Here is a 57,671-nt window from a genome sequence, read left to right as displayed (position 1 = left end):
ATACCATCAATAACACCGTGCATATCATATGGTTTATTGGTGTTATCAGGAATTATATCTGTTAGTTGGTCCCTAACCTCATCTCCTAATTCATAGGGTAGAGACGCGGGTTTTTCCCTGTTACTTTGAGGTAAATAACTCAATAGTTTTTTTACATCTTCCAAACAAACCACATCATTAGCAGATGTCTTATGTGCTACACCTGATTTTGTGGCATGGGTAGAAGCACCTCCCAATTCTTCAGCGGTCACTTCTTCATTGGTAACCGTTTTTACGACATTGGGTCCTGTTACAAACATATAGCTCGTTTGCTCAACCATTATTGTAAAATCTGTCATGGCTGGTGAATAAACTGCCCCGCCGGCACATGGCCCCATTATTGCTGAGATCTGTGGTACAACTCCTGAAGCTTGCACGTTTCGGTAGAAAATATCAGCATATCCGCCAAGGGATTTAACCCCTTCCTGTATCCGTGCTCCTCCGGAATCGTTCAAACCAATAACCGGAGCACCAACTTTCATAGCAAGATCCATAATCTTACATATTTTCTCTGCGTGGGTCTCAGATAAAGCTCCGCCGAATACTGTAAAGTCCTGCGCATACACATATACTAGTCTCCCGTTAATGGTTCCATATCCGGTTACAACTCCATCGCCAAAATAGATTTCTTTATCCATCCCAAAATCAGTGGTACGGTGCGTTACCAAAATACCCATCTCTTCAAATGAACCTTCATCCAACAAATAATTTACACGCTCACGCGCAGTTAATTTTTGTTTCTGATGCTGTTTATCTATTCGTTTCTGCCCCCCACCCATATGAGCAAGAGCTATTCTTTTGTTCAGTTTTTCTATATTAGAATCCATATGCTAGTTTATTGGTATTCTTAAGGTTTTTTGATCTTCCAAATATTGTTTAACTGCCAAGACAGCGGCAATTCTGGCCTCTTCTTCGGCTTTTTTATTTAATACCTCCGGAGAATAGTAATCTTTAACAAAATGAGTGTCGAAATTTCCGGATCTGAAAGCCTCATGTTCAAAAACAAATTTACCAAATGGTAAAGTAGTCTGTACCCCTTCTATTTTATAATCCTCTATTGCCTTAAGCATTATTTGGATAGCCTCATCCCTATTTTTTCCATAGGATATTAATTTTGAGAGCATAGGATCATAATAAATGGGTACTTCCATACCTTCTTCAAAACCATTATCAACTCGGACACCATCTCCTGTAGGCAACTTATAGGTTTCTAAGGTGCCAACACTAGGTAAGAAATCATTAAGTGGATCTTCGGCATAAACCCGAAGCTCCAGGGCATGACCATTAATATGCAGATCCTCCTGCTTAATTGTCATTTCTTCTCCTCTTGCGATTTTTATTTGCAGTTCTACAAGGTCCACCCCGGTGATTAACTCGGTGACCGGATGTTCAACCTGAAGACGGGTATTCATTTCCAGGAAATAAAATTTATGATCGGCATCCATCAGGAATTCCACTGTCCCCGCTCCCAAATAATCACATGCTTTTGCCACTTTTGTTGCGGCAATACCCATTTCTTCACGCAGCTCAGGCGTAAGTATTGAAGATGGAGCCTCTTCAACCACTTTCTGGTGCCTTCTCTGAATACTACATTCCCTTTCAAAAAAATAAAGGATATTCCCATGACTATCTGCCATTACCTGTATTTCAATATGCCTGGGAGAGGTAACATATTTTTCTATAAATACAGAGCCATCCCCAAAGGCTGATGTAGCTTCACTAATAGCTCTGTTCATCTGTGATTCCAATTCTTTTTCTTCCTCAACAATGCGCATCCCTTTTCCACCACCACCGGCAGAGGCTTTTATTAAAATTGGAAACCCAATTTCTTTAGCAATTACCTTGGCTTTCTTGACGTCGGTAATAGCCTCATCAATGCCTGGCACCATCGGGATATCGTAATTTTTTACTGCTTCCTTGGCGGCCAACTTACTACCCATGACCCGGATGGCCTTGGATTTTGGTCCAATGAAAATTAGATTATTTTTTTCTACTTCTTCGGCAAAATCAGCATTTTCACTTAAAAAGCCATAGCCGGGGTGAATTCCATCTACATCCAATTTTTTAGCAACTTCAATAATCTTTGAACCAAGCAAATAGGATTGATTTGAAGGGGCTTCACCAATGCATACTGCCTCATCGGCAAACTTCACATGAGGAGCATTCCGGTCCGCTTTTGAATAGACTGCTACCGTCTTAATTCCCATTTTTTGCGCGGTTTGCATTACCCTTATGGCGATTTCACCTCGGTTTGCAATTAATATTTTTTTCATAATGGATTAATTATTCAAATTCAATCAATAATTTGTTCTTATCTACTGCATCACCTTTCTTTATGGAAATACTCTTAATAATGCCATCTCTCGGTGAGGTAATTACATTTTCCATTTTCATGGCTTCAAGTATTAATAATGGGTCATCTTCATTCACTGCCTGTCCTATCCGCACATGAACATCCAATATAAGCCCTGGCATAGGCGCCGCAATAGAATCAATATCCTTGGAAGAAGATAATGCAAAACCCATATCATTAATCAATAGATCCAAACTATCTGAAATAACGACATCATAGGAACTATTGTTAATGCTTATCGTATATTTCTTTTGATAAAAATCCTTGTCCAAAACCTGAGCAGTAAAGGATTTATTCTCCTTCAATATGTGGTATGAATTAGGGGAGGTCTTTAATGCATCAATCTTTGATATATCTTCCGTAGTGATCTTGTAGTCCAGACTACCATCGACTACAACTTTAAACGAATTATTCATAAATATTAATTTGATCCGGTTAAAATAATCTTTTTTAAAAATGACTCTTAAGTTATATAAATTTTGTGATTTTAATTGACCAATAATCTATATTTCATTTCTTCTCATGCTTGCGAATGCCTTACTTATTGTTACCTCCAGGCATATGAATGACACCGAAGTTAAATTCAACCCCAATTTATTATGGATTTAGTACAAAACTATTCCTAAATAAATGCGTCAAATATGAATATTATCATATTTTAAACAAATTTGTTCATGTAATTATGCAATTGGAAATGGAAGGTGGCTGTATGAATAAATATCATCCCAAATCTGTATTTTTGGTACAAATTTCACCAATATGTTAATAATCGGAATAGCAGGAGGCACAGGATGTGGTAAAACTACGGTCGTTAATCAAATCATAAATCAATTGCCTGATGAAGAAGTTGGTGTAATTTCTCAGGATTCCTATTACAACGACCTGTCGCACTTAAGTTTTGATGAGCGATCAAAAATTAACTTTGACCATCCAAGGGCGATTGACTTTGAACTATTGGCCCTTCATCTTGACCTACTAAAACAAGGCAAACCAATTGATCAACCGGTATACTCTTTCCCAAAACACAACCGAACGAAAGACACCATAAGAACCCATCCCAGGAAAGTCATGATAATTGAAGGCATTTTGATTATGACCAACCCAATGATTCGCAAAATGTTCGACATCAAGATCTATGTTCATGCGGATTCAGATGAGCGCCTTATCAGGAGACTTAAACGCGATATAAATGAAAGAGGGAGGGATTTGACGGAAGTACTGAGCAGATATCAGAGTACGTTGAAACCAATGCATGATGAGTTTATTGAACCCACCAAAGAATACGCAGACATCATAATTCCCAATAACACCTATAATACAGTAGCTGTAGACATTGTGCGCACCATAATTAATGAAAAATTAAGCTAATGACCTGGAAAGCTATCAAAAATAAAAAATGGTTTGGAATTGTTACAAATATTTATGTAATAGTGCTTACGGTCTTTGTCATTTGGATGATTTTTTTTGACACCAATTCCTTGCTGATCCATATGGAATTAAGGAAAGAAATCAAGAAATTAGAAAAAACCCAGGAATTTCTAAAAGAAGAAATAGCCAAGGATAAAGAAATTATTAAAACACTGTCGGATCCCGAAGAATTGGAAAAATTTGCTCGTGAAAATTATTATCTTAAAAAAAAGAACGAAGAAATTTATTTGATTGAGTACGAGGATAGCACAAAACAAAAAGGCGATGAATAAAAAACATTTGTTTACTGAATTCACAGCAGTTTCCGCCAAGGGCTGGAAACAAAAAATACAGGCAGATCTGAAAGGTGCAGATTATAATGAAACACTGGTATGGGAATCGCCTGAGGGTATAAAAGTTAAACCCTTTTACAATGCCGAAGACTTGACTGATACCACCCTGCACCAGCACACTTCAGGCTCTGAATGGCATATTGGACAAGAAATTGAAGTCACCGTGGAGACTGAAGCGAATAAAAAGGCAAAAAGTGCGCTTAAAAGAGGTACGGAGAGTTTAATTTTCAAAATCAAGAGTCCTGATTTGAAACCTGAGCTGATTTTGAATGGAATTGACATTAAAAAAGTACCGGTGCATTTCCAACTTCAATTTTTGTCCGTTGAATACATCAAAAACCTACTTTTATTCACAGTAGCAAGTAAAGAAAACATTTTTGTCCATATTGATATTTTGGGTAATTTTTGCAGAACTGGAAATTGGTTCTCCAACTATAATGCAGACCATCTTGCTTTGGAGGAAATTTGTAACATCACTGAAAATCCCCCAACACTAAGTATTGATGTTTCTCTGTATCAGAATGCCGGGGCGGACAGGGCTCAACAATTGGCCTATGCGATGGGACACCTAAATGAATATCTTAATTTTTTAAGTGGAAAGAACTTATTGCACTCTCATTTGAAAGTTTGCTTTAAGGTGGCAGTAGATGGGAATTATTTCTTTGAGATAGCTAAACTGAGGGCACTGCGTTTGCTCTGGAGGACGCTGGCTGCTGAATATGGCCTTAAAACTGAATGCCATATTTTGGCTTCACCTTCAAAACGAAACAAAACCATATACGACTACAATGTGAATATGCTAAGAACCACAACAGAATGTATGTCGGCGGTACTTGGTGGAGCTGATACGGTATGCAATTTGCCCTATGATGCCATATATCATAAAAGCAATGAGTTTGGAGAGCGAATAGCCCGGAATCAATTACTTATTTTAAAGGGCGAGAGTTATCTGGACAAAATCTCAAATCCTTCAGACGGTTCATATTATATAGAAACACTGACCGTGCAACTCGCAGAAAAGGCATTGAAAATATTCAAACAAATTGAGCAAGGTGGTGGTTTTTTCAAACAATTAAAGACACACAATATTCAAAAGAAAATAAAAGAAAGTGCGCATAAACAACAACTAAAGTTTGATACAGGAGAAGAAGTATTGGTAGGCACAAATAAATACTCCAACGAAATGGATCGAATGAATTCTGAATTGCAATCAAACCCTTTTGTAAAAAAGAATCCAAGAAAAACAATAATAGAACCAATAACAGAAATTAGGCTTTCAGAATCACTTGAAAAAAATAGACTGGATCATGAGTAGAAAGGAATTACAGCACTTAAGGTTAAAGCCATTTAATTCTAATGGGAAAGAAGAATTAACAATATCGGATTTTATTACTGCCGAGGATATTACTATTAAGTCATCATTCTCTGAGAAGGACATCAAAGATTTTGTACATCTCGATTTTGCCGCCGGGATAGCTCCAAATTTAAGAGGTCCCTACTCTACCATGTACGTAAGAAGACCATGGACGATAAGGCAGTATGCCGGTTTCTCAACTGCACATGAAAGCAATGCTTTCTACAGGCGCAATCTGGCTGCCGGTCAAAAAGGACTTTCTGTAGCTTTTGATCTGCCAACTCACAGAGGCTATGACAGCGACCATGAACGCGTTGTTGGCGATGTTGGTAAAGCGGGAGTAGCTATCGATTCTGTTGAGGACATGAAGATTTTATTTGACGGTATTCCCTTAGATAAAATGTCCGTATCCATGACCATGAATGGTGCTGTGCTTCCCATTATGGCTTTCTATATCGTCGCTGCCGAGGAACAGGGAGTCCCGCCTGAACAACTGGCCGGAACCATTCAAAACGATATCCTGAAAGAGTTCATGGTAAGAAACACCTACATTTACCCCCCTACTCCGTCAATGAATATTATTGCAGATATTTTTGAATTCACAAGTAAAAATATGCCCAAATTTAACAGCATTAGTATTTCGGGCTATCATATGCAGGAGGCCGGGGCTACTGCAGATATTGAACTTGCCTATACTTTGGCTGATGGACTTGAATATATCAGGACTGGTTTAAAAGCTGGACTTGAAATTGATCATTTTGCACCAAGGCTCTCCTTTTTCTGGGCTATAGGAATGAACCATTTTATGGAAATTGCCAAAATGAGAGCAGGTAGAATGCTTTGGGCCAAACTTGTCAAACAATTTGAACCTAAAAATCCAAAATCACTTGCCCTAAGAACACATTGTCAGACCAGTGGCTGGAGTCTTACAGAGCAAGATCCTTTCAACAATGTGGCAAGAACTGTTATTGAAGCATCGGCAGCGGCTTTTGGTGGCACTCAAAGCTTGCATACTAACGCCTTGGATGAGGCAATAGCTTTACCAACGGATTTTTCTGCACGTATTGCCAGAAATACACAGATCTATCTTCAGGAAGAAACAAAAATTACAAAAACAGTGGATCCCTGGGCCGGCAGTTATTATGTAGAATATTTGACAAATGAATTGGCAGAAAAAGCCTGGGACCTTATTCAGGAGGTGGAAGAGCATGGTGGAATGACTAAAGCCATTGAAGCCGGTATACCAAAAATGCGTATTGAACAGGCTGCAGCCAAAAAACAGGCTCGCATAGATAGTGGCCAGGATATTATTGTAGGGGTTAACAAATTTCAATTAGATAAGGAAGAGGAATTGCAAATCCTGGAAGTAGACAATGCCGAAGTACGCAGACAACAAATAGAACGCTTAGTTAAAATAAAAAAGGAAAGAGACAATAAGGAAGTATCCCTTATCCTCAAAAAATTAACACAGGCTGCGAAGGCTAAATCTACGTCGAAGTCTATGCAAGGTGAAAGCAATTTATTAGCTTTAGCGATAGAAGCAGCGCGTGCTAAGGCTACTCTGGGTGAGATTAGTGATGCCCTTGAAGTTGCTTTCGGGAGATATAAAGCAAAAATTCAATCATTTACAGGAGTGTACGCAAAAGAGATTAAGGACGACCAAAGTTTTAATAAAGCCAGGGAAATGGCTGATAAATTTGCCGAAAAAGAGGGTAGAAGGCCTCGTATTATGATTGCAAAAATGGGACAGGACGGCCATGATCGTGGCGCCAAGGTAGTCGCTACAGGCTACGCTGACCTTGGTTTTGATGTTGATATCGGGCCCTTATTCCAAACTCCTGCTGAGGCAGCGAAACAAGCTGTAGAAAATGATGTCCATATTCTTGGTGTTTCTTCTTTGGCTGCAGGGCATAAAACACTGGTGCCCCAGGTATTGGAAGAATTAAAAAAATATGGCCGGGAGGATATCATGGTAATAGTAGGAGGTGTAATTCCCAAACAGGATTATGAATACTTATTTGATGCAGGCGCCGCGGCTGTATTTGGGCCCGGAACCAAAATAAGCGATGCAGCTCTCCAAATACTTGAAATTTTGATTGATTAGTCGGATTGTCCTTCCCTGTCTATTCGCTAATCACTTAACTTTAACAGTTTTGCCTGAGTTATTCACTTTGTGTTAACAAAATACATTTTTTGGCATTACAAATAATTGTATTTTTAACCCCTAACTTACTTCGATTATGGGCAAAATTATTGCTATCGCAAACCAAAAGGGTGGGGTTGGTAAAACCACTACCACAGTAAACCTGGCTGCCTCGCTGGGTGTACTTGAAAAAAAGGTATTAGTAATTGATGCAGACCCCCAAGCCAATGCAACTTCTGGTTTAGGCATTAATGTTGATGAAATTCAAATTGGTACTTACCAGTTATTAGAACATACCAGAACTGCCGGGGAGACAATCATTCAGACCTCATCTCCTAATGTAGATCTTATTCCTTCTCACATAGACCTTGTCGCCATTGAAATAGAATTGGTAGATAAAGATCAAAGGGAATACATGTTGAAACAAGCCATTAGAGATCTAAAGGCATTATATGATTATATTCTTATCGACTGTGCACCTTCTTTAGGCCTGCTTACACTCAATGCATTAACTGCGGCCGACTCTGTAATTATTCCAATACAATGTGAATACTTTGCTCTTGAAGGACTTGGGAAATTATTAAATACCATAAAGAGCGTACAGAGAATTCATAATCCTGAATTGGATATTGAAGGGATGTTACTTACAATGTATGATTCCAGATTACGGCTTTCCAATCAGGTTGTGGAAGAAGTTAGAAAACATTTTTCAGATATGGTTTTTGATACCATTATCCAGCGCAATGTACGGCTGGGAGAGGCTCCTAGTTATGGAGAAAGCATTATTAAATATGATGCAAGTAGTAAAGGTGCGACCAATTACCTGAATATGGCCAATGAACTATTGAAAAAAAATAGAGAAAAGGTATAATGGCGAAAGCAACGAGGAAACAGGCTTTAGGCAGAGGGCTTTCTGCATTGCTTAAAGACCCGGAAAATGATATTAATTCGGTATCGGATAGAAATGCGGATAAAGTTGTTGGTAATATCGTAGAGCTGGATATTGATACCATTGATGTAAATCCTTTTCAACCCCGATCCCATTTCGACGATGAAAGTCTTCAGGAACTGGCTTCATCTATTAATGAATTAGGCGTTATTCAGCCTATCACTGTAAGAAAATCAGAATTCAATAAGTTTCAATTGGTATCCGGAGAACGAAGGTTCAGGGCTTCTAAATTAATTGGACTAAAAACTATTCCGGCATATATCAGGATAGCCAATGATCAGGAATCCCTGGAAATGGCCCTTGTGGAAAATATTCAACGGAAGGATCTGGATCCAATTGAAATTGCCCTTTCTTATAAACGCCTCATAGATGAAATTGGCTTAACCCAGGAAAAGTTAAGTGAGCGCGTGGGTAAAAAAAGATCTACCATCGCCAATTACCTGCGCTTATTAAAGCTGGATCCCATTATTCAAACCGGGATGCGAGACGGTTTTATCTCTATGGGACATGGCCGCTCTCTTGTAAATATTGCAAAAAAAGAGGATCAAATTAACCTCTATGAAAAAATTGTCAAAAACAACTTGTCTGTTCGGGAAACGGAGCAACTTGTAAAGCAATACCATGAGGGACCAACTCAAAAAATATCTTCAAACAGGTCCTCGTTAAAATCAGAAATTATAAGAAGTGGCACAAAACATCTTAAAGAATACCTTTCTGCAAATATTGTTGTCAATTCTAAGGAAACAGGTAAAGGTAAGATAAGTATTCCCTTCCATTCAGAAGAAGATTTTCAGCGATTGAAAAAACTAATCACAGGTGAGTAAAAACCTTGTTTTTTATATCTTGCTTTTATTCCCTGTACTTTTATCCTTTGCACAGGAGGGGACAAATGAAAGTCCCGCGGATTCTGTGAGTGTAGATACGCAAGAACAAAAAGTTGTTGTTGAAGGCAAAGTAAAAAAGAAAAAGAAGCGAATAAATCCTTTAGCTCCCAGTAAAGCCGCATTTTATTCTGCCATACTGCCCGGTTTGGGCCAGGCCTATAACAAACGCTATTGGAAAATTCCGATTGTAATTGGTGCGCTCGGATTGGGTATTTATGCCTACACATATAATGATGATTTATATGATCGTTTCAGAACTGCGTTTAAAAGGAGAAAAGCTGGTTTTACAGATGATGAATTCTATGACGTAAATGGGTCCGGGATAGTTCCCGGCTCCCCTGACTTATCTGACGAAGCCCTGCAGGATGGACAGGAGCGTTATCAAAGAGATAGGGATCTTGCTTTATTTATTACCCTTGGATTATATGCATTAAATATCATAGATGCCAATGTTGATGCCCATTTGAAACAATTCAATGTTGATGATGATCTGGCTTTGGATATTACTCCATATCTGGAATACAACCCAATCAGTTCAGATCCTAACTATGGGGTCGCAATAACTATAAAATTCTAATTTATGAATATCGGAATATTCGGTTATGGAAAAATGGGCAAGATGATTGAAAAAATTGCACTTCAAAGAAATCATATCATTGTTTCCAAAGTAGATTTAGAAACCAAAGAAGTAGATTATAGTGCTATGGATATAGCCATAGATTTTAGCAGTCCGGAGACCGCTTACAAGAACATTGAAAGTTGCCTTAATCATAATGTCCCTATTGTGTCTGGGACTACCGGATGGCTTAAGGATTATGAAAAGGCCATTTCTCTGTGCAAACAGAAAAATGGAGCTTTTATTTACGCCTCCAATTTTAGCCTGGGAGTTAATTTGTTCTTTGAGATGAACCGTTATTTAGCCAGAATGATGACTAATTTGCCGCAATATGAAGTTTCGATCGAAGAAACCCATCATCTGGAAAAACTTGATGCCCCAAGTGGAACAGCCATTACACTTGCTGAGGATATAATTAAGGATTCTTCATATGAGGGCTGGGAATTGGAAAAATCATCGGAACGAAATATCCCAATAACTTCCAAAAGAATTGCAGATGAGTACGGAACGCACATCGTTGCGTATGAAAATGAGGTAGACCAAATTAGTATAAAACACAAAGCATTTAGTAGGGAAGGTTTTGCTTTAGGTGCAGTTGTTGCTGCTGAATGGTTAGTTAGAAAAAATGGGGTCTTTACAATGAAGGATGTGTTAAAGCTTGGTTAATTTTGGTAACAGATCATAAAAGGCAACGTCTAAAAAAAGTATTTTGAGCTTATGAACAGTACAAATTGGATCATCTTTATTTTAATAATACAAGTCATTCATTTTTTGGGGACTTGGAAACTTTATATCAAAGCGGGTAGAAAACCCTGGGAGGCAGCTATTCCAATCTATAATGGCATTGTTTTAATGCGAATTATAAAAAGGCCTACATGGTGGGTAATACTTCTTTTTATTCCCATAATAAATCTTCTCATGTTTCCTGTAATATGGGTTGAGACAATTAGAAGTTTTGGTAAAAACAGCCTTCTTGATACTTGGTTGGTTATCCTTACGCTTGGTTTATATATATACTATTTAAACTATGCCGAAGATGTGACATATATCGAGGACAGAAGTTTGCATCCAAAAAGTGGATCAGGAGAATGGGTAAGTTCTATTGTATTTGCCGTTGTTGCCGCTACACTGGTTCATACTTATTTTATACAACCTTATGTAATTCCAACAGGTTCCCTGGAACGTACACTTAGGGTGGGAGACCTTCTTTTTGTGAGTAAATTTCATTATGGAGCACGTCTGCCAATGACCACGGTAGCAGCTCCGATGGTTCATGATACAATTCCTGGAATAGGAATCAGATCTTATCTTAAAAAACCGCAACTCCCATATTTCAGATTACCAGGGTTTGAAAAGGTTAAGAAAAATGATATCGTCGTTTTTAGTTGGCCGGCAGATACGGTTCGCGTCTTTTTCAAGAAGGAAAAAGGAGTAAAAAAACCCATTGATAAAAAATCGAACTATGTAAAACGCTGTGTGGGAACCCCGGGTGATTCACTATCAATAATTGATGGTTTGGTGTATATAAATGGCGAATTATTAGAGCTTTCAGACAGGGCAAAACCTCAATTTGATTATAATGTATATGCTCAAAAAGGGGTATCCTCAAGATTATTGATCAGTTTGGGAATTGATGAATTTACCAGAAAATACTTGTCGGCACCGCTAAACCAAAATCAGTTTAATGCAGTAAACAAATACCTTGTGGCCGGGGGACAGAATGCCAAAGGAGAAATAGAGTTAATAACGGATTCAGATGGTATTCCGCCAAAAGTTATAAGACAGGCAGGCCTGTCTTTAAGGGAAGAAACCGGCCGACAACGAACGGTTACCCTGACAGATGAAATGGTGAATGATTTGAGAAACAATCCGGATATTGATTCTGTTGTAAAAATAATAGAACCAAACGGGGTAAAAGGTTATAATATATTTCCCAATGATCCCAACTATCCCTGGAATAACGATAACTTCGGTTCTATATACATTCCTGAAAAAGGGGCAACTATTGGTTTAACACCGGAAGTACTGCCACTTTACAAGAAGATAATTCGAGACTACGAAGGAAATACCATTGGTGTTTCAGGCAATCAGATAAGTATAAATGGACAGGTTACTGATACCTATACATTCAAGCAGGATTACTATTGGATGATGGGCGATAACAGAGATCACTCTGAAGACAGCCGTAGTTGGGGATATGTACCTTCCAACCATATTGTAGGTAAACCTATTTTTATCTGGCTAAGTTTTGATAATTTTAATAAGGGAATTAGCCAATGGAGACCCAGATGGGACAGGATTTTTACAACTGTTGGAGGTGATGGCGAGCCCCGGTCATATTTTAAGCATTTCCTTATTGTTTTAGCGGCTGGGTTCCTTTTTGATTACTTTTGGAAACGCAGGAAAAAAATTAAGAAGTAAATATTACTTTATTGGATGGATTAAAAACAATACGCTATGGATCTGCTACTCCATCCTACTTACTTCCCTAATATTATCACATATGCAACTATTGTACAGCATAATGTTATCTGGGAAGTCTGCGATAACTATCAAAAACAAACCTATCGTAACAGGGCCTACATATGTACAGATCAGGGCAGATTTATGTTAAATATTCCTATCAAACATGTAGGAGGCCTCCAAGGCAGGCAGAAATACAAAGATGTAAGATTGGAAAATGATTATAAATGGCAGCGACAGCATTGGAGGACACTTCAAACCGCCTATAGGACATCTCCTTTTTTCGAATATTATGAAGACGATCTGGAACCACTCTTTATGCGGAAGTATGATTATCTTTTGGACTTTAATCTTAAAACAATTGAAATTATAGCCGATTGTCTCCAATTTAATTTGAATGCCGGCTACTCTAAAGTTTATGAGTTACAGCCACAGCAAGTTCGTGACGCAAGATATTTGGTAGATGCTAAAAAATCGGTTGGTATAAAGCAAAAATTATACATGCAGGTTTTTAAAGAAAGGCATGGTTTTATAGAAAATTGCAGTGTCCTGGATTTATTATTTAATGAAGGTACTGCCAGTATTGATTATCTAATGACTCAAAACCTTGATTTTCTAAATGCTTAGATTTCTTCTTCATTACGGTGTTCATTTTTTAGTTCCTGTTTTAATAGGTCTGGTATTTTTTAAAGACAATAGGATTTGGATAATTTTAATTTTACTTGCTGGAATTTTAATTGATTTAGATCATTTTATTGCAACCCCAATCTTTGACCCGGACAGATGTAGTATTAATTTTCATCCTCTTCACTCTTATTGGGCAATCGGGTTATATGGTTTATTGTTTATTTTTAAAAAGACGAGGATTCTCGGACTGGCCCTGCTCATACATATATTTGCAGATATGCTTGATTGCTATTTCCTGCTGTCAGAAGCGAATTAAAGTAAGTAAAGGGTAATGATCAGACAGGTTGATTTCAAAATTTTGATGGGTCGATACTTGCATACTTTCATCTACAAATACGAAGTCAATTCGAAAGGGAATAAATTTTAAGTCAAACGTTTTACCAAAACCATGCCCTTTCTGTTCAAAAGTATCCTTTGATTCCTCTTTAACAAAGCGGTAAACATGAGAAAATGAGGTGTTATTTAAGTCGGCACAGACTATATACTTGTAAGGGGAATTTTTCCGGTGTTTATCAAAAATATTGGCCTGTTCTTCTTGTTTTATGAAAGTAGTTTTCATTTTTCTGTAAGCATGAGCAACACGTTTTATACTGCGCACCCTGGAAGGAATTATTTGAAAAGACTGAAAATGAAGGTTATAGATTCTAATGGTATCACCTTTATAGACAACATCTGCATAAATACCATTATTGGCAGTCTCTGGGAATTCCAGAGAACCTTTACCAACAATGGGATATTTTGAAAAAATTGCCTGCCTGCTTTTATTGGAGGTTAACGGGGTTACATATTTAAACGGATAATTATCTAACTGCCTTCGCGCTAAACTATTCGATTCCTGAAAACAAACTATATCGGGATCATTTTGATTTACAAAATCGATGATTTTATGACCTGTTAGTTTAGTATTTGACCGGCCTTTAAAATTAAAATCTCTTGTGTTATAGGTCATAATTTTCAATCCTTCTTCAAAAGAGTCTTTGGAAGAACCAAATCTGTAAAAAGGGCCAAAAATGAAATAAGAAACAAGCAGGGCAAAAAATGAAAGGAAGAACAGTTTTTTTTTACGTATACCCCAATAAAGCAAGAATGGAATATTTGCCATAAATATAGTAGGGACAATAAGACCTAAAAAAGATAACAGTGGAAATGTCTTTACCTGCACATATGGAATCAGACAGCAAACCAAAAGTAGTAAGCCTAATACAATATTGAGGAGAAAAACTATTTTATCAAAAACTGATAATCCCTTCACAGTCTAGTCCTCCTTACCTGCCTTAAATAAAAAATCTTTTTCCGATTTGGAGAGACTTTCATAGCCCGATTTACTTATTTTGTCTAAAATGGCATCAATCTTACGTTGTTTATTTTCCCTGTCGTAGTTTACATTTGAAGCGCTATTTCCTTTTGCACGACGATATACTGTTTTTAAAGGAGCTTTCTTCTTTTTCTTTTTAAAAATCCCTTCGAAACTATCTAACGTCTTGGAAAACCCTTCACCAATATCCCTGCCATTTATAAGCTGCCGGGCATATACATATCCTAAAAATGCACCACCCAAATGAGCAAGATGCCCACCCGCATTTCCACCGGTTGGAATCTGAATTAAATCTATCAAAACAAAGAAAGCCCCTATATACCATAACTTAACATTAAAAACAAAGAGCCTTACTTCCTGATTAGGAATATAGGTACATACGAAAATGAGTACTGCAGTAACACCGGCAGATGCCCCGATAAGGGCAGTATTTGCAGATAGGAGTGCGGGAAATACATTATAGCTTAGCAAAAATATCAATCCCCCCAGAATCACCCCCAAAAAATAAACATTAATAAATCTTTTTGGTCCAAAAAGATTCAGGAAAATTCTTCCGGAGAAATAAAGCATTATCATATTCCAAAACAGGTGCCAAATACTGCCATGAAAAAAAGAATACGTAACCAGCGACCATGGTTGAGATATGAAATCGATAAAATCTTTAGGTAACTCAAACCAGCTCATTATTGCATTGGAAGGCATCCCCATTAAAAAAGTAAATAATCCGTTTACAATAAAAATAGCTACATTAACCGCAATTAATTTTTCGGCTATACTGAGTCTGGCAAATTGATATTTTAAATTTCCTGTATTCATCCTAATTCCATCGATTTTCATTAAACTGGTTCTTCTTCCAGTACCACATCATAAGGAATCCAAATAAGGCTCCTCCCACATGCGCGAAATGCGCTATGCCATCACCGAATATGGAATACCCGGTAACCCCTGAAAACAAGTCTAGTCCGATTAACACCGGTATAAATATTTTGGCCTTAATTGGTATTGGAAGAAAAATAAGGAATAATTCACTATTAGGGAAAGACATTCCAAAAGCGACAAGGATACCATAAATCGCCCCCGAAGCACCTACCGCAGGTGTATTATAGGCACCTAAAAAATTATCAATAACACTCTTGGGTGCATAATTATACCAATCCGGACTGTATTGACCCCCTGAAATAATTTCTATAATCTGACTTTCAGATATTCCGGAATTCACCAATGCTTCTATCCCCTGATTGAAATAGTAATAATTTACCCCGGTATGTATTAACGCTGCTCCGATTCCTGCGGAGAAATAAAAGAATAAAAACTTGTTCCTTCCCCACATGCGTTCCAATGGGGTGCCAAATGCCCAGAGCGCATACATATTGAATAAAATATGCATAAACCCGCCATGCATAAACATATGGGAGAGCATCTGCCAGAATCCAAAATTTTCATTTTCCGGAAACCATAACGAAAATAATTGATACATCTGATCTCCAAAAAGAAAAGTTGCTATAAAAAACAACACATTTACGATTAGTAGATGCTTTATAGCATCGCTTAGTTTTCCCATCTATATAAATTTATTATCAATCTCGGTCCCGGTTATCGTAATATAGACCAATTTGTTAAACGGACTTCTTTTAGTTTCCTTACATGCAAATAAGGCATTTACCAAAGCTTGTTGTGACTCAAAATTTAAGATTTCACCGGTTTTCACTGCAAGTGATTTACAAAGCACTTTGGATAAAACCTCAGATTGTGTAAAACCATTTCTGTTCACCTCCATTTGATAATCTGAAATTAATTGATCTAATACGATTCCTACTTCAGCTTCATTAACAAGCTGGGGAATTCCATTAATTTGAAGCTCGTCCTCTGTAAAACGGCCAAATGAAAAGCCTAAAGATGTCAAACTTCCCTTTATTTCTTCCAGAACCGATATTTCTTCTTTTGAAAAATTCAGTTTTAGGGGAAAAAGTAGTTGCTGGCTCAAGGTCTCCTTTACGGTTATGCTTTTTAGAAATTTCTCATAGAGAACACGTTGATGTGCCCTACCCTGATGAATTATAAGCATCCCGGACTTTATAGTTGATACAATATATTTTCTCCTAAATTGAAATGTAGTTGCACCTGGCCCAACTTCTCCCTGTGTTTCTTCGAATATGGATCCCGTAATCGTGTCAGATTCCAGGTGTACTGTACTGAAACTTTCGTCCATTCCAACTTTGGACTCCAAACCAACATACATACTTTCCCAATCCCCGGATGACGGCTTAAGCATGGATCGCCCTGCACTTTTTTCGAATCCACTTTCCCTAAATGGGTTAAATCCATGATCTATAGTAATTCCAGGTTGATGGGCCTGTTTTTTAAGAAGCATATATGGTGTGTCTAAATTCTGATCTTTATCAAAATCTAAAACCGGACTAACATTAAACTGTCCTAAGCTGTGTTTTATCGTTGACTTGAGTATGGCATATAAAGTATGCTCATCATCGAACTTAATTTCAGTTTTTGTAGGGTGAATATTGATATCAATTGAAGAAGGTTCAACATCCAGGTATAAAAAGTAGCCGGGACTGGTATCTGGTCTCAACAAACCCTCAAAAGAAGCCATCACTGCATGATGAAGATAGTGGCTTTTTATAAAACGTTTATTTACAAAGAAGAACTGCTGCCCCCTGCTTTTTTTTGCGTATTCCGGTTTAAATACGAACCCGCTTACCTTTACAACTTTGGTTTCTTCCGTTACCGGAACCAATTTTTCTTTTGTTTTAAAACCGAATATGTGTACGATCCTTTTCCTAAAGTTGCTTGGTGGCAGGTTAAATAACTCACCTCCATTATTGTAAAAATAGAATTGCACCGTAGGGTGTGCCAGGGCAACCCTGTGAAATTCATCGGTTATATGCCTTAATTCTACCTGATTAGACTTTAGAAATTTTCTTCTGGCAGGAATATTAAAAAAAAGATTTTTGACCGAAACTGATGTTCCTTTGGGCTTTACAGTAACTTCTTGTGATAAAACCTTGCTGCCTTCAATTTTTATATGCGTACCAACTTCCTCTTCTTCCAGGCAGGTATGCATATCAACATGAGCAATCGCAGCTATTGAAGCCAGGGCTTCTCCGCGAAATCCTTTGGTATCCAGATGAAACAAATCTTCAGCACAATTAATCTTGGAAGTGGCATGTCTCTCAAAACTAAGCCGGGCGTCAGTCACACTCATCCCCTTCCCATCATCCACAACCTTGATCAGGGTCTTCCCTCCGTCTTTTACAATTAATTTAATAGTCGTAGCACCGGCGTCAATAGCATTCTCCAGCAGCTCTTTTACCACAGAGGCCGGTCGCTGAACTACTTCACCGGCGGCTATCTGATTGGCCACGTGATCTGGCAAAAGTTGGATAATATCTGCCATTAGTTTGAAAAGAAGATTGATAAATCAAAATCGATGATATACAGGAATATCAGGATAAGGATCGCTATTATAATTAACATTCTTAATCTTAGGTTTTGGTCACCGGAAGTCCTCATATCGGCCATGGCGTTACTGAACTTTCCTTTTAACCCTCTTGGAGCATCAACAGTAGTTCGAAATTTATCAAGTTTTGGTTGAATTTTATATGGATTTCCTTCACCCTTATCGTCATAATAACGCGGTGTATACTTGTATTTTCTGTTCTTCCTAAGTTTTGAAAATTTTCCCATAACCTGAATGTTCAAAGTTACTTAAAATCAAAAAACATGGGGAGCTATCCTTCCCAAAAATTGTTAACAGTTTAGAAGGAAGAGCAAAACTTTCATATTTGCCCTATTTTTCAATAAATTCTAAGAAGACTTTAGCCCGGAATTAAGCTAAGAAGGAAATAGGTCTAAACTAAAGCATTGCCATTTTTATTGCCGCAATAGCAGCTTCCGTGCCCTTATTACCGTGTTTACCACCACTCCTGTCTACGGCTTGTTGCAGATTATCATCAGTAAGAACACAAAATATAACCGGGGTACGGGTATGGATATTCAGATCCTTTATTCCCTGGGCAGTAGCACTGCAAACAAAATCGAAATGCTTTGTTTCTCCTTTTATTACGCTACCTATAGCAATCACAGCATCCAGTTCATTTTCCTGAATCATTTTTTTACATCCGAATGTCAATTCAAAACTTCCGGGCACATCCCATCTTAAAATATTGTCGGGGATGGCACCACAATCTAACAAGGTAGCTTCAGCGCCATGATAAAGAGCCTCTGTTATTTCTGAATTCCACTCTGAAACAACAATCCCAAATCGAAGTGACTTCGCATTTGGGATTGTTTTCTTGTCATATACTGACAAATTTTTGTTGGACGTGGCCATTTATTATTTGTTTTTAGCCATACCTATAAATGCATCTATAGTTTTGGCTTCCTCAGAATTTGCAAACTCATCTTTAATCCTTTCAAAATATTGAAGTGCTTTGTCGTTGTCATTTAACTCCATGGATGTCACCCCCGCTTTATAAAGAAATCTCGGGGTTGTAAATTCGTTGGTATTGTGTGCTATAGCTGATTCATAATATCCTAAAGCATCCGAAGCTTGTCCTAATTGCATGAACGCGTCTCCAATTCCACCTTTTGCTAACGCACCCAGGATAGCATCATTTGAAGAAAAGTTTTCTAAATGCCTTATAGCATCTTCATATTGATTCATGTTCAAATAAGCCATTCCAGCGGAATAATTTGCAAGGTTTGCAGCTTTAGTACCCTTGTATTCATCTATAATATCCAGGAATCCATACTTACCTTCTGCTCCGTTTAAGGCTAACGTATACAGCGAATCTTTATCTGTTGTGTTATTCAGAGCCCGGTCAAAATACTGTTGCGGATAAAACATCTCATTGGCGGCATTGACCTCCTTAGGCTTTTGAATAAACTGATTATAGGCAAGATAGCCGAGCACAGTAATCGCAATAACACCGATGACTCCAAGGATATAGTTTTGATTTCTCGCCACCCATTGTTCTGATCTGGAAGCGCTTTCGTCCAGACTGCTAAAAACTTCTGCCGTTGCGCTTTTCTGAGAGTCAAGTTCTCTTTCCTCGGCTTTATTTTTAGGCTTATAACCCCTTTTCTTATATGTTGCCATCTTTAATTCCTAATGTTTCTTAAGAATTTATCCCTCGTTAACTATAAAAATTTTGATTCGCAGCTATTTGAATTCGATTCCAAAATAAACTGTTTTGTGGGCGATAACGGCAAAGGAAAGACCAATATTCTCGATGCGATTTACCATCTCGCATTTGGTAAAAGTTACTTTAACCCGCTAGCCGGACAAAATATTAAACATGGAGAGGACTTTTTTATAATTGAAGGTTCTTTCGACCTTAACAACAGGAACGAAAAGATTGTTTGTAGCCTTAAAAAAGGCATGAAAAAGATCATAAAACGAAATAATAAGGCCTATGATCGCTTATCTGATCATATTGGATTATTACCCTTGGTTATTATTTCTCCGGCAGACAGGGATTTAATCCTTGAGGGTAGTGATATTCGAAGAAAATTTGTGGATAGTGTTATTTCTCAATCAGATAAGGAATACTTGCAGGCATTGCTTAAATACAATAAAATTCTCCAGCAGCGCAATACCCTTTTGAAATATTTTGCTGCAAATCATTCATTTGACCACACAACTATTGCGGTTTACAATGAACAGTTAAACGATTTTGGTTCAAGTATTTTTAAAAAACGCACAGCTTTTATTGAAGATTTTATCCCTATTTTTAAGGAACAGTACATAGCTATTTCAGGGGGACAGGAGGTAGTAAATATCGAATATGAAAGCAAATTATTCTCACAGGATTTGTTATCTCTTTTAGAGAAGAATTTAGAGAAAGACAGGGCCTTACAGTATACTTCTTCCGGCATTCATAAAGACGACCTTCGTTTTGAAATAGAAGACTATCCCATAAAAAAATTTGGCAGTCAGGGGCAGCAAAAATCATTTCTAATTGCCCTGAAGTTTGCACAGTTTCAGTTTCTAAAGTCACATGCCGGAACGACACCCATAATGCTTTTGGATGATATTTTTGACAAATTGGATGAAAATAGAGTTACCCATATTATCACTTTAGTTGACAATGAAAATTTTGGTCAAATTTTTATTAGCGACACCCATCCGGAACGAACAGAAAATGTTGTGAAATCTATACACCAGTCCTATAAAATTTTTAAATTGTAGTATGCGTAGGCTTCTATTAATAATACCAATTTTTTGCCTTATGGCGTGTGCCGAAAAAATATCGGTTTCGGATCTAAACCATATCAATGGATATTGGGAGATTGTTAAAGTTGAATTTCCCAATGGAGAAATCAAAGATTATGACATAAATACTACTATTGATTACTTTGAATATGAAAATATGAAGGGTTTTCGTAAGAAAGTTCAGCCTGCATTAGACGGATCTTATGCTACATCAAGCGATGCGGAATCATTCCGGATAAATGAGAGGGATGATGTGTTCTGGATGAGCTACCAGAATGATCTAAGTTCCTGGGAAGAACAAATAGAGGTGATTTCAGAAAGCATATTGGTTGTGAAAAACAAGGAAGATATATCCTATCATTACAAAAGATTTGAACCCATTAGTATAGAGAAGTAATGGCCAAAGAGAAAAACCAACATTCACTCGGTGAAGCCTTAAATAAATTTATTAGGGAAAATAAATTGCAGAAAGGTATGGATAAGGTTATGGTCCGAAAAGCCTGGGAGAAAATCATGGACAATGGTGTGAATAATTACACCACGGCGGTTGAATTACGAAATGACACCCTTTATGTATCACTTTCTTCATCAGTTTTACGTGAAGAACTTAGTCATGGCAAAACAAAAATTATTGAAATGCTCAATGAAGAAATGAAAAAGGATTTAATTAAGAATATCGTGTTAAGGTAATTGTTAAGATAGAATTACCTTATATGTTCTGACGTTTAATAGATCTCCCTTCCAGAAAAATGGAAACTTCCTTCAATTAAAGCATTTTCATCACTATCTGAACCATGAACTGCATTTTCGCCTATATCTTTGGCGAATAATTTACGAATTGTTCCTTCTGCAGCTTCAGCCGGATTAGTTGCTCCTATCAGAGCCCTAAAGTCGTCAACAGCATTGTCTTTTTCTAATATTGCAGAAACAATGGGTCCTCTGGTCATAAATTGTATCAACTCTCCAAAAAATGGTCGATCACGATGAATGGCGTAAAACTCCTGAGCGTCACGTCGGCTCAATTGTGTATACTTCATTGCTATTATCTTGAAACCCGCAGATGAAATTTTTTCTAAAATAGCACCTATATGACCATTTTCAACCGCATCCGGTTTTATCATTGTAAAAGTTCTTCGACCTGTCATTTATTAAAATTTTGCGCAAAAATACACTTTCTTATTTCAAACTACAACATTAATAATTCTGTCTTATTTCAAGAGGTACTATCCCGTCATTTTCAACTATTTTAAGCTGAACCTCTTTGGTAATCATATTGAGCTTTATTAGTCCAAAACTCTCTTTGGCAATAACCCCGCCCAGCCTGTAAGGATTGGGTTCCCCGGAAAAATCGGAGTATGCATGCGTGAGCCCACTGCTTGTAAAGTCTATCAAAGGATAAGAAAGACCGGGAATTTCAATTTTGGAAAACTCAGAAATATGCCGATCCCCTGAAAGAATAATCACTCCCTTCGCCTTTGAATCCAGCAATAACTGCTTAAATCTGTCTACCTCATGTGGGAAATTCCCCCAACATTCATAACCGTGTTCGTTAGATAAAAACTGAATACTGCTCACCACCAGGTTAAAATCAGCACCCGATGTCCGCAGTTCATTTCCGAGCCACTTCCATTGCGCTTCTCCCAAAAGTGTGCCTTCACCATACTTACCTGGTCTGTAACGTTTTTCAGTTTCAGTATCTTCAGTTAAAGCCGTCCTGAAATATCGCGTATCCAGAACAATTATTTTTATTCTACCCAAACTACCGTTATAATTGTGGGCAAAATATATACCTTCTCTGGAACGCCTCGGATGATCTGCAGGAACATCCATGAAGTCTAAAAATGCCTGTTGGCTGCCTTTTTTGGATATAAATTCTGTCCCTCCATCATTCAAACCATAATCATGATCATCCCATGTTCCTATTACCTGTGTTCTTTTTTTTAATTTTTTATATCCTGCAACTCTGTTTTGGGCATTGTACATTGCACTAATTTTGTCCACGTCTTCGGTGTCCGCATAAATAATATCACCTCCCCAGATCCATAGTTCGGGTTCTGCCTTTCTAATATCATCCCATAAGAGGTTTTCCATATCGTATTTGTTACACGAACCAAAAGCAATTGTGATCTGTGCCTCCGGAACTTCATTTTTTATGGCCTCTTTTTTTGCGGTACAGCTAAAAATCAAAGTAAGCAATAAGGTGTAAACTAATAATTTGTACATGTATTTCTAAATTTAAAAAACAAAAATAGTCTTTTATTACAAGGAATTTTGGCCTATTTGTTTATCATGTGTAACAGTAATCTTTTAATTGCCTGATATAAATTGAAAGTTTCCGTTATCGCCTCTTTTTAAAATTCATCTTAGAGAGAATAACTAATTAATTGTATATTTGCGCGCATGAATTCTGAGGACGTAAAGGCCATAAAAACACTGCTTTCAAAACGGCAAAAAATAGTAATTGTTCCCCATAAAAATCCGGATGGTGATGCCATTGGCTCCTCATTGGGTTTATGCCATTATCTTGAAACTATCGGCCATGACACAAGGGTCATCGTACCCAATGATTATCCCAAGTTCTTAAAATGGATGCCCGGCACAAAAAATGTCCTTAATTTTGAAAAAGATAATGCTGATTCCCTAGCGTATCTTAAAGAAGCAGACATTTGCTTTACCCTTGATTTTAATCAACTCGGTAGAGTTGGACAAATGGCCCCGTTACTCGGGGAACTCGAGACTACTTTTATAATGATTGATCATCATCAGGCTCCTGATGATTATGCTCAAATAACATATTCAGATCCTGAAATGAGCTCCACTTCTGAAATGGTATTTAATTTTATCAGTTCCATGGGTGATGTTCATAAAATATCAAGTGAAATTGCCGATTGCCTGTATGCCGGTATTGTAACGGATACGGGATCATTTAAGTATTCGTCAACAACAAGTCAAACCCACCGGGTTGTAGCGGAATTAATCGATAAAGGTGCAAATAATTTTGAAGTACAAAATCAAATCTTTGATACCAATACACCTGATAGGTTGCAATTATTGGGTTGTGCCTTGAGAAATATGGTCATTCTAAACGACTATAATACTGCCTATACTTCTTTGAGCCAGGAAGAACTGGATACATATAACTATAAAAAAGGAGATACCGAAGGATTTGTTAATTACGGTCTTACACTGCAAAATATTCGATTTGCTGTAATATTTATTGAAAATAAAGAAGAAGGGATTATTAAAATCTCCTTTCGGTCTGAAGGAAGTTTTTCTGTTAATGATTTTGCAAGAAGTCATTTTCACGGAGGTGGCCATATAAATGCAGCGGGTGGAAGAAGTGAAACATCAATGATGGAAACCAAAAAATTCTTCGAGGCCCTTCTGGTAAATTACAAAGAACAGCTGAACATATGAAGAGATTTATATATATCCTGCCTGTCATTTTCCTTATAGCTTGCGATGGCCCTGAACCACGACGGCCGATCAGGGCAACATCCGGCAGTTTTATCAGCGCCTCTGCTCAGCGGAACAAAGAACTTCTAAACCGGGAAGAGAAAATTATACAGGAAATTATAAAAAATGACACCCTTCATCATTATCTGGCATCCGCCAGTGGATCGTGGTATTATTATAGTTCTATAAATGAAGATAGTGATTACACCCCTCTTCCTGATGATTTGGTGACTTTTAAATACAATTTGGTAAGTCTTGAAAATGACACGATTTACTCCATGGATGAAATTGGATCCATCAGATATAAAGTAGATAAACAGGAATTATTCCCGGGGCTTCGGAATAGCATAAAACTGCTTAAGGTAAACGAAACAGCTACATTTCTTTTTCCTTCTGGTATGGCTTATGGCTATCACGGTGATGACAATAAGATTGGGCCGAACATTCCTCTTAAGTCTACCATTAGCATTCTAAGTATTGACAAACAAAAAGAGAATATTGATAAATAAATTCTAAAAAATGAAACAAATAATAGTACTTTTTTTAATTAGCTTATCCGTTTTAACAAGTTGTACCTCAAGCAAATACCGGGAATTGGGTGATGGGTTATTTGCCGATATAAATACGACAAAAGGTGATATCATACTCAGGCTTGAGATGGATAAAACTCCTGTCACTGTAGCCAATTTTGTTTCCCTTGCTGAAGGAAACAACCCCTTTGTAAGTGAAGAGTACAAGGATAAGAAATATTATAATGGTGTCATTTTTCACAGGGTCATAAAAGATTTTATGATCCAGGGAGGTGACCCTACCGGTACTGGTCGTGGGAATCCCGGATATAGGTTTAAGGACGAATTCAATGACTCCTTAACCCATGACAAGGCTGGCATTCTCTCAATGGCTAATTCCGGGACAAAAACCAATGGCAGCCAGTTTTTTATAACGCATAAAGAAACCCCTTTTCTCAATGGAAGACATACGGTTTTTGGAGAAGTTGTTGTAGGATTGGATGTGGTAGATTCTATTGCCAATGTTACTACCGATACGGATCCCAATAAAAAAGACAGACCTATTGTTGATGTAGTCATGAATTCTGTAATTATTGTCAGGAATGGTAAAGAAGCCAGGAATTTCGACGCTGTGAAAGTTATGACAGATTATTTTGCAGAAGAAGAAGCCTTAATTGCGGAAATGGAAAAAATAATTTCTGACTTCGCAGTTGAAATTAATGAGCAAAAGGAAAGTACAGAAGCCCTGTCTTCAGGTTTAAAGATTCTTAAACTTAATGAAGGTACGGGTGTTAAGCCGGCTATTGGCGATAAAGTTTTGGTTAAATATGCAGGTTGGCTCAATGATGGTAACCTTTTCGATAGTAATTATGAAGATATTGCTGTCAAATTTGGCAAATATGATGAGAAAAGAAAACAAGGTGGAGGTTATGAACCTTTTCCCATGGATTATAGCCCGGAATCAAGGTTGGTAGCAGGTTTTAAAGAAGGTTTGTTAACAATGAAAGTCGGGGATAAAATCAGATTGTTCATACCCCCTTATTTGGGATATGGTTCACAGGGTGGCGGCCCAATCCCTCCCGATGCTGATCTGGTTTTTGATGTGGAAATTCTGGGGATAGCCGAATAGAAAACAGGCCCGAAAAATTTCGGGCCTGATCACTTTTTAAGGGGTATTATTCAAAATCTGTAATAGAAAGGTCCAAAACTTCTTTACTGAAGAGATACTTACTCTTTCATCCGGTGAATGTGCCCCTTTAATGGTTGGACCAAAGCTAATCATATCCATATCGGGATAATTTCGACCAAGGATACCACATTCGAGACCCGCATGACACGCTATTACTTTTGGTTCTTCTTTAAAAAGTAACTCATACTGTTTTTTAAGCACTTTTAAAATCTCCGATTTCGGATTTGGACTCCATCCGGGGTAATCACCTGTTAAAGAAACTGTACAACCTGCAAGCTCAAATACACTTCTTAAAGAACTTGCAAGGTCAATTTTGGCTGAATCTACAGAAGACCTGGTAAGACAACTAATCTTAATATTTCCTGATTTTATTTCAATTCTGGCTATGTTATTGGAAGTTTCAACCAAATCAGGAATCGCTGCGCTCATCGCATAAACTCCATTATGCGCCCCGTATATAGCTCTTAATATTTTATCCTGAACGGCCTTTTCCATTATAGTATTGGGTATTTCAACCGATTCCAGAATAATTTCGAGCTTAGTTTCAACATAAGCATTCTCGTCTTTAATGATCTGGGCCCAATTCTGGAATGCACCTTTAAAATCTTCTTGCACGTTCTCCGGTAAAACAATCGTCGCAAAACTTTCCCTGGGTATGGCATTCCTCAAACTTCCTCCTTCAATAGCCGATATGCCCATTCCAAATTCCTCGCTTCCCTTATATAAAAGTCGGTTCATTATTTTATTTGCATTGCCAAAACCACGGTGAATATCCATCCCGCTATGTCCGCCGTGTAACCCTCGAACACTTATCCTGTAAGCTCTGGACTTTGCGGGGACCGTTTGTTCCGCATAGGACCTTGTCGCCGTGATATCAATCCCGCCTGCACACCCGATATCTATTTCGTCATCTTCTTCCGTGTCCAGATTTAATAAGATCTGACCTTTCAGGATTCCTCCCTTTAGTCCCTTGGCTCCGGTCATACCAGTCTCTTCATCAATGGTAAATAAGGCCTCAATTGGAGGATGTGAAATATCCTGACTCTCCAGTAAACTCATTATAGCAGCAACGCCCATACCATTATCTGCTCCCAGGGTTGTTCCCTTGGCCTTTACCCAATCCCCATCAATAAACATCTCTATTCCCTGTTTGTCAAAATCAAATCTTGTATCAGAATTTTTCTGATGTACCATATCTAAATGAGATTGAAGCGTAATTGTTTTACGATCTTCCATTCCATGAGATGCTTTCTTCCTGATAATAACATTACCAACCTCATCTTTACCGGTCTCTAAATTTAAAGACCTGCCAAAATTCAGCATGAATTCAATTATCCTTTCTTCTTTCTTAGAAGGGCGCGGTACGGCATTGAGTTTTGAAAAATTTTTCCATACCCCTTTTGGTTCTAATTGCTCTATTTCCTTGTTCATAGTTTAAATTAAAAGGCCAAAAATACATATTGAAAATTAGACTTACGAGATAAATGGTATTTTTGAATTCATGAATAGCAAACTGAAGAATTGGATTGCTTTGTCAATAATCCCGCAAATAGTCCTGGTCAAGTTTATTGGCCTTTACCCGGAGTTCGTAGAGAATTACTATAGCGAAGGGTTCTATCCCATTATTTCAGGCGTATTTCGAGTGGTACTCGGGTGGCTTCCTTTTTCCGTTGGGGATATAATTTATGCCTCCCTCATAATTTTAGCTATTCGTTATCTTGTAGTTAACAGAACTCATATTAAGGATAACCTAAAACCTTTTCTGAGGGATATTGTTTTGGTCCTTTCGGTAACCTACTTTACATTCCATTTTATGTGGGGTTTCAACTACTACCGAGTTCCGCTTTCCCAGAAACTCAATTTAAAAGATAGCCATACGAGGGTTGAATTACTGGAATTCACCGAAAAACTAATTGATAAAACTAATGGGTTACAATATGAAATTACATCAGATACTTCCCAAATGGTCATAATTCCATATGATCAGAAGGAAATCTTTCAAAAAACGCTGGAAGGGTATTCAGCACTGGAAACCAGGTATCCATTTTTATCCTATGAAAATTCCAGTTTAAAAAAATCCCTTTTTAGTACCATGTTGACTTATATGGGATATGGTGGCTATCTCAATCCATTTACCAATGAAGCGCAGGTTAACAGCAAAATTCCCAATTTCAGGTTCCCGGTGATTACAGGTCACGAAATAGGACATCAAATTGGGTATTCAGCGGAGAATGAAGTAAATTTTATCGGCTTTTTGGTTACGGCATATAATAAAGACCCTTACTTTAAATATTCAGCCCTGGCGTATGCACTCAGTTATTCTTTAAGCGAAATTCGGTCAAAAGATGAGGCTAAATTTCAGGAACTTTATTCGCGATTACACATAGGGGTGCAAAAGAACTACGAGGAGTTGCGTAAATTCTGGTTAGCCTATAAGAACCCGTTGGAACCTGTTTTTAAGTCCATTTTTAATTCATTCCTCAAGGCCAACAACCAAGAGGAAGGCATAAAAAGTTATGGCCGAATCGTCACTCTTTTAGTCACTTATGATGCAAAATACCCCTTGGAATGAGGGTATCCCGAAAATTTAATACTCATCAAAAGATTACCAATTTACTGTTTCTAACACTTTTTCTCTTTTCTACTAAAATTCCTCCATCAGGAAATGTGAAATAAGACTTCGATAACTTTCCCCCGGAAAGGAAACAATATGAACAACCGCCACATTTTAAATCTACAGCTAAATAGGATTCGTGTGATCATCCTGTTTTTGAGGCCTTTCTATGTATAAAAAACGACAGCGAAAGGGAGTACTAGAAGACGTTTCCTGATTTAAATTAAAAGCAGTAGTCTTTATAGTAGAACTGATAAAAAGTCTGTCAATTCTTCTATTTTTGTTCTATGAACAAGGTAAAGCAGATAAGCAGCGTTCAAAATCCTTTGATCAAAAAAGTAATATCACTTAAAGAAAAATCGCGGGATCGTCGTAAATCTGGTCTTTTTGTAATAGAGGGACTTCGAGAGATTGAATTGGCCTGCAAGGGAACTTATTCGCTGCAGAGCGTTTTTATTTGTGCAAAAATTGCCACAGAAGAAAGTGTTCGGCAACTAATTAATACGACAGGTTACAATCCGGAATTAATCGAAGTATCGCAGGAAGTCTATCAAAAATTAGCTTATCGTAAAAAAACAGAAGGAATAATCGCTATTGCTTGTTCCAAGGATCATGAATTGAACAAGCTTTCTTTAAAAAGTCAAAACCCGTTAATATTAGTTGCGGAAGCTCCGGAAAAGCCCGGAAATATAGGCGCTTTATTAAGAACGGCGGATGCAGCAAATATAGATGCCGTAATTATAGCAAATTCTAATGGGGATCTCTATAATCCTAATATAATAAGATCCAGTGTGGGCTGCCTTTTTACCGTGAATGTTGCCATTGGCAGCAGTGAGGAGGTAATTAATTACTTACGTAAGAATAACATAGCCATATATTGCGCAGCTTTGTCTGCTTCCTGTAATTACACTAATGTAGATTATAAACAGTCCAGCGCCATCGTCGTTGGAACAGAGGCAACAGGACTGACATCGGACTGGCTGGAGGAATCCGATCAGAATGTTATAATTCCAATGCAGGGTGAGATAGATTCTATGAATGTTTCTGTGTCCGCAGCAATTCTTATCTTTGAGGCAAAGCGACAAAGAGATTTTCTTTAATCTGGAATACTTCAAACCTTATACATGCCATGGAACGCAAGCTTCCTAAGATCTCAGGTTCTTAATAATTTATAGATTTCCAATCTAATCATTACAACCATTTATGAATAGTACATTTTTGTTTTATGCAATAATAGTAATCATCGTATTTCAATTCCTCATGGAAACAGTACTGGATTATCTTAATTCAAGGAAATTTAAGGATCCTATACCTGAGGAATTAAAGGATGTATTTGACACGGAAGAGTATAAAAAATCTCAGGCCTATAAAGAAGATAATTATAGATTTGGAATTCTATCTTCCTCGTTCTCAATTATACTCACTTTAGCATTTCTGATATTAGGTGGTTTTGAATGGGTAGATTCCATAGTCCGGGGCATTACAGGAAATCCAATATTAATGGCGCTATTATATTTTGGAATTATAATGATTGGCAGTGATGTTATCTCTACTCCATTCTCATATTACCAAACGTTTGTAATAGAGGAAAAATATGGTTTTAACAAGTCGACCCCTAAGCTCTTTTTTATTGATAAAGTTAAAGGTTGGTTAATCATGATCATATTAGGAGGAGGTATACTCGCTCTGGTCATCTTATTTTACCAATGGGTGGGAAATAATTTTTGGATATATGCCCTTAGCTTAATTGCTGTATTTACGATATTTATGAACTTATTTTACAGTAGATTAATAGTTCCAATATTTAATAAACAAACTCCGCTTGAGGATGGGTCTCTAAAGAATAAGATTGAAAATTATGCCCTCAAAGTTGGTTTTAAACTTCAAAATATTTTTGTAATTGACGGCTCGAAAAGGACGACTAAGGCAAATGCTTATTTCGCAGGTTTTGGTAAGGAAAAAAGGGTGACGCTTTATGACACACTTATTGAGGAACTGGAGGAAGAAGAAATTGTAGCTGTTCTTGCACATGAGGTTGGTCATTACAAACGTCATCACATAATAATAAATCTTATTATTTCAATACTTCTTACAGGGGTAACTCTTTATATTCTATCGCTATTTGTTAGTAACCCTGAATTTTCCTATGCTTTAGGAGTTACCAACGCCAGTTTTCATGTGTCTTTAATTTGTTTTGGGATTCTATATAGCCCAATCTCGGAAATCACCGGCTTGGTCATGAACATACTATCCAGAAAATTCGAATTTGAAGCTGATGATTATGCGAAAAACACTTACGCAGCTTCTCCTCTGATGTCTTCTTTAAAAAAGCTTTCCAAAAATAGCCTGAGCAACCTGACTCCCCATCCCGCCTATGTGTTTTTACACTATTCTCACCCTCCGTTAATTCAAAGAATACGCAACCTTAAGGCATGATTTTTGTTGGTTACTATCAAAGATTGTGGTAAATTTAATCTATGAGTGTGGAAACAGCAATAGAGAAGGAGAATAAGGAAATTGCTAAGCAATACAAGGAATTACTTCGTATAAGTTATCAGGCATTAACTAATGAAGATAAGAAACTTGTGCGCACCGCATTCGATGTTGCTGTTGATGCCCATAAAAATCAGCGAAGGAAATCTGGTGAAGCATATGTATTTCATCCCATAGCGGTAGCAAAGATAGTTGCAGCTGAAATAGGCTTAGATGCAGTTTCTATAGCTGCAGCATTACTACATGATGTTGTTGAAGATACCGATTATACCCTTGATGATATTGAGCGCATGTTTGGCGAAACCATTGCTCGTATTGTAGATGGTCTTACCAAAATTGCCCATCTTAAAAAGGAAATGAACATTTCTCAGCAGGCTGAGAATTTTCGAAAAATGCTCCTTACCCTGCATGATGATGTCCGGGTAATTATCATCAAAATTGCAGATAGATACCACAACATGCTTACTATGGATGCCATGCCAGAGCACAAACAGGTTAAAATGGCATCAGAAACCCTATATATATATGCCCCATTGGCACATAGAATAGGACTCTACAATATCAAAACTGAACTGGAGGACCTAAGTTTGAAATACACAGAACCAGAGGTGTACAAGGACATTCAGGAAAAAATTGAAAAAACAAAAGAAGAACAACATAATTATATTGACGAATTCTCAAATATCATTAGAGGTTCTTTAGATAAGGAAGGCCTAGCTTATGAAATTAAGGGCCGAATGAAGTCTATCTATTCTATTAGAAAGAAAATGGTAACTCAGAATGTTACATTTGATGAAATATATGACAAGTTTGCTATTCGCATCATTTATAAATCTGACAGGCAGAATGAGAAATTTTTGGCATGGAAAATATACTCCATTGTTACGGATCATTTTACCCCAAATCCAATCCGACTGCGCGATTGGATATCTTCTCCAAAATCAACGGGATACGAGGCGCTACACATAACAGTTATGGGGCCGGAGGGAAAATGGGTTGAAGTCCAGATTCGCTCTGAACGAATGCACGAAATAGCTGAAAAAGGATATGCTGCCCATTTTAAATACAAACATGGAGACCAAAAGGAACAGGGGATTGAGATATGGCTGAATCGATTGCATGAAGCTCTTGAATCCTCCAATGGAAATGCTGTGGATTTCGTGGAGGAATTTAAATTAAATCTTTATTCCAAGGAGATCTTTGTATTTACGCCCAAAGGTGACCTGAAATCATTACCTAAAGATGCTACACCCTTAGATTTTGCCTTTAATATCCATACCGAGGTGGGAATGAGGACAAGAGGTGCAAAAGTTAATGGAAAACTGGTTCCACTGAATACCAAGTTAAATAGCGGTGACCAGGTAGAAATAATAACTTCTGATAAAGCAAAACCTAATCAAAATTGGTTGAATTATGCAACGACTGCCAGGGCCAGGTCAAAAATACGCTCATCTTTAAGGGAAGAAAAAAAGGAAATTGCCGATGATGGCAGGGAGATACTGAGGCGAAAACTTAAATCTCAAAAAATTAATCTAAACGAGGATACCATAAATAAAATGGTAGTCCATTTTAAACTTAAGACCAGTTTAGATCTTTTCTACCGTGTGGGTAATGGTGCGATTGATAATCAGATGATCAAAGATTTTGCATCCTCCTATAACAATGCCTTTATTAGTTTTTTTAAGAATAAGATCAGGCGTAAGGCCATTCCGGAAGATATTGACAAAGCAGAAATAACTTCCAAATATGATATGCTTGTCTTTGGCAAAGAGGAAGAGAAGTTAAACTATACCCTCTCCAAATGTTGCAACCCGATTCCCGGAGATGAGGTCTTTGGATTTGTTAGTGTTTCCGAAGGAATAAAAGTACATAAGAAGAACTGTCCAAACGCTATTTCGCTGCAGTCCAACTATGCCTATCGAATCATTGGTGCCAAATGGATTGATTCGAGTCAGGAAGAGTTCACGTCAGAAATTAAATTGACAGGAATTGATAATATGGGTCTGATGAACGAGATTACAGAAATTATTTCAGATAACATGCACGTGAATATGCGTAATCTAAATTTTAGTACGGATGGAGGTACATTTAACGGTAGAATTACTTTAGTGGTTAAAAACAATGCTATTCTGAAAAAACTCATCAATAATCTGAAGCAGGTTAATGGTATTGAAAAGGTGTCAAGAGTTTGAAATAATTCACTGAATAAAATGCCTTAATCTTGAAAGCATAAAGTATCAATATTCGTATTTTTAAATGTACATTTGCTTTTAACATGATGATGTAATATGGGGACGAATAAGGACCAGGAAATTGTTAAAAACGTATTTACTAAATTTTTAGAGGACAACGGGCATAGAAAAACGCCGGAGCGCTACGCTATTCTTCAGGAGATCTATGAAAGTGATGACCATTTCGATATTGAATCACTCTACATTAGCATGAAGAATAAAAACTATAGAGTAAGCAGGGCAACACTTTATAACACTATAGAATTATTACTGGATTGTAAATTGGTGCGTAAACATCAGTTTGGGAAGACTCAGGCCCAGTTTGAAAAATCATATTTCGATAGACAACACGATCATGTAATTCTTACGGATACCGGTGAAGTAGTTGAATTTTGTGATCCAAGAATACAATCTATCAAAAAGACTATTGAAGAGGTTTTTGACATTAAAATTAATAGTCATTCTTTGTACTTCTACGGTACAAGAAATCAAAAAGAAAAAGCAAATAACTAACCAATAACTTACTGCATGGCCGTAGATTTACTACTAGGTCTTCAATGGGGAGACGAAGGAAAAGGAAAAATCGTTGATGTACTTACCAAAAATTATGATATAATAGCCAGATTTCAGGGTGGCCCCAATGCCGGACACACCTTAGAGTTCGATGGCATAAAACATGTCTTACATACCATTCCTTCCGGTATTTTTCACAAAAATGCGCTCAATATTGTTGGCAACGGAGTTGTTATTGACCCCGTTATTTTTAAAAAAGAGCTGGATAATTTAAACAAATTCAATCTGGATTTAAATGCCAAGCTATTAATTTCCAGAAAAGCCCATCTCATCCTTCCAACTCACAGGTTACTGGATGCTGCTTCAGAAGCCTCAAAAGGTAAAGCCAAAATAGGCTCTACCCTAAAGGGGATAGGTCCTACATATATGGACAAAACTGGAAGAAACGGAATGCGGGTGGGTGATTTGGAGCTTGACAATTGGAAGGATAAATATCGTGCTTTATCAGATAAGCACGAAGCTATGATTGACTTTCATAATGTAGATATTCAATATGATCTAAATGAGCTGGAAACCGACTTTTTTGATGCTGTTAAGGAATTAAAGCAACTAACATTTATTGATAGTGAAGAGTACCTATACCAGGCACAGAAAAGCGGTAAGAAAATCCTGGCTGAAGGAGCACAGGGTTCATTGCTCGATATTGATTTTGGAACCTATCCCTACGTAACTTCATCGAACACAACCGCCGCCGGGGCCTGCACAGGCCTTGGAGTTCCACCGCGAAATATAGGTGGGGTTTTCGGGATTTTCAAAGCATATACCACCCGTGTAGGAAGCGGTCCCTTTCCAACCGAACTCTTTGATGAAGTCGGAGCAACTATGGGTAGAGTTGGCAATGAATTTGGTGCAACAACCGGCAGACCAAGGCGATGTGGATGGTTAGATCTTGTCGCTCTAAAATATGCAGTACAAATTAATGGGGTTTCAGAATTGATGATGATGAAAGCAGATGTTTTAAGCGGTTTCAAAACCATAAAAGTTTGTACCGCCTACAAATACAAAGGGGAAAAAGTAAGTCACCTCCCTTATAATATTGAAGCCGAAAATGTTTCCCCGGTTTACAAAGAAATGAAGGGCTGGGAAAAAGACCTTACTAAGATGACCAGTGCGGACGAACTCCCGGAAACACTAATTGAATATATCAATTATCTTGAAGCAGAGTTGGAAATTCCCATTAAAATTGTATCCGTTGGCCCGGATCGAAAGCAAACGATTCACCGTTAAAAATCGTTTATTAGAAAAAGACCTGGGTCGGAAAATTCATTGCTGGATATAAAATTCACATGAAATTCATTAAATAGGGACAAACTTTCGAAGCTTTTAGGAATAAAAGAGTATATGACCTGGTCTTCCCTTGCCGGGACTAATGTCGAGGATGGATGGGTTTCAATTATTTCTCAATTCCCCAATTTAACCAGACTAGAACTACAAAAAGCAAATGTATCAGATCCTGCCATAGAATTTCACAGTGAGTTGGAACATCTGGAATCCTTAAATCTTTATCGAACCCAAGTAACAGATTCCTGCCTATCTTACCTAAATAATATGAAGCAGTTAAAGACGGTGTACCTATGGGATTCCAGAGTAACTTTAGACAATGCCAAGGCCTTACAGGAAGTAAATACAGACCTGGAAGTTGTAATTGGAAGCTCACCTCTGTGAATTCCTAAATCCATGCCAATACTTATGCTTCTCTTTTTATTTATCCTATTTTTGAAGAAAAATATGAGTCTTGAACAGATTAATTATAATTAATATATTACTTTTTTCTCTCTTGGCTGGTTCGGCCCAGGAACCGAAAAAAGAAGAAGCCAAGCAAATTAATATTGTTTACGGAGCAAATTTTACCAAAGATGAAGCACAATTTCCAGGTGCCTCCATCTTCAGTAAAGATAACAGGCAGGTACAATTTGAACACCAGGGGGCCGATCTATGGTGTGATATCGCCATATTCTACCAGAAAGAAAATAGATTAAAGGCCATAGGAAATATCAGATTAAAACAAGGTGATTCCATACAAATGACTGGTGGTAAAATTAATTATGACGGTAATACAAGGCTCGCTAAGGCCTGGGAAAAAGTAGTCTTAAAAAATACTGGCTCCGGTACCGGAACGGGGATGACCCTACGGACAGATACATTGTACTTTGACCGTGAAAAGCAAGAGTCTTATTATACCAGTTCGGGTACGATAATTGATTCTGCCAATACACTTACCAGTGAAATAGGAAGATACTTCATGGTGCCTGAAAAATTTCAGTTTATAGAAAATGTCCATATCCTGAATCCGGAATACACCATCGATTCCAAACAACTTGATTATTATCAGAATACGAAGAACGCCTATATGTATGGCCCTTCGACCATAATAGGTGAGAGCTATAAAATTTACTGTGAACGTGGTTTTTATGACACCAAGATAGAAAGTGGTTATGGCATAAAAAATACAAGAATTGATTATAATAACCGCATTATTGAAGGAGATAGTGTATACTTTGACAAAGCAACGGAATTTGCATCCGCCACTAACAATATTAAAGTAACGGATACCATAAATAATGGGGTAATCAGAGCTCATTATGCAGAAGTATATAAGGCAAAGGATTCCGTATTTGCTACTAAACGTGCCGTATCTATAAGTCTTGTTGAACAGGATTCCCTTTATATGCACGGGGATACTTTACTCCTTACCGGTAAGCCGGATAATCGAATTTTAAGAGCTTTTAGAAATGCCAAGTTTTTTAAGCCTGATCTAAGCGGTAAATGCGATTCCATTCACTTTGATCAAACTACAGGAATAACCCAGTTGATTAAAGATCCGGTATTGTGGAATGTTGAAAACCAAATGACCGGAGATAGTATTCATTTGATTTCTGATATGGAAACTGAAAAACTGGATTCATTAAAAGTAATTAACAACGCCTTTATAATCTCTCTCGACAGTATTAGCATGGAGGGCTATAACCAGGCCAAAGGCAAAGACCTGTTTGGTAAGTTTATTGATAATTCACTGAAAATTGTTGATTTGGTGAAGAATACAGAAGTAATTTATTACATGTATAATGATGATAATAAACTTATTGGGATTAATAAAACAATTTGCAGTGCCATAAGGTTAACATTGGCGGAAAACGACATTGAGGATATTACCTTTTTCACCAATCCGGATGGAGATATATTCCCTGATAAAGATCTTCCGCTAAATAGTAGAAAACTAAAGGGATTTGTATGGCGCGGAGATGAACGGATTAGAAGCAAGGAAGATATTTTTGATGAAGATGACAACAATATCGAATTGGTAAAAATTAGGGGCGTGGATAATCCTATTGATATGGACGAAGAACAACCTGAAAATGACAAGAATGAAGATGAATCAGCCCTATATACAAATCCGGATAAAGCCTTCATACGAAAAAAACAACCACTCAAAAAGGTAGAATAGTGGCTATGCAAGAAGATTTTTTAAGATATCAGGCGCAGACAACCCCTTATCCTCTTGCCATGGAAGTCTCCCATGCCCAGGGGAGTTTTATTTATGACATGAAGGGAAATGCCCATTTGGATTTTGTTGCCGGGGTATCTGTTTGTTGTTTAGGACATTGTCATCCAAAAGTGGTAGATGCAATAATTGAACAAAGCAGGAAATACATGCATGTGATGGTTTATGGGGAATTCATACAACGGCCTGCATTAGAATTAACCAAAATGTTAGCCTCCCAATTACCGGATAAATTAGAAACCACCTATCTGGTAAATTCAGGAACGGAAGCCATGGAAGGGGCAATAAAATTGGCCAGACGTTTTACAGGGCGTTCAAAACTTATAGCGGCAAAAAATGCTTATCACGGAAACACCCTGGGTAGCCTTAGCTTAATGAATTTTGAAGAGCGCAAAGCTCCTTTCCGGCCATTAATCCCTGATATCTTTTTTTTGGAGTTTAATTCTGATAAAGAAATTAATAAAATTGATGAAGACACAGCAGCAGTTATTCTGGAAACAATCCAGGGTGGTGCAGGATTTATCATTCCAAAAAATGGGTATCTCAGGAAAGTGAAGGATCGCTGCGAAAAAGTAGGTGCCCTTTTAATCCTTGATGAAATTCAACCTGGATTTGGACGTACCGGGAAATTATTCGCTTTTGAACACTACAATTGTGTACCCGATATATTGGTTATGGGCAAAGGTATGGCCTCCGGCTTGCCTATTGGGGGTTTTACTGCTTCAGAGAAAATCATGAATTCTTTAAGCATATCACCCAAATTAGGGCATATAACCACTTTCGGAGGTAATCCTGTGATAGCTGCAGCTGCCCTGGCAACTTTTAAGGAATTAACAAATGGGAATCTTATTCCTGATACTCTTGAAAAGGAAAAACAATTCAGAACAAGGCTAAAACACCCCTATATAAAGGAGATTCGAGGTAAAGGACTAATGCTATGTCTTATCATGAAAAATGAGGATATTGCAAACAAACTTATTCTTGCCTGTTCCAAAAAGAATTTAATCCTTTTTTGGTTACTTTTTGAACCAAAAGGTGTTAGAATAACGCCTCCACTAACCATAAACCCCGAGGAAATTGAACAGGGTTGCGATATAATAATCCAAACTTTGAACGGGCTATAGCAATATTTTGTTAACTATTTTGTTAATAATATAGCCCTGAAGTGGAATTAAATGTAGTCCCAAAAAGACTATTTTTAAATCCATAGTTTAACCAAGCACGTTTCTATGGCGTTAGATCCTAACGAAAGTCAAAATCAACCTATTGCGAAATTTGAGTCTATGCTGAAAACGGATGACGTCTATTTCTTTGACGCTGAAGATTTCGAGGACATAATTCATCATTACCTCAACAACGGTAAAATCTCCTTAGCCAAAAAAGCCATTAAGATTGGTCTTAAACAACATCCCGGAGGTATGAATCTGAGGCTTTTGGATATTGAAGTACTTGTGTTTGAAAATAATCTGGAAATCGCTGAAAAGCTTTTGGATGAACTGCAATTGATGGATAGTACAAATGAGGAAATATACATTCAGCGAGCAAATATCTATTCAAAAAAAGACAATCATGAAGCAGCGATAGATATGTTAAATAAGGCCCTGGATCTGTCCCAGGAAAATTTTGATATTTACTCCTTATTGGGAATGGAATACCTTTTTATGGATAATTTTGAGATGGCAAAGGACAATTTTATAAAATGTGTTTCTTTTGATCAGCATGATTATTCCTCCCTTTACAACGTGGTCTATTGTTTTGAATTCATGGAGGATTATGATGGTGCAATTTCATTTTTAAATGAGTTTTTAGAACGAAATCCATACTGCCAGGTAGCCTGGCACCAGTTGGGAAAACAATATTATATCAAAGAAATGCTTCCTGAAGCTTTAGCGGCATTTGATTTTGCCATTATTGCAGATGATTCCTTTATGGGTGCCTATTTTGAAAAAGGGAAGGTCCTTGAAAAAATGGGAAAACATAATGAAGCAATTGAAAATTACGAAACCACAATTAAAATAGAAGACCCAACCTCCCATGCCTATTTAAGAATTGGAAAGTGTCATGAAAAATTAAATAATGACGAACTTGCAAAATTCTATTTCTATCAAACGGTACACGAGGATCCGTTGCTGGACAAAGGCTGGTTGGCGATAACAGATTTTTACTTCCGTAAAAATAATTATGAAAGAGCCTTGTATTATGTAAATAAGGCGATCAATATTGATGGGGAAAATGCCTTATATTGGAAAAAATGTGCCAAAATCCACTATGCACTGCAGAATTTGGATGAGGCTGATTTTTCTTATAAACAAGCTGTAGATCTAGGTAATTATGAGCTAGATACCTGGTTGAACTGGGCAGAAGTAGTTAAAAAGAACAATGATATTCATTCAGCTATTCAGATTCTAATCCAGGGGCTCGAATTTTATCCAGAAAAGGCGGAAATTGAATTTAGAATGACCGGCTTATATCTAATGCTCAGTGATTCAGAACAGGCCAGATTCAGGTTTATCAACGCATTAAAATTGGATATCTCTAAACTCTCAGTTTTTGAAAATTCATATCCTGAATATTTTAACTCTATTTGGACTCAAAACATAATTAGCGATATTAAAAAAGCTTCCGAATAAAAGAACTATTTTTGTTTTTTTATTTTTCTGAATGAGTCAGCGCAACTTAGCAAGCTATTTAATCATTACTCTAAAAGGTGTGGCCATGGGTGCCGCAGATGTTGTCCCGGGTGTATCGGGGGGAACCATCGCATTTATTTCAGGGATTTATGAAGAGCTAATAACGTCCATTAACAACATAGATCTTTCTCTGATCAAAGTCCTAAGAAGAAAAGGCTTTAATACTTTCTGGAAAACCCTGAATGGAAATTTTCTTCTATCCGTTTTCCTGGGTATTTTCATCAGTGTCTTTTCGCTGGCCAAATTGATTAGTTGGTTAATGGTCAACCAGCCTATCTTATTATGGTCTTTCTTTTTCGGACTGGTGCTTGCAAGTGTAATTTTTGTAGCGAAAGCGATTAAAAAATGGAATTTAGGAACAATTATAGCATTTGTTTTAGGGGCATTGGTAGCCTATTATATTACCACTCTTCCGCCAGCTGAAAATACAGCGAGTACACCCTTTTTATTTTTATCTGGTGCTCTTGCAGTATGTGCAATGATATTGCCAGGAATTTCCGGTGCATTTATATTGGTACTGCTGGGTTCATATAAGACCATTTTGGATGCCGTACATGAAAGAGATTTATATACTATTGCAACGGTGGCTTTAGGGGCAGTATTTGGCCTCTTAAGCTTCGCAAGGCTATTAAAGTGGATGTTCGCAAATTATAAAAACAGCACATTGGCATTATTAACAGGTTTCATTTTGGGTTCACTGAACAAAATTTGGCCATGGAAAAGAGTTTTGGAAACCAAAACATATGGAAACAAAATTATTCCGGTGAATGAAGTAAATGTATCACCTTTTCAATTTGAGGGCGACAACCAATTAACCTACGCCATTCTTTTAGCACTACTTGGGTTTTGTGTTATTTTTATACTTGAAAGATTTGCTACAAAAAGTAAAAACTAAAGCTCATGCCCAGGTCTAGAACTTTTTTTGACAAAACATTCCTGGTGATAAAAGGATTAGGCATGGGCGCAGCAAACAAAGTGCCCGGGGTTTCAGGTGGGATTGTTGCATTTGTCGCTGGTTTTTATGAAGAGTTTATTTATTCCTTGCGAAAAATTAACCTAAAAGCATTTAAATTACTACTTAATGGGAGGTTTGGGAGTTTTTACCGCTATGTAAACGGACAATTCTTATCATTGCTCATTTTTGGGATGTTGGTGAGTTATTTTAGTGTTTCTAAAATCCTGGATTATTTTCTGGATAAAAACGAGCTATATGTTTGGGCTACTTTCTTTGGAATGATTATCGGTTCCATATATTACATAGCAAGTGATTTTAAACATTGGAATAGAGGTACTATCACCGCTGGTCTTATTGGCTTAATAGTTGGTATATCCATCAGTTTTTTAAATCCGGCCAGGGAAAATGATAATTTGGTATTTATCTTTCTCTGCGGTATTATCAGCGTTTCCGGGATGACCTTACCAGGTTTATCCGGATCTTTTATTCTCATCCTTTTGGGGAACTATGTCCTACTCCTTGTAGATTCTGTTAATTCATTATATGATACTATGGCAGAAATAATAAGAGGCGATTTTAGCTTTTTAGAAAATCAAATTCGACTAAGAACCTTAAAAATTCTTGCCGTATTCACCGCCGGATCTGCGACTGGATTAGTTACTCTATCTCATCTCCTGGGTTATGTGTTAAAACACTATAAATATATTACCTCGGCAGTGATAATAGGATTTATAACCGGTTCTCTTGGGGTAGTCTGGCCGTGGAAAAATGCTATTTATGTCAAAGATGAAGAAGGTAAGATAGCTCTAGATTCAAATGGAGATCAAATAATAATGAACTATGAAAGGTACATTCCTGATTTTAGCGCTGAAGAAACGTGGTGGGCAGTAATGTTCATTTTTTTAGGGATTGGACTACTAGTTGGATTAGAAAGATATGGCAAAAGCAGATCAAAAAGATAGCTGTTTTGGATTAATCGGTAAGAACATTTCTTACTCCTTTTCTAAAGCTCATTTTACCCACAAATTCGCCACCCTGAATTTGATGAACCATAGTTATGAAAATTTTGATCTAAGAAGTATTGAAGAATTTCCCGAACTACTCCGCCGGAATAGAGAATTAAAAGGTCTTAACGTCACTATCCCGTACAAGGAAGCCATAATTCCCTATTTAGATAGTTTAGACAAAAAAGCAGCAAGCATTGGAGCAGTAAACACTATTAAATTTGCAAAAGATGGGCTCCAGGGATTCAATACAGATGCTTACGGTTTTAAGAAATCTATCCATCCCTTTTTAAAAGAATATCATAAAAACGCCTTAATACTCGGTACCGGTGGAGCCTCGAAAGCTATCACCCATGTATTAAAAGAACTTGGTATATCCTTTAAAAAAGTTTCTCGAAAACCGATTGGTAATCAAATCAGCTATTCAGATTTAAATAAGAAAATTATTGGTTCCCATACTGTTATAGTCAATTGTACCCCTTTGGGAACTTTTCCCGATACTGATGCTAAACCTAATATTCCATATGAATATCTTTCTCCGGATCATTTGCTTTTTGATCTTATCTACAACCCGGAAAAAACTGCATTTTTATCAGCCGGTGAAAATAAAGGGACTACTATTTGCAATGGATTAAAAATGCTGGAGTTCCAAGCGGAAAAAGCATGGGAAATATGGAATTCATAGAATTCGAAAATCCGGGATTTCCATGTACGTTTACCATATAATCATTAAGGTAATAATTGACGCATAAAACTAGTTTGATTACCTTTGCTATTATAGATATTGCTAGCTCCGTGCCATAAAGGGTCGGGCAGATCTCTTGAAACATTAAATAAAATGTTGGAAAATAAAGATCATAAACTACAGGATACTGTAGAGGGAGAAGAAAATTCAGAAACTACTGAATCCAAAAAAGGAGCAGAGAAAAGCACTGAAATAAAGAATAATCCCGAGGATGTCAGCGCGCCCAAAAATGAGGAAGTCGTTAAAGAGGATGTTCATGAAGAAATAGATAAATCGAACGCTGAAGATGCAGAAGACAAAGACAATCATCATCGGCATTTCATCCCTATCCTTGACTACCACTCCATGTCGCTTGAAAATCTTGTTGGGGAACTACAAAAATTAGTTAAAAATGAGAAAGTTCAGGCCATCAAAAAACATGTTGATGCAATAAAACATGAATTTGACTTAAAGTTTGTAGAATTCTTAGATCATAAAAAGGAAGATTTCGTGAGTAAAGGTGGTAACGAAATTGACTTCAAATATAATTCGGTTACCAAGCGGCAATTCAATGAAGTTTATGCTGAATACCGTGAAAAAAGAAATGCATATTATAAAAACCTTGAGCAAAACCTCCACCAAAACCTTGCAAACAGACTGGAAATTATTGAAGAGCTCAAAGGTTTGGTAAATGTTGAAGAAGACATCAACACTACATATAAAAATTTTAAAGATTTACAACAGAGATGGCGCAATGCAGGCCCAATTCCCAGAAATAACTATAATGACGTTTGGAGAACTTACCATCACCATATTGAGATTTTTTACGATTTCCTGCATCTCAACAGGGAACTAAGGGATCTGGATTTTAAACATAATCTTGAGGAAAAGGTCAAACTTGCTGAACGTGCCGAAGCCTTGGCTGAAGAAGAAGACCTAAATAAAGCGTTTAGGGAGTTACAAACACTTCATAAAGTTTGGAAAGAGGATATAGGTCCTGTTGGTAAAGAACATAGGGAAGAAATCTGGGAGAGATTTAGCAATGCCACTAAGGTCATGCACCAAAGAAGACAAGATTATTATAAGGATCTTGACAAAGTGTATGAGAAAAACCTGGAAAAGAAAAAAGTCATCATTCAAAAGATTATTGAAATAGGTTCACATATTTCAAATAATCATAAGGACCTTCAACAACAGATAAGAAAGATAGAGGAACAGCGTGAGGCGTTCTTTAAAGCGGGAAAAGTACCCCAAAATGTAAACGAACAAACCTGGGCAGAATTTAAAGAAGCAGTTCGGGCTTTTAACAGAAATAAGAACGCTTATTATAAAAAACTCAAAAAGGATCAGCATGATAATCTGGAGAAGAAAAGGGAACTTCTGAATCTGGCCCTCTCTTTGAAAGACAGTGAAGACTGGGATAAGACCACTTCCGAAATGAAAAGAATTCAGCGGGAATGGAAAACCATTGGTCATGTTCCACGTAAGTATTCTGATAAAATATGGAATGATTTCAAAAACGCCTGCAATCATTATTTTGACAGGCTGCATGCAATTAAGAACAAAGCTTATAAAGAAGAATCTGCAAACTATGATAAGAAATCTGCATGTCTGGAAAAACTAAAAGCATTTGAATTAACTGGTGATAATAAAAAGGATCTGGCCTCAATAAAGTCTTTGATTGAAGAATGGAAATCCTATGGCAGAGTACCTTATAATAAGAAAAATATAAATGCCAAGTTTAATACTATCCTGGATGCTATTTTCAAAAAATTGGGGGTCAGCAAGCAGGAGTCAGAGTTAATGAAATATGGTGATAAACTTAAAAAACTTGCTAATGCTGACAATGAAAGAGCACTCATCAATGAGCGAACATTCATTCGAAGAAAGATTGATGAAAGTTTAAATGAAATTCGCCAATTAGAAAACAATTTACTCTTCTTCTCAGATACTTCGGGAGACAATCCGCTTGTGAAAGAGGTTATAAAGAACATTGATCGTCAGAAAGATACCTTAGCGACATGGAAAGCAAAGTTGAAAAATCTGAACATAATGCAACATAATCTTATTAAGGAAGAAAAAGAGGCAGAAAGTGAGGGGGCCGAAGCTTCACAGGACGAATAAATCAATTTTATACGCTCTACTGATGATAATACTTATTCGCTGAAAAATTCTATCTGTTTTTAAGACCCTGCATTCGTCGTTAAGTTTAACATATATCTTAAAGGTTCTGAATTCTAACATTTCGAAACCTTATTCTCCCCGGTTCAGATGCCTGTAGTGCAATATAACCCTCTGTCAAATCATCGTCGATAATATCGGCGGTTAATTGGCCATTGATCCAGGTGCGAATATGGTTGTTTTCGCAACTGATTTTATAAGTGTTCCACTTCCCAATGGTTTCTACTTGTATCAGGGGTTTGCTACGTGTGACAATAGACCCGGTTCTTGATTCCTGATCTGGATGATTATCCCAAATATTCATCTCATAACAATCCCTGTTTGAAATTGACTTCCCCTTACACCTAACAAAAATTCCCGAGTTAATTCCTGCATCCGGATAAAACTCCAGTGTAATTATAAAATTCTTATATTCCTTGGTTGTCATTACAAAGCCCGAACCACCTAATGAGGTACCCACCAGCTGATCCCCGTCATACTTCCAGGAAGCACTTCCCTCCTGAAACCAGGAGTCCGAATCTTCAACAAAAATAGCTTCTCCGTTACTTTCATTTGTTTTGCAGGCATTAAGAAACAGGAGTATTCCTAAGCAGCCTATAAATGTCACTCTCTTAAACATAATTACATCTATTAATACAGGTAATAATGATATAAAAATATTTTTAGTCACCCAAAAATCGCGCTCAAAAAAGTGTGATGTACACGAATCATTTTTAAAATAGCGGTAATTATGAAACTGCAATGCAAATAATTGGTGATTGAGCTTATTAAATAAATATACCATGCTATATCTGATAAAATTATGTATAGAATTGAAATAATCCCCCTAACGACACAGACAAAACCAGATAAAACTTCAGTTTACCAACTTAAACTTTTATATTTAATGACCTTTAAAACAATAATGATGAAAAACTACTGGCATCGCTTACTTGCAATTCTGCTCTTATGTATTTTCAATGTAACCGCTTATGGCCAGACATCACATAATTCCAAAGATGTCACTGCCGGATTCTCAGAAATACGCCTTAACAGGTATGTTGATTTTTTGAACAGAGAAATAAATGAAGGTCGGTTACCGGGGGCTGTTTCTTTTATTTATCGGAACGGACAAGTAGTGCATAAAGCGGCTTTGGGGTATAGTAGTTTAGAGGCAAAAAAATCAATGCAAACCGATGACATATTTCATATTATGTCCATGACCAAACCAATTGTCTCCGCTGCATTTTTAATGTTATATGAAGAAGGTCATTTCTTACTAACTGATCCTGTTTCAAAATATCTACCAAAATTTAAAGATATTCGGGTATCTACCGATGTTAATGAAGGTAAAGATGGTCCTACGGAACCCTTAAAGTCTGAAATCACAATACATCAACTTCTGACCCATACGGCTGGTTTTTCGCATGGCCTTGGGGGTACTACTCTGGACAATGAAATTGCACAGGCCTTGTATTTTGAACCTCAGGCATCTCTTGAAAGTAGAGTTAATACCCTGGTTAGTTTACCCCTCATAGGACAACCCGGAGAGCAATGGTATTATAGTGCTTCCCCTGATGTTCTGGCTCTTTTAATTGAACATTTTTCAGGAATAACTACTTCTGAGTTTTTGCAAATAAGACTATTTGATCCGTTAGAAATGAACGATACAGGCTATAATATCCCTACAAATGATCAGGACAGATGGGTTCCCGTGCATAACATCGACGAGGAAGGCAAATTGGTGAATTCCGAAAAACAACTCCCCACTAAGGGGAATATGGTCTATGGGGGAACTCATGGCCTTTTTTCGACGGTAGATGACTATATGAAATTTTGTCAAATGATTCTCAATGGTGGCAGCGCTAACGGTAAACGTTTTTTAAGCCCCAAGACCATAGAATTAATGACAATGAATCAAGTCGGTAAATTATTTGATGAAAGTTCACCCGGACAGGGATTTGGTCTTGGTTTTGGTATAACAACAGATGTGGCCAAAAGTAAAGTTCTTGGTTCAGAAGGTCAATATTATTGGAGCGGAGCCTATTGTACCTACTTTTTTATTGACCCCAAAGAAGATCTTGTTGCTATCTTACTAACACAGGTTCAACCATACAGCAATTACTACAGCATCAAGTTGAGGCAATTTGTTTATCAGGCCTTGGTAGATAAAAACTAAAAAAAGACAACTAACTCTATTTACTCCATTTATGAAATCTTTTATCACCGCACTATGCATTTTACAAATTGGAATTTTCTATTCACAGGAAATTATTGAGCTACCTTACGAACCAAATGTATCAGTTGAGTGGATAGGTGCTGAAAAGGAATATTTTTCAGATATCTGGAAGACCCAGGTTGTAACCAATGTTTCCAAACCAAGCATGCAGGTATTTAGACCTGAAGCAGCTATAGCCAATGGGACATCGGTTATTATTGCTCCTGGAGGTGGGCTATACGCCTTAAGTATTAATAGTGAAGGTAATGAAGTGGCTGAATGGTTAAACCAAAAAGGAATAACGGCTTTTGTTTTAAAATATAGATTAGTTCCCACGGGAGAAGACGGTGTAAAGGAAGTGATGCAGGTAGGGGAAAGAATTATTGAAAATGTAGCTCCGGTATTGCCTTTGTCCGTTGAGGACGGATTGACAGCGGTTTCTTATGTTAGAAAGAATGCCGAATCCCTGGGTGTTGATCCAAAAAAAATCGGGTTTATGGGGTTTTCAGCAGGAGGGGCTGTAACTATGGGGGTAAGCTATAATTATTCGGCAGAAAACAGACCGGATTTCCTGGTTCCTGTATATCCCTGGACTACCGCAATGCCTGTTTCAGAGTGCCCTGATGATGCTCCACCCATGTTGATTATCTGCGCTACTGATGATCCATTGGGTTTGGCAGGCGGAAGTATTGAACTTTATTCTTCTTATTTAAATTCCGGGAAGACCGTAGGCCTGCATATGTATGCCAAAGGAGGGCATGGTTTTGGTATGAAAAAGCAACAATTACCTTCAGACAATTGGATCTCGAGATTTTACGATTGGGCAGTAGCCGAAGGACTAACAATTTCCCAAAATATGGAATAAGCTTAACTAATGGTAGATAAAAATGGAATTGATTAATGATTCATTAAACTGGTGTAAAGGTGAAGTTTTTGAAGGCAAGATGAGCCTATTATTTGGGAGTTGTATACTATTAATAAGCCTCGCCTATTTTAAATGGGGTAGTACCCCAGGAGCTCGGGCCATGTTTGTACCGCTACTTATAGTCGCTATACTAACCATTAGCATTGGAATCTATCTAATAAATACTAATCAAAAACGAATCCCTCAGTACGAAATACAATTTAAAGAAAATCAACAAAAATTTATGAAGCAGGAAAAAAAACGTACTGAAGATTTTATAAAGTGGTACCCAATAACCCAAAAAATAGTTTTTGGAGTTATGATTTTAGGAATGCTATGTTTAGTTTTATCACATGCGCCTGCTGTCCGGGCAATTGGTATTGCCTTAATGCTTTTTTCATTTTATGTATTTGTTTTGGATCACTTTTCTGAGGAAAGGGCCCATTCCTATTATCTAAAAATTGTTGAACATTTATCCAATTAAAAGTATCTTGCTTTCTTTTAAACTATGCGATTTCATTTTATTGTATTCTTTTTGTTAACAAATCTGACTGCGATTTCACAGGATCCCTCCCGCTTTCATGAAGAGGTGCTGGGTATTCAGAAGAAGTATGATACGATCTGGGATAGCAACAAGGAGACTGTGGTTTTTACAGGCAGCTCAAGCATTAGGTTTTGGAACAATCTCGAGGAACTTTTCCCCGATCAACAGATAATTAATTCCGGATTTGGAGGTTCACAAGCCTCTGATTTATTAGCTTATACCAATGAATTGATCACACAATACAATCCTTATAAAGTTTTTATCTATGAGGGCGATAATGACATTAATGACAAGAAAAAGCCCAAGGAAATCATTTCTGTGACGAAACAGATAATATCCAAAATCAGGAAAACCAAACCTAGCACGCAGATTGTGATTATTTCTGCTAAACCCAGCTTAGCCCGCTGGAATTTAAAAGGTAAGTATAAAAGACTCAATCGAAAGTTTAAAAAGTTATGTGACAATGAAACCAATCTCGATTACGCCTATATATGGGATATCATGCTGGAAGGAAAGAAATTGAAGCAGGATATTTTTATCGAGGACGGCCTTCATCTTAACTCAAAAGGCTACGAGTTATGGTATCGGGTAATTAAGAAATTTGTTCAATAAAAATTGAAATAATGATAAAATCAACACTTTTAAAATCTCTGGTTCTCCTTTCAGTTATTGTATTATTTATACAGTGTCAGGATAAAAAAATGAAAGAAATAAACTTTCCGCCAACGGACCTAAGTACCGAAAATCTCATTCCAAAACCCCTTAAGATAGTTCCTACTCATAGTGCCTTTGGCTTAGATCATACTACAGCAATCTTCACATCACAATCCGACAAAAGTTTTGAAGAGGTAGGTTTATTTCTGGCCGAAAAGATAAAATCAAAAACAAATTTAAGGCTGGCAGTAAATCAAACAGATGCAGGAAAGGTAAACCGAATGATCTATATTAATCAATCGGATAGCGATGCACTAGGGGGACGAGAGGCCTATGAATTATATATTTCCAAAGACTCTATCATACTAAATTCCAAAACTGCCGAAGGAGCATTTCGTGGTGTACAGACCATTAGACAGCTCATTCCGGAAACCAGTAACGATTCCCTGGCAGAATTACCCCTATGGCCCATACCAAGCGGTAAAATTTCAGATAAACCTAATTTTGAATACCGGGGTTCTATGTTAGATGTTGCCCGGCATTTTTTCAGTGTTGAAGATGTTAAAAAATATATTGATATCCTCGCTTATTATAAAATAAATGTACTACATCTGCATCTGACAGACGACCAGGGCTGGCGGATAGAAATCAATTCATGGCCAAAGCTGACAGAAGTTGGAGGCAGCACAGAAGTTGGAGGGGAAGCTGGCGGTTTCTATACACAGGAGGATTATAAAGACATTGTTTCCTATGCACAACAAAGATATATGATGATAGTCCCGGAAATTGATATGCCGGGACATACGAACGCAGCTTCAGTTTCCTATCCCATCCTAAATGGAAATGGTAAAACTCCCAAATTGTATGAGGGAACCTCCGTAGGATTTAGCACTTTCGATGCGAGGAAGGATACGGTCTATGCTTTTATTGATGATGTGGTTCGGGAGGTCTCCGCGATAACACCTGGCCCTTATTTCCATATTGGTGGAGATGAAAGCCATGTAACCAAAAAGAATGATTATAAATTTTTTGTCAATAGAGTAGAAAAGATCGTTCAGAAATATGGAAAACAAATGATTGGGTGGGATGAAGTTGCAACCGCAGATATAGATAGTACTTCCATAGCTCAATTTTGGGCCAGTACAGAAAATGCCAAAGCAGCGGTTGAAAAAGGCATGAAAGTTATTCTTTCACCTGCCTCCAAGGCATATTTAGATATGCAATACGACACTCTTTCCAAATACGGCCTCCATTGGGCGGCATATATTCCTGTAGATACGGCATATATATGGACTCCCGAAGGTTATGCAGGTATTCCAAATGAGAATATTCTAGGTGTGGAAGCACCCCTTTGGTCAGAAACAATTAGCAATATTGATGAATTGGAATATTTGGCATTTCCGAGAGTAATAGGTTATTCCGAATTAAGCTGGAGTACTGAAGAAAATAGAAATTGGGACAACTTCAAAGTTCGCCTTGCAAACCAGGCGCCCTATATGGACAGAATGGACGTGAAGTTTTATAGATCCAACTTAATTGATTGGAAGGAAAGTAAGTTTACATATAAATCCATCAAGAAAGATTAGTTGTAAAAATCTATTCTTCCTTTTCTTCTTTCACTTTTTTATCCGAATCTTCTTCTGGTAAAGTAAAATCTGTGATTCCATGATCTATCAAAATGTTATACCACTGTATAATTTTTTTGATATCACTTACATATACCCGGTCTTCATCATAATTAGGCAATACTTCAAAAAAATACTCCTCAAGAACTAATTTGTCATCTTTATGCTTAACAGAGGTTTTACCTCCATCTTCCTTGATTTGTATTTTATGAAATACTTCTCTGAGAGGAAGTTCCTCCTCCAAGGTATAAATAGCAATTTCGGATAGTACACTTACATTGCTGCTCATACTCACCGTTACTTTTTTATTATCCAACAACGATTCAGCAACAAGACCTGTCCTGGTTTGGGTAAGCATTTTGTAAAGGCCGGGTTTACCGCCAATTGATAGTATTTTATCTAAATTCATAAATTTCTTAATAAAATAAAATGATCACTTTATAAATATATTTTGCCTTTTTAACGCGCTTTTCTTAAGTCCGGAAATCGCATTTTATAATCCACATTGATTTTACCTTTTGAAATATTGGTTAGCTTCCCCTTAAGCAACCTTTTTTTCAAGCTGGAGAGTTTGTCCGTAAATAGTATTCCTTCAATATGGTCATACTCATGCTGTATTACTCTTGCCAGAAGTCCATCATAAGATGCTTTGTTTGCATTGAAGTTTTCATCCAAATAGCTGATTTCAATCGTATCTTTGCGGCTAACATCCTCTCGAATATCAGGTATACTGAGACAACCTTCATTAAAGGCCCAGTTTGTTCCTGTTTCTTCCTCAATTACAGGATTAATAAATACTTTTTTAAAGTTTTTTAGTTTCTCCTGTTCTTCTTCAGTCAATTCTTCGTCGTCGGCAAAAGGAGCTGTATCCACAATAAAAAGTCTAATAGGAAGTCCAATCTGCGGTGCGGCCAATCCAACACCGTTTGCGTTATACATGGTTTCCCACATGTTGGCAATTAATTCCTTTAATTGGGGGAAGTCTTTGTCTATTGGTTTCCCTTTTTTTCTTAAAACCGGGTCCCCGTATGCTACTATAGATAAGGTCATTCTATTTAATTCTGTTTAAATATGATTGTAAAATTAGGGTGGCACTTATTTCATCTATCAATTCTTTTTTCTGACGTCTCTTTTTCTTTACTCCAGTCTCGATCATTGTTTGAAAAGCTACTTTTGAAGTAAATCGCTCATCCTGTCGCTCAATATGAATTGATGGGAAGGATGCTTTAAGTTTGTCCAAAAAAACTTGAATTAGCACTTCTGATTCTGAGGGAATATTGTTTAATTGTTTGGGTTCCCCCACAACCATGCAGGAAACTTTCTCATTAGCGACATATTCCTTTAGATAAGGTAGTAGGTCCTTGGTTTTAACGGTAGTCAATCCAGAGGCAATGAGCTGCAACTCGTCTGTTATCGCTATTCCCGTTCGCTCTTTACCATAATCCAGTGCAATAATTCTAGCCAAATCAATTTTTTTGCAAAAATAGGGCATATATTGTTATGCCTGTAAAAATTAAAGATTTATTAACCGTTACCTGCTATATTTGCGCAAATTATTATGAAATATGAATACACTCCGCTCTACTATCGAAAATGCCTGGGAAAATCGGGAATTATTAAAAGAACCTAAAACACAAGAAGCAATACGGGAAGTTATTCAATTAATTGATGATGGAACATTGAGATGCGCGGAACCAATAGGCAGAGATTGGAAGATTAATGAATGGGTGAAAAAGGCAGTTGTACTCTACTTCCCCATTCAAAAGATGGAGACTTTGGAAGCGGGGATATTTGAATATCACGACAAGATTCCTCTTAAAAGAGGTTATGAAGAAAAAGGAATTAGGGTTGTTCCACATGCTGTGGCAAGACATGGAGCATACATTTCAAAAGGAACCATACTCATGCCAAGTTATGTTAATATCGGAGCCTATGTTGATGAAGGAACGATGGTTGATACCTGGGCCACTGTAGGTAGCTGCGCACAAATTGGAAAAAATGTTCATTTAAGTGGTGGCGTTGGCATCGGAGGGGTTTTAGAACCGTTACAGGCGGCTCCTGTCATAATTGAGGATAATGCCTTTATTGGTAGCCGAAGTATAGTAGTGGAAGGGGTAAGAGTTGAAAAGGAGGCTGTTTTAGGAGCAAATGTTGTTCTAACCGCTTCAACAAAAATTATAGATGTAACAGGAACTGCCCCTATAGAAAGAAAAGGATTGGTGCCGGCCAGATCCGTAGTAATTCCTGGTAGTTATACTAAGAAATTTCCTGCCGGAGAATTTCAGGTATCCTGTGCCTTAATTATTGGTGTTCGAAAAGAAAGCACTAACAAAAAAACTTCCCTTAATGAAGCTCTAAGGGAGTATAATGTAGCCGTTTAATGATTTAAGATTTATCTTCATAGATAATATTTTCTCTCATTTATAGTTATAACTTTGTTAACTATTTAGAAATAATGCCTACATATCATTTTTAAGATGAGGAGTTCCAGACCAAAAATTACCGCTTTAATTATTACTTTCAACGAAATTGGATACATAGAAAATTGTATCGAATCCATAAGATTTGCAGATGAAATAATTGTGGTTGATTCTTTTAGTACAGATGGAACATATGAATATTTGGTAAACCTGGAAAATGTTAAGGTAATTCAACATCCGTTTGACAACTTCACCCTACAAAAATCATTTGCTTTAAACCAGGCAACAAATGATTGGGTTCTTTTTTTGGATGCAGATGAAGTTGTTTCCAAGACCCTTAAAAAAGAAATTTTAAAAACAGTTAACTCTAATCCTGAGCATTCAGCTTATTGGTTTTACAGAAAGTTTATGTTCCAGAATAAATCCTTATCATTTAGTGGCTGGCAAACAGATAAGAATTACAGGCTTTTTAGAAAGAGTAAAGCCAAATTTTCTGAAGAGAGATTAGTTCATGAAACTCTAAATGTAGATGGGACTTCTGGCTTTTTAAAGGAGAAACTTATTCATTTCTGCTACAAAAATTTCGAAGAATATAAAGAGAAAATATTAAGCTATGGGCGTCTAAAGGCCAAAGAATCATTTTTCAAAGAAAAGAAATTTAATTACTTCTATATGATTTTTAAACCAGCGTGGAAATTTTTTCATCGATATATTTTACGTTTTGGAATTTTAGATGGCAAAAAAGGAATAATTATCTGTTATCTTGATTCACTTGGTGTTCTTGAGCGTTATAGAGAATTAAAGCGTTTAGAGCTACAGAATAACCTTGAGTATTATTTGGCCATGCCTGATAAGGCTTAAGTACATTTGTTCTCTTCTGCTTCTTTTAATACTAGCATATTCCGGGATGGAATAATAAGACACGGAAAACAATAAGCCAAAAACCCTTGCAGCTTTTTTCAAGTTTTAAAATACTTTCGCGTTATAACCCTTTAAAAGCATTCTCACTAAGTTTCAATTGCATTAATTTAGAAAGCATCTTGGATATGGCATGCAAAAAACTACATTTGCACTAAGAGCGAAAACAATCAATTATAGATGAGTTCGGTAAGTGTAATAGTCAGTACCAACAACCAAACTAAATTGTTGGAGAAGGTCCTTTGGGGTTTCAATTGTCAAACTTTCATGGATTTCGATTTAATCATTGCCGATGCCGGATCAGGAATCCCTGCAAAAGAATTGATTGGTAGACTAAAACCCAGAGTTTCGTTTGCGATAAATCATATTTGTCAGGAGGATGGTAACCTTCAGGAAAACAGCCTATTAAATAAGGCCGTTTTAGCATCCAATGCTGACTATATCATAATAACGGAAGGTGACTGCCTGCCCAGAGAGGATTTTGTGCAAGTCCACTATTTAAATAAGGAACCGGAGACATTCATTTCCGCAGTCTCATATATACTGCCGTTTAATATAGCTAAGACCATAACACTAAAAGATATTGAAGAACAAAATTGCTTCAAAATCAGCTGGCTTAAAGATCAAGGCATAGAAAAAACAAATAAGCCCAAAACGCAGACTTCAGGAGGAATTTTTGGAAACACATTGAATACTTCATCTTCCAAAGAATACAGTTGGAACAGGAAGAATTCCTCGGGATGGAAAACAGACTTTCTAAAAGTTAATAATTTATACCAAGGAATAGGTGATGAAAATAAATACGAGGAACTTGGAGAACGTTTGTACAATTATGGAATTAAGTGCAAGCAACTGCGATATAGCGCAGTCTGTATAGAATTAGCCCATCAAATTAATTCCCATAAACCTCAGGATACCGGGAAAGGTGAGGACAAAATGAAGTTTCTCGTTATTCAACAGAAAATGATCGGAGATGTATTGGCCAGCACCCTTATTTGCCGTGCCATAAAACACTTTTTCCCTGAAAGCAAGGTGTATTATATAGCTAACGAAAATACGCTGCAAGTACTATATAACAATCCACACATAGATCAAATCATCGTTTTTAAACAAGAATATAGCGATGACAAAATGGCCCTTTATTCGTTTTTAAGATCTATTCGAGCCCGGTCTTTCGATGTTGTTATAGATGCTTATGGAAAATTGGAGAGTAACCTTACTTCATTTTTTGCAAGGGCTAAACGCAAAATAGCCCATTACAGGTGGTATACTTCCTGGATATATACTGACACCCTAGTGGAAAGCGACATACCTCAAAGTAAAAATTCACTGGCCAATAAAATCAGATTGCAATTACTAAATCCAATAGTTACTGAATTGCATGATTATTCTGTATCACCAAAATTATATCTCAGCAAGGAAGAAATTGTTCGGGCTAAACAAAAAGTGAGCAAATTAGAAAGAACTCCTGAACAGAAACTAATCATGATAAGTATTTTAGGAAGTAGTGCCCTAAAAACCTATCCTTCGGAATATATGGCCAAAGTTGTTGACAAAATTTGCGCAAACATTGAAGGTATTGTACTTTTTAATTATTTGCCAAATCAAATTCATGAAGCCAGGGCCATTTATGAACAGTGCAATGCAGTTTCTAAATCATTGATTAATTTTGATTTTTACGCAAATTCCCTGAGAGAATATATTCTGATACTTTCACAGTGTGATGCCCTTATAGGCAATGAAGGAGGGGCAGCCAACATGGCCAAAGCCCTCAGAATACCCACATTTTGTATTTTCAGTCCTTTTATTGTTAAAGAGGCATGGCATGATAGTTCTTCCGAGCAGAATATTGCTATCCATTTAAATGACTATCATCCGGAGTTATTCGTAAATATGAACAAAAAGAAAATCAAAAAGGTAATACGTTCGCTCTATGCTTATTTTAAACCTATTCTTTTTGAAGAAGAATTACATATTTTTCTAAATAAGTATTGTAAAAGGGCTGTAAAAGATAATTCATTGGATGAGAAGTACTAAACTTGATTTAGCCGTAATCATAATAAATTTTAATTCTTCGGAGTTTACCCAAAAGTGTATTCAAAGTGTTTTGGAAAACACCACAAGCCAGATAACTTACGAAATCATTGTTGTAGATAATGCTTCAAAAAAAGAAGATTATAAGGCTTTAAAAAATTATATCAACCATTTAAATAATTCAAAAATATCCCTCTACAAAAGCAGAATAAACACCGGTTTTGGTGGAGGCAACATGCATGGGGTTCAATTTGCGAATGCCAATTACTACTTATTTTTAAACAATGATACTTTGTTATTAAATGATCCCATAAAAACCTGCTTTGATTTTATGGAAAAAACTGAAGATGCAGCTTTATGTGGAGGGCAAATTTATAATGAACACCAAAAAAAGGAAGTTAGTTTTGATCATTTTACCTCCTTCGGCCGTGAAGTTTTTGGTAAAAAGATATTGGAATTAGTATTTCCGCGAACTAAACCTAACAGGCGAAAATTGTATAAAAAGCCAATCCCCGTTGACTATGTAAATGGCAGCTTTATGTTTTTCAGGGCTGAGGATTTTGATTCAGTAGGTGGATTTGACACTAATATTTTTCTTTATTTTGAAGAGAGTGATATTTGCTATCGATTAAAAAAGAGTAAGAAGAAGACCTATTTTGTTCCCTCAGCCTCCTATCTTCATTATCAAGGTAAGAGTGTTGAAAAAACCGCATGGGATATTAAAACGAAAATTGAACTCAAAACTTCCATGTTCTATGTTATTCGAAAGAATTATGGGTATTTTCATTATCAAATGCTAAGAATATTTTTTATCATTCGCTATGGATTGGTTTCTATTATAAAACCTAAATATTTTCGACTATTCCAACGCATTTTAATCGGACTTCCCCTGGGGAAGTCGTTGAAGCATGAACAAAATATTCAAGCATAAAATCAAAGTCATTAAACGTAATTTAATTCTCAGTAATTCCATTTAACGATCTATTCCATGTCCAAAAAAGAAATCGATAACGCTATTGCCATTCTTAATGAAGGAGGCCTTATACTTTATCCGACAGATACGGTTTGGGGAATTGGCTGTGATGCAACCAATAAGGAAGCTGTAGATCAGATATTCAGACTAAAAAAGAGATCTGATAAAAAGACCATGATTTGTCTTGTTTCTAACCAGTTTATGTTAGAACAGTATGTAAAACAAGTCCCCGAGGCTGCCTACGATATTATGGATATAGCTGAAAAACCGATAACCATTATTTATGACGATCCAAAGGGTGTTGCAGAAAACCTCATTGCCGATGATAACACTTTGGCCATTAGGGTAGCATCAGATAAGTTTTGTAAAAGACTAATACAAAAATTCAAAAGGCCAATCGTTTCTACATCTGCAAATATTGCCGGTGAACCCACTCCCGGAAATTTTTCAGAAATAAGTAATTTGATTTTAAAAGGTGTAGACTAT

58 protein-coding genes (2 of these 58 cut by a window edge) are annotated in these 57,671 nt (G+C 37.0%); 41 read left to right on the top strand and 17 right to left on the bottom strand.

The window, feature by feature from the left end:
- The 3 genes in view from Q0X77_RS02480 to Q0X77_RS02470 are tightly spaced (at most 10 nt apart) and all read right to left on the bottom strand, a layout consistent with a single transcriptional unit that may run on beyond the window.
- Positions 1 to 866 carry the 5' portion of an acyl-CoA carboxylase subunit beta gene (locus Q0X77_RS02480; RefSeq protein WP_297792539.1) on the bottom strand. Its footprint begins 676 nt before the window's first position, so the window shows 866 of its 1,542 coding nt (coding positions 1–866); the start codon lies at positions 864 to 866; the stop codon falls past the left edge of the window.
- Between the two features lie 3 nt (positions 867 to 869).
- Positions 870 to 2,312, bottom strand: a complete 1,443-nt coding sequence (accC, locus tag Q0X77_RS02475; RefSeq protein WP_297792538.1) for an acetyl-CoA carboxylase biotin carboxylase subunit — start codon at positions 2,310 to 2,312, stop codon at positions 870 to 872.
- Positions 2,313 to 2,322: 10 nt separating this feature from the next.
- Positions 2,323 to 2,808, bottom strand: a complete 486-nt coding sequence (locus Q0X77_RS02470) for an acetyl-CoA carboxylase biotin carboxyl carrier protein subunit (protein WP_297792536.1) — start codon at positions 2,806 to 2,808, stop codon at positions 2,323 to 2,325.
- Between the two features lie 343 nt (positions 2,809 to 3,151).
- Between Q0X77_RS02470 and udk the strand changes: the two genes are divergently transcribed.
- The 11 genes from udk (at position 3,152) to Q0X77_RS02415 (ending at position 13,504) form a co-directional block, all read left to right on the top strand.
- Entirely contained in the window at positions 3,152 to 3,760 is a 609-nt protein-coding gene (gene udk, locus Q0X77_RS02465; protein WP_297792534.1) for a uridine kinase, read from the top strand.
- Positions 3,760 to 4,092 (top strand): septum formation initiator family protein, encoded by a 333-nt coding sequence (locus Q0X77_RS02460; protein WP_297792532.1) that lies wholly within the window; start codon positions 3,760 to 3,762, stop codon positions 4,090 to 4,092. Before udk ends, Q0X77_RS02460 begins: the two co-directional genes overlap by 1 nt.
- The gene (locus Q0X77_RS02455; protein WP_297792530.1) at positions 4,085 to 5,467 is read left to right on the top strand and encodes a methylmalonyl-CoA mutase subunit beta; all 1,383 of its coding nucleotides are present in this window, start codon (positions 4,085 to 4,087) and stop codon (positions 5,465 to 5,467) included. Before Q0X77_RS02460 ends, Q0X77_RS02455 begins: the two co-directional genes overlap by 8 nt.
- Complete coding sequence (gene scpA, locus Q0X77_RS02450; RefSeq protein ID WP_297792529.1) at positions 5,460 to 7,610, top strand: methylmalonyl-CoA mutase; 2,151 nt, start codon at positions 5,460 to 5,462, stop codon at positions 7,608 to 7,610. Before Q0X77_RS02455 ends, scpA begins: the two co-directional genes overlap by 8 nt.
- Positions 7,611 to 7,746: 136 nt before the next feature.
- Positions 7,747 to 8,520: an AAA family ATPase gene (locus Q0X77_RS02445; RefSeq protein ID WP_297792528.1), complete on the top strand. Its 774-nt coding sequence runs from the start codon at positions 7,747 to 7,749 to the stop codon at positions 8,518 to 8,520.
- Positions 8,520 to 9,422: a ParB/RepB/Spo0J family partition protein gene (locus tag Q0X77_RS02440; RefSeq protein WP_297792526.1), complete on the top strand. Its 903-nt coding sequence runs from the start codon at positions 8,520 to 8,522 to the stop codon at positions 9,420 to 9,422. The genes Q0X77_RS02445 and Q0X77_RS02440 overlap by 1 nt, the downstream gene beginning before the upstream one ends.
- Positions 9,415 to 10,059 carry a DUF5683 domain-containing protein gene (locus Q0X77_RS02435; protein WP_297792524.1) on the top strand — a complete coding sequence of 215 codons (645 nt, stop codon included), beginning with the start codon at positions 9,415 to 9,417 and terminating at the stop codon, positions 10,057 to 10,059. Before Q0X77_RS02440 ends, Q0X77_RS02435 begins: the two co-directional genes overlap by 8 nt.
- Positions 10,060 to 10,062: 3 nt before the next feature.
- Positions 10,063 to 10,764, top strand: a complete 702-nt coding sequence (gene dapB, locus Q0X77_RS02430) for a 4-hydroxy-tetrahydrodipicolinate reductase (protein WP_297792523.1) — start codon at positions 10,063 to 10,065, stop codon at positions 10,762 to 10,764.
- Between the two features lie 51 nt (positions 10,765 to 10,815).
- Positions 10,816 to 12,519, top strand: a complete 1,704-nt coding sequence (gene lepB / locus Q0X77_RS02425; RefSeq protein WP_297792522.1) for a signal peptidase I — start codon at positions 10,816 to 10,818, stop codon at positions 12,517 to 12,519.
- A 36-nt stretch (positions 12,520 to 12,555) separates the two neighbouring features.
- Positions 12,556 to 13,188: a WbqC family protein gene (locus Q0X77_RS02420; RefSeq protein ID WP_297792521.1), complete on the top strand. Its 633-nt coding sequence runs from the start codon at positions 12,556 to 12,558 to the stop codon at positions 13,186 to 13,188.
- Positions 13,181 to 13,504, top strand: a complete 324-nt coding sequence (locus Q0X77_RS02415) for a DUF6122 family protein (protein WP_297792520.1) — start codon at positions 13,181 to 13,183, stop codon at positions 13,502 to 13,504. The genes Q0X77_RS02420 and Q0X77_RS02415 overlap by 8 nt, the downstream gene beginning before the upstream one ends.
- Here the strand turns inward: Q0X77_RS02415 and Q0X77_RS02410 are convergent.
- From Q0X77_RS02410 to Q0X77_RS02380, 7 genes are all read right to left on the bottom strand, one after another.
- A complete protein-coding gene (locus Q0X77_RS02410) occupies positions 13,490 to 14,500 on the bottom strand; it encodes an endonuclease/exonuclease/phosphatase family protein (protein WP_297792519.1) in 1,011 nt (336 codons plus the stop codon). The genes Q0X77_RS02415 and Q0X77_RS02410 overlap by 15 nt on opposite strands.
- 3 nt (positions 14,501 to 14,503) lie before the next feature.
- The gene (locus tag Q0X77_RS02405; RefSeq protein WP_297792548.1) at positions 14,504 to 15,379 is read right to left on the bottom strand and encodes a rhomboid family intramembrane serine protease; all 876 of its coding nucleotides are present in this window, start codon (positions 15,377 to 15,379) and stop codon (positions 14,504 to 14,506) included.
- A gap of 1 nt (position 15,380) precedes the next feature.
- Positions 15,381 to 16,124, bottom strand: a complete 744-nt coding sequence (locus tag Q0X77_RS02400) for a rhomboid family intramembrane serine protease (RefSeq protein ID WP_297792517.1) — start codon at positions 16,122 to 16,124, stop codon at positions 15,381 to 15,383.
- Positions 16,125 to 17,975 carry a DNA mismatch repair endonuclease MutL gene (gene mutL, locus Q0X77_RS02395; RefSeq protein ID WP_297792515.1) on the bottom strand — a complete coding sequence of 617 codons (1,851 nt, stop codon included), beginning with the start codon at positions 17,973 to 17,975 and terminating at the stop codon, positions 16,125 to 16,127. It lies immediately after the preceding gene.
- A complete protein-coding gene (locus Q0X77_RS02390; RefSeq protein WP_297792513.1) occupies positions 17,975 to 18,265 on the bottom strand; it encodes a riboflavin synthase subunit beta in 291 nt (96 codons plus the stop codon). Before Q0X77_RS02390 ends, mutL begins: the two co-directional genes overlap by 1 nt.
- A gap of 169 nt (positions 18,266 to 18,434) precedes the next feature.
- The gene (gene ribH / locus Q0X77_RS02385; RefSeq protein ID WP_297792511.1) at positions 18,435 to 18,911 is read right to left on the bottom strand and encodes a 6,7-dimethyl-8-ribityllumazine synthase; all 477 of its coding nucleotides are present in this window, start codon (positions 18,909 to 18,911) and stop codon (positions 18,435 to 18,437) included.
- Positions 18,912 to 18,914: 3 nt separating this feature from the next.
- Complete coding sequence (locus Q0X77_RS02380; RefSeq protein ID WP_297792509.1) at positions 18,915 to 19,679, bottom strand: tetratricopeptide repeat protein; 765 nt, start codon at positions 19,677 to 19,679, stop codon at positions 18,915 to 18,917.
- A gap of 12 nt (positions 19,680 to 19,691) precedes the next feature.
- On the opposite strand from Q0X77_RS02380, the gene Q0X77_RS02375 reads away from it, so the two are divergent.
- From Q0X77_RS02375 to Q0X77_RS02365, 3 genes are read left to right on the top strand one after another with little or no spacing between them, the layout of a single operon-like run.
- Positions 19,692 to 20,771 carry a DNA replication/repair protein RecF gene (locus Q0X77_RS02375; RefSeq protein WP_297792507.1) on the top strand — a complete coding sequence of 360 codons (1,080 nt, stop codon included), beginning with the start codon at positions 19,692 to 19,694 and terminating at the stop codon, positions 20,769 to 20,771.
- Between the two features lie 40 nt (positions 20,772 to 20,811).
- Positions 20,812 to 21,192, top strand: a complete 381-nt coding sequence (locus tag Q0X77_RS02370) for a hypothetical protein (RefSeq protein WP_297792505.1) — start codon at positions 20,812 to 20,814, stop codon at positions 21,190 to 21,192.
- Complete coding sequence (locus Q0X77_RS02365) at positions 21,192 to 21,485, top strand: DUF721 domain-containing protein (protein WP_297792504.1); 294 nt, start codon at positions 21,192 to 21,194, stop codon at positions 21,483 to 21,485. The genes Q0X77_RS02370 and Q0X77_RS02365 overlap by 1 nt, the downstream gene beginning before the upstream one ends.
- 35 nt (positions 21,486 to 21,520) lie before the next feature.
- On the opposite strand, the gene Q0X77_RS02360 is transcribed toward Q0X77_RS02365, so the two are convergent.
- Together Q0X77_RS02360 and Q0X77_RS02355 are read right to left on the bottom strand one after the other, a co-directional pair.
- Entirely contained in the window at positions 21,521 to 21,940 is a 420-nt protein-coding gene (locus Q0X77_RS02360) for a nucleoside-diphosphate kinase (RefSeq protein WP_297792502.1), read from the bottom strand.
- Between the two features lie 49 nt (positions 21,941 to 21,989).
- Positions 21,990 to 23,018: an alkaline phosphatase D family protein gene (locus Q0X77_RS02355; protein WP_297792501.1), complete on the bottom strand. Its 1,029-nt coding sequence runs from the start codon at positions 23,016 to 23,018 to the stop codon at positions 21,990 to 21,992.
- 177 nt (positions 23,019 to 23,195) lie between these two features.
- On the opposite strand from Q0X77_RS02355, the gene Q0X77_RS02350 reads away from it, so the two are divergent.
- From Q0X77_RS02350 to Q0X77_RS02340, 3 genes are read left to right on the top strand one after another with little or no spacing between them, the layout of a single operon-like run.
- Positions 23,196 to 24,212 (top strand): bifunctional oligoribonuclease/PAP phosphatase NrnA, encoded by a 1,017-nt coding sequence (locus Q0X77_RS02350; protein ID WP_297792499.1) that lies wholly within the window; start codon positions 23,196 to 23,198, stop codon positions 24,210 to 24,212.
- Complete coding sequence (gene gldI / locus Q0X77_RS02345) at positions 24,209 to 24,760, top strand: gliding motility-associated peptidyl-prolyl isomerase GldI (RefSeq protein ID WP_297792497.1); 552 nt, start codon at positions 24,209 to 24,211, stop codon at positions 24,758 to 24,760. The genes Q0X77_RS02350 and gldI overlap by 4 nt, the downstream gene beginning before the upstream one ends.
- A gap of 10 nt (positions 24,761 to 24,770) precedes the next feature.
- The gene (locus Q0X77_RS02340; RefSeq protein ID WP_297792495.1) at positions 24,771 to 25,889 is read left to right on the top strand and encodes a peptidylprolyl isomerase; all 1,119 of its coding nucleotides are present in this window, start codon (positions 24,771 to 24,773) and stop codon (positions 25,887 to 25,889) included.
- Between the two features lie 36 nt (positions 25,890 to 25,925).
- Here the strand turns inward: Q0X77_RS02340 and Q0X77_RS02335 are convergent, their stop codons facing one another.
- Positions 25,926 to 27,380, bottom strand: coding sequence for an aminoacyl-histidine dipeptidase (locus Q0X77_RS02335; RefSeq protein WP_297792493.1), 1,455 nt, complete (start codon positions 27,378 to 27,380; stop codon positions 25,926 to 25,928).
- 70 nt (positions 27,381 to 27,450) lie between these two features.
- Between Q0X77_RS02335 and Q0X77_RS02330 the strand changes: the two genes are divergently transcribed.
- From Q0X77_RS02330 to Q0X77_RS02265, 14 genes are all read left to right on the top strand, one after another.
- The gene (locus Q0X77_RS02330; protein WP_297792491.1) at positions 27,451 to 28,521 is read left to right on the top strand and encodes a DUF3810 domain-containing protein; all 1,071 of its coding nucleotides are present in this window, start codon (positions 27,451 to 27,453) and stop codon (positions 28,519 to 28,521) included.
- 329 nt (positions 28,522 to 28,850) lie between these two features.
- Positions 28,851 to 29,663, top strand: a complete 813-nt coding sequence (locus tag Q0X77_RS02325) for an RNA methyltransferase (protein WP_297792489.1) — start codon at positions 28,851 to 28,853, stop codon at positions 29,661 to 29,663.
- A 103-nt stretch (positions 29,664 to 29,766) separates the two neighbouring features.
- Positions 29,767 to 30,999, top strand: coding sequence for a M48 family metallopeptidase (locus Q0X77_RS02320; protein WP_297792487.1), 1,233 nt, complete (start codon positions 29,767 to 29,769; stop codon positions 30,997 to 30,999).
- Positions 31,000 to 31,040: 41 nt separating this feature from the next.
- The gene (locus Q0X77_RS02315) at positions 31,041 to 33,248 is read left to right on the top strand and encodes a RelA/SpoT family protein (protein WP_297792485.1); all 2,208 of its coding nucleotides are present in this window, start codon (positions 31,041 to 31,043) and stop codon (positions 33,246 to 33,248) included.
- Positions 33,249 to 33,344: 96 nt separating this feature from the next.
- Complete coding sequence (locus tag Q0X77_RS02310; protein ID WP_297792483.1) at positions 33,345 to 33,800, top strand: Fur family transcriptional regulator; 456 nt, start codon at positions 33,345 to 33,347, stop codon at positions 33,798 to 33,800.
- Between the two features lie 15 nt (positions 33,801 to 33,815).
- Entirely contained in the window at positions 33,816 to 35,087 is a 1,272-nt protein-coding gene (locus tag Q0X77_RS02305; protein ID WP_297792481.1) for an adenylosuccinate synthase, read from the top strand.
- A 114-nt stretch (positions 35,088 to 35,201) separates the two neighbouring features.
- Positions 35,202 to 35,525 (top strand): hypothetical protein, encoded by a 324-nt coding sequence (locus Q0X77_RS02300; RefSeq protein WP_297792479.1) that lies wholly within the window; start codon positions 35,202 to 35,204, stop codon positions 35,523 to 35,525.
- Positions 35,526 to 35,595: 70 nt separating this feature from the next.
- Positions 35,596 to 37,305: an OstA-like protein gene (locus Q0X77_RS02295; protein ID WP_297792477.1), complete on the top strand. Its 1,710-nt coding sequence runs from the start codon at positions 35,596 to 35,598 to the stop codon at positions 37,303 to 37,305.
- A gap of 5 nt (positions 37,306 to 37,310) precedes the next feature.
- Positions 37,311 to 38,486, top strand: a complete 1,176-nt coding sequence (locus Q0X77_RS02290) for an aspartate aminotransferase family protein (protein ID WP_297792474.1) — start codon at positions 37,311 to 37,313, stop codon at positions 38,484 to 38,486.
- A gap of 105 nt (positions 38,487 to 38,591) precedes the next feature.
- Positions 38,592 to 39,992 carry a tetratricopeptide repeat protein gene (locus Q0X77_RS02285; RefSeq protein WP_297792472.1) on the top strand — a complete coding sequence of 467 codons (1,401 nt, stop codon included), beginning with the start codon at positions 38,592 to 38,594 and terminating at the stop codon, positions 39,990 to 39,992.
- Positions 39,993 to 40,023: 31 nt separating this feature from the next.
- Positions 40,024 to 40,947 (top strand): DUF368 domain-containing protein, encoded by a 924-nt coding sequence (locus tag Q0X77_RS02280; protein ID WP_297792470.1) that lies wholly within the window; start codon positions 40,024 to 40,026, stop codon positions 40,945 to 40,947.
- A gap of 5 nt (positions 40,948 to 40,952) precedes the next feature.
- A complete protein-coding gene (locus Q0X77_RS02275; RefSeq protein WP_297792468.1) occupies positions 40,953 to 41,969 on the top strand; it encodes a DUF368 domain-containing protein in 1,017 nt (338 codons plus the stop codon).
- Complete coding sequence (locus Q0X77_RS02270) at positions 41,944 to 42,696, top strand: shikimate dehydrogenase (protein WP_297792466.1); 753 nt, start codon at positions 41,944 to 41,946, stop codon at positions 42,694 to 42,696. Before Q0X77_RS02275 ends, Q0X77_RS02270 begins: the two co-directional genes overlap by 26 nt.
- Positions 42,697 to 42,849: 153 nt before the next feature.
- The gene (locus Q0X77_RS02265) at positions 42,850 to 44,859 is read left to right on the top strand and encodes a DUF349 domain-containing protein (protein WP_297792464.1); all 2,010 of its coding nucleotides are present in this window, start codon (positions 42,850 to 42,852) and stop codon (positions 44,857 to 44,859) included.
- A 97-nt stretch (positions 44,860 to 44,956) separates the two neighbouring features.
- On the opposite strand, the gene Q0X77_RS02260 is transcribed toward Q0X77_RS02265, so the two are convergent.
- Positions 44,957 to 45,535, bottom strand: a complete 579-nt coding sequence (locus Q0X77_RS02260; RefSeq protein ID WP_297792462.1) for a DUF1080 domain-containing protein — start codon at positions 45,533 to 45,535, stop codon at positions 44,957 to 44,959.
- Between the two features lie 267 nt (positions 45,536 to 45,802).
- Here Q0X77_RS02260 and Q0X77_RS02255 point away from each other — a divergent pair, with 267 nt between their 5' ends.
- From Q0X77_RS02255 to Q0X77_RS02235, 5 genes are read left to right on the top strand one after another with little or no spacing between them, the layout of a single operon-like run.
- Positions 45,803 to 47,074, top strand: coding sequence for a serine hydrolase (locus Q0X77_RS02255; protein WP_297792460.1), 1,272 nt, complete (start codon positions 45,803 to 45,805; stop codon positions 47,072 to 47,074).
- Between the two features lie 31 nt (positions 47,075 to 47,105).
- The gene (locus Q0X77_RS02250; protein WP_297792458.1) at positions 47,106 to 47,978 is read left to right on the top strand and encodes an alpha/beta hydrolase; all 873 of its coding nucleotides are present in this window, start codon (positions 47,106 to 47,108) and stop codon (positions 47,976 to 47,978) included.
- A gap of 22 nt (positions 47,979 to 48,000) precedes the next feature.
- Complete coding sequence (locus tag Q0X77_RS02245; protein ID WP_297792456.1) at positions 48,001 to 48,501, top strand: hypothetical protein; 501 nt, start codon at positions 48,001 to 48,003, stop codon at positions 48,499 to 48,501.
- Positions 48,502 to 48,525: 24 nt separating this feature from the next.
- Positions 48,526 to 49,173, top strand: a complete 648-nt coding sequence (locus tag Q0X77_RS02240; protein ID WP_297792454.1) for an SGNH/GDSL hydrolase family protein — start codon at positions 48,526 to 48,528, stop codon at positions 49,171 to 49,173.
- An 11-nt stretch (positions 49,174 to 49,184) separates the two neighbouring features.
- Positions 49,185 to 50,801 (top strand): family 20 glycosylhydrolase, encoded by a 1,617-nt coding sequence (locus Q0X77_RS02235; RefSeq protein ID WP_297792452.1) that lies wholly within the window; start codon positions 49,185 to 49,187, stop codon positions 50,799 to 50,801.
- A gap of 10 nt (positions 50,802 to 50,811) precedes the next feature.
- On the opposite strand, the gene Q0X77_RS02230 is transcribed toward Q0X77_RS02235, so the two are convergent.
- From Q0X77_RS02230 to ruvX, 3 genes are read right to left on the bottom strand one after another with little or no spacing between them, the layout of a single operon-like run.
- A complete protein-coding gene (locus Q0X77_RS02230; protein ID WP_297792450.1) occupies positions 50,812 to 51,249 on the bottom strand; it encodes a DUF5606 domain-containing protein in 438 nt (145 codons plus the stop codon).
- A gap of 50 nt (positions 51,250 to 51,299) precedes the next feature.
- The gene (def, locus tag Q0X77_RS02225; RefSeq protein ID WP_297792448.1) at positions 51,300 to 51,890 is read right to left on the bottom strand and encodes a peptide deformylase; all 591 of its coding nucleotides are present in this window, start codon (positions 51,888 to 51,890) and stop codon (positions 51,300 to 51,302) included.
- Position 51,891: 1 nt separating this feature from the next.
- The gene (gene ruvX / locus Q0X77_RS02220) at positions 51,892 to 52,305 is read right to left on the bottom strand and encodes a Holliday junction resolvase RuvX (protein ID WP_297792446.1); all 414 of its coding nucleotides are present in this window, start codon (positions 52,303 to 52,305) and stop codon (positions 51,892 to 51,894) included.
- A gap of 100 nt (positions 52,306 to 52,405) precedes the next feature.
- Here ruvX and Q0X77_RS02215 point away from each other — a divergent pair, with 100 nt between their 5' ends.
- The 5 genes from Q0X77_RS02215 to Q0X77_RS02195 form a co-directional block, all read left to right on the top strand.
- The gene (locus Q0X77_RS02215) at positions 52,406 to 53,221 is read left to right on the top strand and encodes a 2,3,4,5-tetrahydropyridine-2,6-dicarboxylate N-succinyltransferase (RefSeq protein WP_297792444.1); all 816 of its coding nucleotides are present in this window, start codon (positions 52,406 to 52,408) and stop codon (positions 53,219 to 53,221) included.
- A gap of 96 nt (positions 53,222 to 53,317) precedes the next feature.
- Entirely contained in the window at positions 53,318 to 54,121 is an 804-nt protein-coding gene (locus Q0X77_RS02210) for a glycosyltransferase family 2 protein (protein ID WP_297792442.1), read from the top strand.
- A gap of 237 nt (positions 54,122 to 54,358) precedes the next feature.
- On the top strand, positions 54,359 to 56,215 hold the full coding sequence (locus Q0X77_RS02205; RefSeq protein WP_297792440.1) for a glycosyltransferase family 9 protein: 1,857 nt from the start codon (positions 54,359 to 54,361) through the stop codon (positions 56,213 to 56,215).
- A complete protein-coding gene (locus tag Q0X77_RS02200; protein WP_297792438.1) occupies positions 56,202 to 57,143 on the top strand; it encodes a glycosyltransferase family 2 protein in 942 nt (313 codons plus the stop codon). The genes Q0X77_RS02205 and Q0X77_RS02200 overlap by 14 nt, the downstream gene beginning before the upstream one ends.
- A 57-nt stretch (positions 57,144 to 57,200) precedes the next feature.
- On the top strand, positions 57,201 to 57,671 hold the 5' portion of the coding sequence (locus Q0X77_RS02195; protein WP_297792436.1) for an L-threonylcarbamoyladenylate synthase. The gene runs 93 nt beyond the window's last position; 471 of the gene's 564 nt are visible here — the first part of the coding sequence; its start codon is at positions 57,201 to 57,203; the stop codon falls past the right edge of the window.

Source organism: uncultured Eudoraea sp. (genome assembly GCF_947258925.1).
Taxonomy (GTDB): Bacteria; Bacteroidota; Bacteroidia; order Flavobacteriales; family Flavobacteriaceae; genus Eudoraea.
This window is presented reverse-complemented; position numbering and strand designations above follow the sequence as displayed.

Bases quoted from the DNA above. Each gene is read 5' to 3' on its own strand.
- accC (WP_297792538.1), bottom strand. From the start codon at position 2,312: ATGAAAAAAATATTAATTGCAAACCGAGGTGAAATCGCCATAAGGGTA.
- Q0X77_RS02470 (WP_297792536.1), bottom strand. From the start codon at position 2,808: ATGAATAATTCGTTTAAAGTTGTAGTCGATGGTAGTCTGGACTACAAG.
- udk (WP_297792534.1), top strand. From the start codon at position 3,152: ATGTTAATAATCGGAATAGCAGGAGGCACAGGATGTGGTAAAACTACG.
- Q0X77_RS02460 (WP_297792532.1), top strand. From the start codon at position 3,760: ATGACCTGGAAAGCTATCAAAAATAAAAAATGGTTTGGAATTGTTACA.
- Q0X77_RS02455 (WP_297792530.1), top strand. From the start codon at position 4,085: ATGAATAAAAAACATTTGTTTACTGAATTCACAGCAGTTTCCGCCAAG.
- scpA (WP_297792529.1), top strand. From the start codon at position 5,460: ATGAGTAGAAAGGAATTACAGCACTTAAGGTTAAAGCCATTTAATTCT.
- Q0X77_RS02445 (WP_297792528.1), top strand. From the start codon at position 7,747: ATGGGCAAAATTATTGCTATCGCAAACCAAAAGGGTGGGGTTGGTAAA.
- Q0X77_RS02440 (WP_297792526.1), top strand. From the start codon at position 8,520: ATGGCGAAAGCAACGAGGAAACAGGCTTTAGGCAGAGGGCTTTCTGCA.
- dapB (WP_297792523.1), top strand. From the start codon at position 10,063: ATGAATATCGGAATATTCGGTTATGGAAAAATGGGCAAGATGATTGAA.
- lepB (WP_297792522.1), top strand. From the start codon at position 10,816: ATGAACAGTACAAATTGGATCATCTTTATTTTAATAATACAAGTCATT.
- Q0X77_RS02420 (WP_297792521.1), top strand. From the start codon at position 12,556: ATGGATCTGCTACTCCATCCTACTTACTTCCCTAATATTATCACATAT.
- Q0X77_RS02415 (WP_297792520.1), top strand. From the start codon at position 13,181: ATGCTTAGATTTCTTCTTCATTACGGTGTTCATTTTTTAGTTCCTGTT.
- Q0X77_RS02405 (WP_297792548.1), bottom strand. From the start codon at position 15,379: ATGAATACAGGAAATTTAAAATATCAATTTGCCAGACTCAGTATAGCC.
- Q0X77_RS02400 (WP_297792517.1), bottom strand. From the start codon at position 16,124: ATGGGAAAACTAAGCGATGCTATAAAGCATCTACTAATCGTAAATGTG.
- mutL (WP_297792515.1), bottom strand. From the start codon at position 17,975: ATGGCAGATATTATCCAACTTTTGCCAGATCACGTGGCCAATCAGATA.
- Q0X77_RS02390 (WP_297792513.1), bottom strand. From the start codon at position 18,265: ATGGGAAAATTTTCAAAACTTAGGAAGAACAGAAAATACAAGTATACA.
- ribH (WP_297792511.1), bottom strand. From the start codon at position 18,911: ATGGCCACGTCCAACAAAAATTTGTCAGTATATGACAAGAAAACAATC.
- Q0X77_RS02380 (WP_297792509.1), bottom strand. From the start codon at position 19,679: ATGGCAACATATAAGAAAAGGGGTTATAAGCCTAAAAATAAAGCCGAG.
- Q0X77_RS02375 (WP_297792507.1), top strand. From the start codon at position 19,692: ATGTTTCTTAAGAATTTATCCCTCGTTAACTATAAAAATTTTGATTCG.
- Q0X77_RS02370 (WP_297792505.1), top strand. From the start codon at position 20,812: ATGGCGTGTGCCGAAAAAATATCGGTTTCGGATCTAAACCATATCAAT.
- Q0X77_RS02365 (WP_297792504.1), top strand. From the start codon at position 21,192: ATGGCCAAAGAGAAAAACCAACATTCACTCGGTGAAGCCTTAAATAAA.
- Q0X77_RS02360 (WP_297792502.1), bottom strand. From the start codon at position 21,940: ATGACAGGTCGAAGAACTTTTACAATGATAAAACCGGATGCGGTTGAA.
- Q0X77_RS02355 (WP_297792501.1), bottom strand. From the start codon at position 23,018: ATGTACAAATTATTAGTTTACACCTTATTGCTTACTTTGATTTTTAGC.
- Q0X77_RS02350 (WP_297792499.1), top strand. From the start codon at position 23,196: ATGAATTCTGAGGACGTAAAGGCCATAAAAACACTGCTTTCAAAACGG.
- gldI (WP_297792497.1), top strand. From the start codon at position 24,209: ATGAAGAGATTTATATATATCCTGCCTGTCATTTTCCTTATAGCTTGC.
- Q0X77_RS02340 (WP_297792495.1), top strand. From the start codon at position 24,771: ATGAAACAAATAATAGTACTTTTTTTAATTAGCTTATCCGTTTTAACA.
- Q0X77_RS02335 (WP_297792493.1), bottom strand. From the start codon at position 27,380: ATGAACAAGGAAATAGAGCAATTAGAACCAAAAGGGGTATGGAAAAAT.
- Q0X77_RS02330 (WP_297792491.1), top strand. From the start codon at position 27,451: ATGAATAGCAAACTGAAGAATTGGATTGCTTTGTCAATAATCCCGCAA.
- Q0X77_RS02325 (WP_297792489.1), top strand. From the start codon at position 28,851: ATGAACAAGGTAAAGCAGATAAGCAGCGTTCAAAATCCTTTGATCAAA.
- Q0X77_RS02320 (WP_297792487.1), top strand. From the start codon at position 29,767: ATGAATAGTACATTTTTGTTTTATGCAATAATAGTAATCATCGTATTT.
- Q0X77_RS02315 (WP_297792485.1), top strand. From the start codon at position 31,041: ATGAGTGTGGAAACAGCAATAGAGAAGGAGAATAAGGAAATTGCTAAG.
- Q0X77_RS02310 (WP_297792483.1), top strand. From the start codon at position 33,345: ATGGGGACGAATAAGGACCAGGAAATTGTTAAAAACGTATTTACTAAA.
- Q0X77_RS02305 (WP_297792481.1), top strand. From the start codon at position 33,816: ATGGCCGTAGATTTACTACTAGGTCTTCAATGGGGAGACGAAGGAAAA.
- Q0X77_RS02300 (WP_297792479.1), top strand. From the start codon at position 35,202: ATGACCTGGTCTTCCCTTGCCGGGACTAATGTCGAGGATGGATGGGTT.
- Q0X77_RS02290 (WP_297792474.1), top strand. From the start codon at position 37,311: ATGCAAGAAGATTTTTTAAGATATCAGGCGCAGACAACCCCTTATCCT.
- Q0X77_RS02285 (WP_297792472.1), top strand. From the start codon at position 38,592: ATGGCGTTAGATCCTAACGAAAGTCAAAATCAACCTATTGCGAAATTT.
- Q0X77_RS02280 (WP_297792470.1), top strand. From the start codon at position 40,024: ATGAGTCAGCGCAACTTAGCAAGCTATTTAATCATTACTCTAAAAGGT.
- Q0X77_RS02275 (WP_297792468.1), top strand. From the start codon at position 40,953: ATGCCCAGGTCTAGAACTTTTTTTGACAAAACATTCCTGGTGATAAAA.
- Q0X77_RS02270 (WP_297792466.1), top strand. From the start codon at position 41,944: ATGGCAAAAGCAGATCAAAAAGATAGCTGTTTTGGATTAATCGGTAAG.
- Q0X77_RS02265 (WP_297792464.1), top strand. From the start codon at position 42,850: ATGTTGGAAAATAAAGATCATAAACTACAGGATACTGTAGAGGGAGAA.
- Q0X77_RS02260 (WP_297792462.1), bottom strand. From the start codon at position 45,535: ATGTTTAAGAGAGTGACATTTATAGGCTGCTTAGGAATACTCCTGTTT.
- Q0X77_RS02255 (WP_297792460.1), top strand. From the start codon at position 45,803: ATGACCTTTAAAACAATAATGATGAAAAACTACTGGCATCGCTTACTT.
- Q0X77_RS02250 (WP_297792458.1), top strand. From the start codon at position 47,106: ATGAAATCTTTTATCACCGCACTATGCATTTTACAAATTGGAATTTTC.
- Q0X77_RS02245 (WP_297792456.1), top strand. From the start codon at position 48,001: ATGGAATTGATTAATGATTCATTAAACTGGTGTAAAGGTGAAGTTTTT.
- Q0X77_RS02240 (WP_297792454.1), top strand. From the start codon at position 48,526: ATGCGATTTCATTTTATTGTATTCTTTTTGTTAACAAATCTGACTGCG.
- Q0X77_RS02235 (WP_297792452.1), top strand. From the start codon at position 49,185: ATGATAAAATCAACACTTTTAAAATCTCTGGTTCTCCTTTCAGTTATT.
- Q0X77_RS02230 (WP_297792450.1), bottom strand. From the start codon at position 51,249: ATGAATTTAGATAAAATACTATCAATTGGCGGTAAACCCGGCCTTTAC.
- def (WP_297792448.1), bottom strand. From the start codon at position 51,890: ATGACCTTATCTATAGTAGCATACGGGGACCCGGTTTTAAGAAAAAAA.
- Q0X77_RS02215 (WP_297792444.1), top strand. From the start codon at position 52,406: ATGAATACACTCCGCTCTACTATCGAAAATGCCTGGGAAAATCGGGAA.
- Q0X77_RS02210 (WP_297792442.1), top strand. From the start codon at position 53,318: ATGAGGAGTTCCAGACCAAAAATTACCGCTTTAATTATTACTTTCAAC.
- Q0X77_RS02205 (WP_297792440.1), top strand. From the start codon at position 54,359: ATGAGTTCGGTAAGTGTAATAGTCAGTACCAACAACCAAACTAAATTG.
- Q0X77_RS02200 (WP_297792438.1), top strand. From the start codon at position 56,202: ATGAGAAGTACTAAACTTGATTTAGCCGTAATCATAATAAATTTTAAT.